The sequence below is a fragment of the Microbispora sp. NPDC046933 genome, from assembly GCF_040644635.1.
GTDB lineage: Bacteria > Actinomycetota > Actinomycetes > Streptosporangiales > Streptosporangiaceae > Microbispora.
On record NZ_JBEYWW010000030.1, the window covers coordinates 19,662 to 77,332 of the forward strand.

Annotated in this window: 46 protein-coding genes and 2 pseudogenes (1 of these 48 only partly in view); 20 read left to right on the top strand and 28 right to left on the bottom strand. The window is 72.2% G+C overall.

Going from position 1 to position 57,671, the window contains the following annotated elements:
- A pseudogene (locus tag ABZ857_RS32490) lies at nt 1-1,358 on the bottom strand (hypothetical protein); the annotation flags it as partial.
- 283 nt (nt 1,359-1,641) lie between these two features.
- Here ABZ857_RS32490 and ABZ857_RS32495 point away from each other — a divergent pair.
- From ABZ857_RS32495 to ABZ857_RS32510, 4 genes are read left to right on the top strand one after another with little or no spacing between them, the layout of a single operon-like run.
- A complete protein-coding gene (locus ABZ857_RS32495) occupies nt 1,642-2,745 on the top strand; it encodes an ATP-binding cassette domain-containing protein (protein ID WP_357050660.1) in 1,104 nt (367 codons plus the stop codon).
- Nucleotides 2,742-3,416 (top strand): ABC transporter permease, encoded by a 675-nt coding sequence (locus tag ABZ857_RS32500; RefSeq protein WP_357050663.1) that lies wholly within the window; start codon nt 2,742-2,744, stop codon nt 3,414-3,416. The genes ABZ857_RS32495 and ABZ857_RS32500 overlap by 4 nt, the downstream gene beginning before the upstream one ends.
- Complete coding sequence (locus ABZ857_RS32505; RefSeq protein ID WP_357050666.1) at nt 3,413-4,075, top strand: ABC transporter permease subunit; 663 nt, start codon at nt 3,413-3,415, stop codon at nt 4,073-4,075. Before ABZ857_RS32500 ends, ABZ857_RS32505 begins: the two co-directional genes overlap by 4 nt.
- A 39-nt stretch (nt 4,076-4,114) precedes the next feature.
- Nucleotides 4,115-5,035: an ABC transporter substrate-binding protein gene (locus ABZ857_RS32510; RefSeq protein ID WP_357050669.1), complete on the top strand. Its 921-nt coding sequence runs from the start codon at nt 4,115-4,117 to the stop codon at nt 5,033-5,035.
- Between the two features lie 41 nt (nt 5,036-5,076).
- Here the strand turns inward: ABZ857_RS32510 and ABZ857_RS32515 are convergent, their stop codons facing one another.
- The 15 genes from ABZ857_RS32515 to ABZ857_RS32585 all read right to left on the bottom strand — a co-directional run bounded on the left by ABZ857_RS32515 (nt 5,077) and on the right by ABZ857_RS32585 (nt 20,829).
- Complete coding sequence (locus tag ABZ857_RS32515; protein ID WP_357050672.1) at nt 5,077-6,210, bottom strand: SGNH/GDSL hydrolase family protein; 1,134 nt, start codon at nt 6,208-6,210, stop codon at nt 5,077-5,079.
- 332 nt (nt 6,211-6,542) lie between these two features.
- Nucleotides 6,543-7,316 carry a Cof-type HAD-IIB family hydrolase gene (locus tag ABZ857_RS32520; protein WP_357050675.1) on the bottom strand — a complete coding sequence of 258 codons (774 nt, stop codon included), beginning with the start codon at nt 7,314-7,316 and terminating at the stop codon, nt 6,543-6,545.
- Nucleotides 7,313-8,152, bottom strand: coding sequence for an inositol monophosphatase family protein (locus tag ABZ857_RS32525; protein ID WP_357050678.1), 840 nt, complete (start codon nt 8,150-8,152; stop codon nt 7,313-7,315). The genes ABZ857_RS32520 and ABZ857_RS32525 overlap by 4 nt, the downstream gene beginning before the upstream one ends.
- The gene (locus ABZ857_RS32530; protein ID WP_357050681.1) at nt 8,143-8,907 is read right to left on the bottom strand and encodes an HAD-IA family hydrolase; all 765 of its coding nucleotides are present in this window, start codon (nt 8,905-8,907) and stop codon (nt 8,143-8,145) included. The genes ABZ857_RS32525 and ABZ857_RS32530 overlap by 10 nt, the downstream gene beginning before the upstream one ends.
- Nucleotides 8,904-10,001: an ABC transporter ATP-binding protein gene (locus ABZ857_RS32535; protein ID WP_357050684.1), complete on the bottom strand. Its 1,098-nt coding sequence runs from the start codon at nt 9,999-10,001 to the stop codon at nt 8,904-8,906. Before ABZ857_RS32535 ends, ABZ857_RS32530 begins: the two co-directional genes overlap by 4 nt.
- Nucleotides 10,002-11,828 (bottom strand): iron ABC transporter permease, encoded by a 1,827-nt coding sequence (locus ABZ857_RS32540; RefSeq protein WP_357050687.1) that lies wholly within the window; start codon nt 11,826-11,828, stop codon nt 10,002-10,004.
- 130 nt (nt 11,829-11,958) lie between these two features.
- Nucleotides 11,959-12,618, bottom strand: coding sequence for a DUF47 family protein (locus ABZ857_RS32545; RefSeq protein WP_357050690.1), 660 nt, complete (start codon nt 12,616-12,618; stop codon nt 11,959-11,961).
- Nucleotides 12,615-13,595, bottom strand: a complete 981-nt coding sequence (locus tag ABZ857_RS32550; protein ID WP_357050693.1) for an inorganic phosphate transporter — start codon at nt 13,593-13,595, stop codon at nt 12,615-12,617. The genes ABZ857_RS32545 and ABZ857_RS32550 overlap by 4 nt, the downstream gene beginning before the upstream one ends.
- Nucleotides 13,595-15,445 carry a 3D-(3,5/4)-trihydroxycyclohexane-1,2-dione acylhydrolase (decyclizing) gene (iolD, locus tag ABZ857_RS32555; protein WP_357050696.1) on the bottom strand — a complete coding sequence of 617 codons (1,851 nt, stop codon included), beginning with the start codon at nt 15,443-15,445 and terminating at the stop codon, nt 13,595-13,597. The genes ABZ857_RS32550 and iolD overlap by 1 nt, the downstream gene beginning before the upstream one ends.
- On the bottom strand, nt 15,442-16,254 hold the full coding sequence (gene iolB, locus ABZ857_RS32560; RefSeq protein ID WP_357050699.1) for a 5-deoxy-glucuronate isomerase: 813 nt from the start codon (nt 16,252-16,254) through the stop codon (nt 15,442-15,444). Before iolB ends, iolD begins: the two co-directional genes overlap by 4 nt.
- Nucleotides 16,251-17,126 (bottom strand): deoxyribose-phosphate aldolase, encoded by an 876-nt coding sequence (locus tag ABZ857_RS32565; RefSeq protein WP_357050867.1) that lies wholly within the window; start codon nt 17,124-17,126, stop codon nt 16,251-16,253. The genes iolB and ABZ857_RS32565 overlap by 4 nt, the downstream gene beginning before the upstream one ends.
- The gene (gene iolC / locus ABZ857_RS32570) at nt 17,119-18,126 is read right to left on the bottom strand and encodes a 5-dehydro-2-deoxygluconokinase (RefSeq protein WP_357050870.1); all 1,008 of its coding nucleotides are present in this window, start codon (nt 18,124-18,126) and stop codon (nt 17,119-17,121) included. Before iolC ends, ABZ857_RS32565 begins: the two co-directional genes overlap by 8 nt.
- A gap of 29 nt (nt 18,127-18,155) precedes the next feature.
- The gene (locus ABZ857_RS32575) at nt 18,156-19,007 is read right to left on the bottom strand and encodes a sugar phosphate isomerase/epimerase (RefSeq protein ID WP_357050702.1); all 852 of its coding nucleotides are present in this window, start codon (nt 19,005-19,007) and stop codon (nt 18,156-18,158) included.
- Complete coding sequence (locus tag ABZ857_RS32580) at nt 19,004-19,975, bottom strand: Gfo/Idh/MocA family oxidoreductase (protein ID WP_357050705.1); 972 nt, start codon at nt 19,973-19,975, stop codon at nt 19,004-19,006. Before ABZ857_RS32580 ends, ABZ857_RS32575 begins: the two co-directional genes overlap by 4 nt.
- Before the next feature lie 110 nt (nt 19,976-20,085).
- The gene (locus tag ABZ857_RS32585) at nt 20,086-20,829 is read right to left on the bottom strand and encodes a GntR family transcriptional regulator (RefSeq protein WP_204047233.1); all 744 of its coding nucleotides are present in this window, start codon (nt 20,827-20,829) and stop codon (nt 20,086-20,088) included.
- Between the two features lie 201 nt (nt 20,830-21,030).
- Between ABZ857_RS32585 and ABZ857_RS32590 the strand changes: the two genes are divergently transcribed.
- Entirely contained in the window at nt 21,031-22,200 is a 1,170-nt protein-coding gene (locus ABZ857_RS32590) for an ABC transporter substrate-binding protein (RefSeq protein ID WP_357050708.1), read from the top strand.
- Between the two features lie 56 nt (nt 22,201-22,256).
- On the opposite strand, the gene ABZ857_RS32595 is transcribed toward ABZ857_RS32590, so the two are convergent.
- On the bottom strand, nt 22,257-23,531 hold the full coding sequence (locus ABZ857_RS32595) for a phytase (RefSeq protein WP_357050711.1): 1,275 nt from the start codon (nt 23,529-23,531) through the stop codon (nt 22,257-22,259).
- Between the two features lie 161 nt (nt 23,532-23,692).
- Here ABZ857_RS32595 and ABZ857_RS32600 point away from each other — a divergent pair, with 161 nt between their 5' ends.
- On the top strand, nt 23,693-24,172 hold the full coding sequence (locus tag ABZ857_RS32600; protein ID WP_357050714.1) for a flavin reductase family protein: 480 nt from the start codon (nt 23,693-23,695) through the stop codon (nt 24,170-24,172).
- On the opposite strand, the gene sppA is transcribed toward ABZ857_RS32600, so the two are convergent.
- Nucleotides 24,173-25,864: a signal peptide peptidase SppA gene (gene sppA / locus ABZ857_RS32605; protein ID WP_357050717.1), complete on the bottom strand. Its 1,692-nt coding sequence runs from the start codon at nt 25,862-25,864 to the stop codon at nt 24,173-24,175.
- 138 nt (nt 25,865-26,002) lie between these two features.
- Nucleotides 26,003-27,649: a glycosyl hydrolase family 18 protein gene (locus tag ABZ857_RS32610; RefSeq protein WP_357050720.1), complete on the bottom strand. Its 1,647-nt coding sequence runs from the start codon at nt 27,647-27,649 to the stop codon at nt 26,003-26,005.
- A gap of 199 nt (nt 27,650-27,848) precedes the next feature.
- Between ABZ857_RS32610 and ABZ857_RS32615 the strand changes: the two genes are divergently transcribed.
- Entirely contained in the window at nt 27,849-28,991 is a 1,143-nt protein-coding gene (locus tag ABZ857_RS32615; RefSeq protein ID WP_357050723.1) for a histidine kinase, read from the top strand.
- Nucleotides 28,988-29,674: a response regulator transcription factor gene (locus ABZ857_RS32620; protein WP_357050726.1), complete on the top strand. Its 687-nt coding sequence runs from the start codon at nt 28,988-28,990 to the stop codon at nt 29,672-29,674. The genes ABZ857_RS32615 and ABZ857_RS32620 overlap by 4 nt, the downstream gene beginning before the upstream one ends.
- Nucleotides 29,675-29,687: 13 nt before the next feature.
- On the opposite strand, the gene ABZ857_RS32625 is transcribed toward ABZ857_RS32620, so the two are convergent.
- Entirely contained in the window at nt 29,688-30,644 is a 957-nt protein-coding gene (locus tag ABZ857_RS32625; RefSeq protein ID WP_357050729.1) for a LysR family transcriptional regulator, read from the bottom strand.
- 134 nt (nt 30,645-30,778) lie between these two features.
- Here ABZ857_RS32625 and ABZ857_RS32630 point away from each other — a divergent pair, with 134 nt between their 5' ends.
- Both ABZ857_RS32630 and ABZ857_RS32635 read left to right on the top strand, forming a co-directional pair.
- Complete coding sequence (locus tag ABZ857_RS32630; protein ID WP_357050732.1) at nt 30,779-32,059, top strand: MFS transporter; 1,281 nt, start codon at nt 30,779-30,781, stop codon at nt 32,057-32,059.
- A 58-nt stretch (nt 32,060-32,117) separates the two neighbouring features.
- Nucleotides 32,118-32,216: pseudogene (locus tag ABZ857_RS32635) on the top strand (isochorismatase family protein); the annotation flags it as partial.
- Between the two features lie 12 nt (nt 32,217-32,228).
- On the opposite strand, the gene ABZ857_RS32640 reads toward ABZ857_RS32635, so the two are convergent.
- Both ABZ857_RS32640 and ABZ857_RS32645 read right to left on the bottom strand, forming a co-directional pair.
- Nucleotides 32,229-33,023, bottom strand: a complete 795-nt coding sequence (locus tag ABZ857_RS32640) for a metalloregulator ArsR/SmtB family transcription factor (protein ID WP_357050735.1) — start codon at nt 33,021-33,023, stop codon at nt 32,229-32,231.
- Between the two features lie 129 nt (nt 33,024-33,152).
- Nucleotides 33,153-33,851 (bottom strand): DUF2306 domain-containing protein, encoded by a 699-nt coding sequence (locus ABZ857_RS32645; protein ID WP_357050738.1) that lies wholly within the window; start codon nt 33,849-33,851, stop codon nt 33,153-33,155.
- Nucleotides 33,852-34,015: 164 nt separating this feature from the next.
- Here ABZ857_RS32645 and ABZ857_RS32650 point away from each other — a divergent pair, with 164 nt between their 5' ends.
- Nucleotides 34,016-34,999 carry an NAD(P)-dependent alcohol dehydrogenase gene (locus ABZ857_RS32650; RefSeq protein WP_357050741.1) on the top strand — a complete coding sequence of 328 codons (984 nt, stop codon included), beginning with the start codon at nt 34,016-34,018 and terminating at the stop codon, nt 34,997-34,999.
- A gap of 170 nt (nt 35,000-35,169) precedes the next feature.
- Here ABZ857_RS32650 and glgB read toward each other — a convergent pair whose 3' ends face one another.
- The 4 genes from glgB to ABZ857_RS32670 are packed head-to-tail and all read right to left on the bottom strand — an operon-like array spanning nt 35,170 to nt 42,626.
- Nucleotides 35,170-37,401, bottom strand: coding sequence for a 1,4-alpha-glucan branching protein GlgB (glgB, locus tag ABZ857_RS32655; protein ID WP_357050744.1), 2,232 nt, complete (start codon nt 37,399-37,401; stop codon nt 35,170-35,172).
- A 47-nt stretch (nt 37,402-37,448) separates the two neighbouring features.
- Entirely contained in the window at nt 37,449-38,798 is a 1,350-nt protein-coding gene (locus ABZ857_RS32660; protein WP_357050747.1) for an aminoglycoside phosphotransferase, read from the bottom strand.
- The gene (treS, locus tag ABZ857_RS32665; RefSeq protein WP_357050750.1) at nt 38,795-40,546 is read right to left on the bottom strand and encodes a maltose alpha-D-glucosyltransferase; all 1,752 of its coding nucleotides are present in this window, start codon (nt 40,544-40,546) and stop codon (nt 38,795-38,797) included. Before treS ends, ABZ857_RS32660 begins: the two co-directional genes overlap by 4 nt.
- A gap of 31 nt (nt 40,547-40,577) precedes the next feature.
- A complete protein-coding gene (locus tag ABZ857_RS32670; RefSeq protein ID WP_357050753.1) occupies nt 40,578-42,626 on the bottom strand; it encodes an alpha-1,4-glucan--maltose-1-phosphate maltosyltransferase in 2,049 nt (682 codons plus the stop codon).
- Nucleotides 42,627-43,006: 380 nt separating this feature from the next.
- Here ABZ857_RS32670 and glgP point away from each other — a divergent pair, with 380 nt between their 5' ends.
- From glgP to ABZ857_RS32685, 3 genes are read left to right on the top strand one after another with little or no spacing between them, the layout of a single operon-like run.
- Nucleotides 43,007-45,604, top strand: a complete 2,598-nt coding sequence (glgP, locus tag ABZ857_RS32675) for an alpha-glucan family phosphorylase (RefSeq protein ID WP_357050755.1) — start codon at nt 43,007-43,009, stop codon at nt 45,602-45,604.
- Between the two features lie 58 nt (nt 45,605-45,662).
- Nucleotides 45,663-46,721 (top strand): glycosyltransferase family 4 protein, encoded by a 1,059-nt coding sequence (locus tag ABZ857_RS32680; RefSeq protein WP_357050758.1) that lies wholly within the window; start codon nt 45,663-45,665, stop codon nt 46,719-46,721.
- Nucleotides 46,722-46,743: 22 nt separating this feature from the next.
- Nucleotides 46,744-47,517 carry an enoyl-CoA hydratase-related protein gene (locus ABZ857_RS32685; RefSeq protein WP_357050761.1) on the top strand — a complete coding sequence of 258 codons (774 nt, stop codon included), beginning with the start codon at nt 46,744-46,746 and terminating at the stop codon, nt 47,515-47,517.
- Between the two features lie 270 nt (nt 47,518-47,787).
- On the opposite strand, the gene ABZ857_RS32690 is transcribed toward ABZ857_RS32685, so the two are convergent.
- Both ABZ857_RS32690 and ABZ857_RS32695 read right to left on the bottom strand, forming a co-directional pair.
- The gene (locus tag ABZ857_RS32690; protein ID WP_357050764.1) at nt 47,788-48,657 is read right to left on the bottom strand and encodes an alpha/beta fold hydrolase; all 870 of its coding nucleotides are present in this window, start codon (nt 48,655-48,657) and stop codon (nt 47,788-47,790) included.
- A gap of 3 nt (nt 48,658-48,660) precedes the next feature.
- Nucleotides 48,661-51,357 (bottom strand): AAA family ATPase, encoded by a 2,697-nt coding sequence (locus ABZ857_RS32695; RefSeq protein ID WP_357050767.1) that lies wholly within the window; start codon nt 51,355-51,357, stop codon nt 48,661-48,663.
- Between the two features lie 137 nt (nt 51,358-51,494).
- Here ABZ857_RS32695 and ABZ857_RS32700 point away from each other — a divergent pair, with 137 nt between their 5' ends.
- From ABZ857_RS32700 to ABZ857_RS32725, 6 genes are all read left to right on the top strand, one after another.
- A complete protein-coding gene (locus tag ABZ857_RS32700; RefSeq protein ID WP_357050770.1) occupies nt 51,495-51,863 on the top strand; it encodes a hypothetical protein in 369 nt (122 codons plus the stop codon).
- 6 nt (nt 51,864-51,869) lie between these two features.
- Entirely contained in the window at nt 51,870-53,096 is a 1,227-nt protein-coding gene (locus tag ABZ857_RS32705; RefSeq protein WP_357050773.1) for a DUF6395 domain-containing protein, read from the top strand.
- Nucleotides 53,081-53,935 (top strand): M55 family metallopeptidase, encoded by an 855-nt coding sequence (locus ABZ857_RS32710; protein WP_357050776.1) that lies wholly within the window; start codon nt 53,081-53,083, stop codon nt 53,933-53,935. The genes ABZ857_RS32705 and ABZ857_RS32710 overlap by 16 nt, the downstream gene beginning before the upstream one ends.
- A 127-nt stretch (nt 53,936-54,062) precedes the next feature.
- Nucleotides 54,063-54,578, top strand: coding sequence for a YbaK/EbsC family protein (locus ABZ857_RS32715; RefSeq protein ID WP_357050779.1), 516 nt, complete (start codon nt 54,063-54,065; stop codon nt 54,576-54,578).
- Between the two features lie 106 nt (nt 54,579-54,684).
- The gene (locus tag ABZ857_RS32720) at nt 54,685-57,057 is read left to right on the top strand and encodes a protein kinase (protein ID WP_357050781.1); all 2,373 of its coding nucleotides are present in this window, start codon (nt 54,685-54,687) and stop codon (nt 57,055-57,057) included.
- A gap of 11 nt (nt 57,058-57,068) precedes the next feature.
- Nucleotides 57,069-57,671, top strand: the 5' end (the start) of a protein-coding gene (locus ABZ857_RS32725) for a serine/threonine-protein kinase (RefSeq protein WP_357050784.1). 1,329 nt of this gene lie beyond the right edge of the window; 603 of the gene's 1,932 nt are visible here — the first part of the coding sequence; its start codon is at nt 57,069-57,071; its stop codon lies off the right edge, out of view.

Below are 57,671 nucleotides of genomic sequence, written 5' to 3' on the forward strand. Positions count from 1 at the left end.
CGTAAGGGATCGAACGGTTCCGGCGGGCGGGGCGTGCTGGGCGTCCGGGAGGCGTCGAACGGTTCAGTGGGGCGGGGTGTGCCGGTGGCGCCGAAGGGATCGAACGGTTCCGGCGGGCGGGGCGTGCTGGGCGTCCGGGAGGCGTCGAACGGTTCAGTGGGGCGGGGTGTGCCGGTGGCGCCGAAGGGGTCGAACGGTTCCGCCGGGCGAGGCGCGATCGAGGTCCCGAAGGCGTCGAACGGGTCCGCGCGATGGGAGGCCTCGGAGGTGCCGAAGGCGTCGAACGGCTCGGGGGCGGTCTCCGCGACGCCCAGAGCAGGCGGCGCGGCAGGCGGTGTGGCAGGCGGTGTGGCAGGCGGTGTGGCGGGTGGCGTGGCAGGCGTGGTCTGCACGGGTTCCTGCACGGACGCCTGCGGCTCCACGGGTGCGGCCAGGGCCGCCGACCGCTCCATTGGTCCCTCCGCCGGCCGCTCCGCCGGTGCGGGCCGCCCGGTGCGCTTCCTGCGCAGACGGCCCTCGCCGAGCGAGTTGAGCAGCGCCCCGCGCAGCCGGGGCATGGGCTCGGTCGTCGCCTCGTGCTTGGCCTTGCGCCGGGAGCCCTGCGGCTGCCCGATGGCGTCGGTCTTGACCACGCACGTGTTGGTGACCTGGTCGGGGTCGCTCAGCGGCAGCGGCCAGGTCGGAGTGGTCGGCCACAGCCTCTTGGTGACCAGCCCGGATGAGTGTTCATGACCCGCGCTCCCCGGCTCCTCGTACGGCAGCGCCGCCAGCACCCGGTCGCGTACGGACGCGGCAGGCCGGCGCCAGGGCAGCCGGGCCAGCACGTCGCCGATGGGGGAGACGCCGATGGCGTCGTAGACCTCCGCGACGGAGGTGGGCACGAACGGCGCCGACCTCGCGGCGGTGACCGCCGTCTCCAGGGTCTGGGCGAAGCGGCGCGTCGCTCCCGCGATCAGCTCCTCGGCGGTGTCGGCCGCCACGTCGAGGACCAGCGACAGCTCGGGCGCCGTGAGGCCGCACACCTCCGACAGCAGCAGGACCTCCCGCTGGTGCGGCCGGATGTCCCGGAACACCCGCTCGATCAGGGCGGTGGCGGGGTCGGCGACGGAGTCGACGGCCGGCAGCGCGTAGCTGACGTCCCGGCGGTAGATCTCCCGGCGCGCCAGCGCGTACAGCGCGGCGCGCGAGGGCGGTTCGGCGGCCGGGGCGGTGGTGAAGACGGCCACCACGGCGTCGGCGGCCGACGCGGTCTCACCGAGCTGGTCGTGGCAGTACGCGAACAACCCCGCGGCGTGACGCTCGTAGAGCTCGGCGATCAGCTCGCTCCTGGAGCGCTGACCGGTGAGCGGTGGAGTCACGACCGGCTCCTCTGAGTTTCGTGGCTGGTCCTGTCGGAGGGACGCGGCGGTGGGACGGGAGAGGCGTGAGAGTAATCATGCCAACTCATCACCGCGCCACGCATCATGAGATGCCCTATTGATAGATATCTAGGCCCGGATATCGGGGGTTCCCACCGTAGGCTGGCCGCCGGGTGTTGTGTCCGGAACGGGTCGCGTTGGATATCCGGGAGGCTCACGGGGAAGAGCGAGGGGGCCTCCCGCTGTTGGCTTGATCGCACACTCTTTCGAAGGGCGAGATGGCGTGATCACGTTCGAAGACGTCACCAAGCGCTACCGGGACGGGACGGTGGCCGTGGACGAGCTCAGCATGGAGGTGCCCACGGGGGCGATCACCGTGTTCGTGGGCCCCTCCGGCTGTGGCAAGACCACGTCGCTGCGGATGATCAATCGCATGATCGACGCCACCTCCGGCCGCATCACCCTGGACGGTCAGGACGTGCGTGAGATCGACCCGCCCACGCTGCGGCGGGGCATCGGGTACGTGATCCAGCAGGCGGGCCTGTTCCCGCACCGCAAGATCGTGGACAACGTGGCGACCGTGCCGTACCTGCTGGGCTGGAGCAAGAAGAAGGCGCGCGCCCGCGCGATGGAGCTGCTGGAGCTGGTCGGGCTCGACCCGGGCCTGGCCCGTCGCTACCCCTTCCAGCTCTCGGGCGGGCAGCAGCAGCGCGTCGGCGTGGCCCGGGCGCTCGCGGCCGACCCTCCGGTGCTGCTCATGGACGAGCCGTTCAGCGCGGTCGACCCGATCGTGCGGGCCAGCCTCCAGGACGAGCTGCTGCGGCTGCAGTCGGAGCTGCGCAAGACGATCGTCTTCGTCACCCACGACATCGACGAGGCGGTCAAGCTCGGCGACACGGTGGCCGTCCTGCGCGTCGGCGGGCGGCTGGCCCAGATGGCCGGCCCGGCCACGCTGCTCACCGAGCCCGCCGACGACTTCGTCCGCGAGTTCCTCGGCCGCGACCGAGGCATCCGGCGGCTGTCGTTCATCTCGGCCAAGGAGGTGCGGCTGAGCCCGGCGCCGCCCGGCCTGGCGGTCGACGAGGACGGCAGGCCCCTCGGCTGGCGCACCGCGGACGGGCTCGCGGCGTACGGCACCTTCAACCCCGAGACCGACTCGCTGCGCGTGGCGCTCGACGCGGCGTTGCTGTCACCCAACGGCACGGCCGTCGCCGTGGACGAGGAGGGCCGCGTGCGCGGCGTGGCCGGCCGGGACGCGATCGACGAACTGCTCGCCGAGTACGCGCCGCCCGCCGCGGGCTCCGCACGGGGCGGCTCGGGCGGCTCGGGCGGCTCGAGCGGCGGCTTCTCCTCCGGCGTCGGCGACTCCGAGGGGGCGCCCGCGTGACCGAGGAGCCTCTGGTCCGCTGGGACTGGATCGCGCGCAACTGGGCCAACGGAGGCCCCACCGCGATCAGCGCCCTGCTGGGGAACCACGTCGTGATGGCCTTCCTGCCCGTGCTGTTCGGGCTGGTCGTGGCCCTGCCACTGGGCCTGGCCTGCGTACGCTGGCGCTGGCTGTACCAGCCGACGGCCGCGCTGATGAACGTCACCTACTCGCTGCCGTCCCTTGTGCTGTTCTCGATCTTCCTGTCGATCACCGGGCTCACCCGGTCGACCGTCGTCATCCCGTTGACGTTCTTCGCGCTCGCGGTCCTGATCCCCGCCGTGGTGGACGGCCTGGCCTCGGTGCCCGATCCCGTACGGCAGTCGGCGGTGGCGATGGGGTTCCGGCCCGCGCGCCGGCTGCTCCGGGTCGAGCTGCCGGTCGCGGCGCCGGTGGTCCTGGCCGGGCTGCGGGTCGCGACCGTTTCCAGCATCAGCCTGGTCAGCGTGGGCGCGCTGATCGGCCAGGGCGGGCTGGGCAACCTGTTCATCGACGGCTGGCAGCGGCAGTTCTACACGCCCATCGTGGTTGGGATCGTGCTCATCGTCCTGCTCGCCGTGCTCGCCGACGGGCTGCTCGTGCTCGCCCAGCGGCTGCTGACCCCCTGGTCCCGGGCGAGGAGGGCGGCGTGAACTGGTTTGCCGACTTCTTCGGCGACGCGGCGCACTGGTCCGGCCCCGACGGCATCCCGGTCCGGCTGGTGGAGCACCTGGAGTTCTCGGCGGCGGCCTTCCTCGTCGCGGCGCTGATCGGCGTGCCGCTCGGCATGCTCATCGGCCACACGGGCCGCGGCGCGCTGCTCGTCGTGGTCGCGGCGAACGCCGCCCGGGCGTTGCCGACGCTCGGCCTGCTCGTGCTCGTGGTGCTGCTGGCGGGCGTGGGGACCGTCCTGCCGGTGCTGATCCCGCTGATCGTGCTGGCGGTCCCGCCCATCCTCGTGAACACCTACGAGGGCGTGCGGGGGGTGGACGCCGACCTGCGCGACGCCGCGTACGGCATGGGCCTGCGCGGGCGTCAGGTGCTGTTCCAGACGCTGACCCCGGTCGCGCTGCCGCTGATCCTGCTGGGCCTGCGCCTCGCCGCCATCCAGGTGGTCTCGACCGCCACCGTCGCGGCGTTCGTCGGGCTGGGCGGGCTGGGCCGGTTCATCATCGACGGCCTGGCGACCAAGACCTATCCGAGCGTCATCGGAGGAGCGGTCCTGATCGCGGCCCTCGCCCTGGCCGTCCAGTTCGCCTTCGTCCTGCTCGACCGGGTGGCCGTCTCACCCGGTGTCCGCCAGGTCCGCTAATCTCGCTATTATCCCCCTAAAATGAAGGGATTTTTTGGTATGAGGCGTATCTTCGGCGTCGCGGCGGTCGCCCTGACCGCGGCGCTCACGTTATCGGCCTGCGGCGGCTCCGACCCGCTCTCCACGACCGCGTCGGCCGCCCCGTCGGCGTCGGGCTCGGGCGGCGCGGCCCCGGCCAAGGTCGTCGTCGGCTCCTTCAACTTCCCCGAGAGCGTCCTGCTCGCCTCGATGTACGCCCAGGCCCTCCAGGCGAAGGGGGTCACGGTCGAGGAGAAGCCCAACATCGGCAGCCGCGAGGTCGTCTACGACCAGATCAAGAGCGGCGGCCTGACCGTGCTGCCCGAGTACGCCGGGTCGCTGCTGGCGTTCGTCGACAAGTCGAGCACGGCCAAGACCAAGGACGAGATCCTCTCGGGCCTGAAGGCCAAGCTGCCCCCGGAGCTGGAGCTCCTGGAGCCGGCGGCGGCCGAGGACAACAACTCCCTCACGGTCACCAAGGCCACGGCCGACAAGTACAAGCTGACGACCATCGAGGACCTGGCCAAGGTGGCGAAGGACTTCGTGGTCGGCGGGCCGCCGGAGTTCAAGCAGCGCCAGGAGGAGAACTTCAAGAACGTCTACGGCCTGGAGTTCAAGCAGTGGAAGCCCACCGGGGACACCACCGCTGACGCGATCAAGAGCGGCACGGTCCAGGTGGGCAACGTGTTCACCACCGACCCCAAGATCGTGCTGAACGACCTCGTGCCGCTGCAGGACAACAAGAACGCCTTCGGCTCGGAGAACGTGACGCCTCTCGTCTACAAGGCCGGGGTGAACGACACCGTGACCTCCACGCTGAACGCGGTCTCCGCCAAGCTGGACACCCAGACGCTGGTCTCCCTGATGAAGCGGATCTCCGTCGACAAGGACGACCCGCCCGTGGTGGCCAAGGACTGGCTCACCCAGAACGGCCTGCTGTGACGTGAGCGGGGGCCCCGAGTTCTCCGGGGCCCCCGCTCCGCTCACCAGTTCAGCGGCAGCGTGGCGATGAAGTCGTCGAGCCGCTGGGAGATGATCCGGTGGTCGTGGGCCGAGGGGTGCCAGTCGCAGCCGCCGTAGTCCAGTTCGGAATTGTCGTAGTACCAGTAGCGGACCCGGTCGTCGCCCCGCTCGTTGCGCTCCTGGACGATCTGCCGCGCCGCGTCGGCGAACGCCGTGGTGTTGTACATGTAGGTGGCGCTGACCACGATGACCGCGCGCTTGCCGTACCGGTCCCGGAGCTTGTCGATGAAGCCGTGATAGGCGGTCTTGTAGGCGGCGACCAGGGTTTCCGGCGTCCACGGCTCGCCCGGGTTGATGGCGGTGGAGAAGTCGTTGAGGCCGAGGCCGATCACGACCAGTTGCGGGTGCCAGGTGCCCGGGTTCTTCCAGACGTCGCCGGGCACGCCGAGCAGGGCCCGGTCGTAGTAGGTGCGGTAGTCGGTGCCCGGCTCGCCGCCGTTGTAGTTGCGCACCATGCCGCGGCCGGAGAAGGCGTTGATCTGGTAGTCGGCGCCGAGGCGGCGCGCGGTGAGGGCGCCGAAACTGAGGTCGGTGTTGGTGTTCCTGTCGATCTGGCCCGGGGCGGGGCAGTCGCGGGTGCCGGACATGTTGCCGTAGCCGGCGGTGAAGGAGTCGCCGATGAACTCGATCTGCCGGTGGCGGTCGGCCGGAGGGGGAAGGACGGCGCCGCCGGGGACGGCGACGAACCCGCCGAACTCACCCGTGGACCACGCGCTCTCGGTGCGCTTGACGAGCCGCACGCTGTGCACGCCGCGGCTCAGGTTCCCGGCCCAGTAGGTGGTGCGGCCGGGGGTCACCAGCGTGGCGACGGTGGCGCCGTCGATCTGGACGTCGTAGTCGTTCACCGCGTCGTCGATCACGATCCCGACGCCGGTGCCGCGGAAACGGCCCTCGAAGTAGACCCCGGGCCAGCTGTAGCGCACAGAGTTCCCCACGACCTCGACCCGGCCGGCGGTGTGCGCCGTGGCCGGCGCGGCCGGCGCGGGCTTGCGTACCGCCGTCGTCTCGGACGAGGTGGTGGCGTGGGCGGCCGCGGGCAGCAGCGCGGCGGTCACCGCCAGCACGGCCTGCGCCGCCTTCAGTGTGTGTCGCACGGTCTCTCCTTCTCCCGCCGATGGCGCCGCGGGCCCCACACCCGGCCGGGCCTCGTGCGGGGGCGCTGAACGTTTCATGGACGCGGGGTGTGGCGACGGGTGCCGAGGGCGGCCGCGGCGCGGCGGCACGACGGGCCGCCGGGCCGCGGATCTTCGGCCGAGGCGCGGATGACGTGGGGGTCAACGCCCACCCTTCGCGTCGGATCGGACGAGGCCGCCGACGAGACCGGAAAGGCTCCCGGGCCGGCGCCGAGTGCAGAGTGATCGCCCTCACCCCGATCGTCAAGACCGCGCCCTGCCGGCCCACCGGCTCGCTGCCCCGTGTGCCTCGCTCAGCTGGAGAGGGCGAGCTCGACGACGTCGGCGACGGCGCCGTCGGCGCAGGCGCCGACCACGACGTCCGCAGCGGCCCGGACGTCCGGGTGGCCGTCGCCGACCGCGACCCCGAGCCCGGCCGTCGCGATCATGTCGATGTCGTTGGGGTTGTCCCCGACCGCGGCGATCTGCTCCAGCGGCACGCCGTGGGACGCCGCCAGAGCGCGGAGCGCGGTGCCCTTGGTCGCGCCCTCGGGCAGCACCTCCAGGTAGGTGGCCTCGGACCGGACCGTCACGGTGCCGGGAATCGCCAGCTCGGGGAGTGGGTCGCCGATCAGCATGCACTTGGTGATCTCACCGGGCGGCAGGTCCGACCAGTCGCCCGGATCCCGCAGGACGATGCCGTCGCGCCGGGCGTAGTCCCGCAGTTCGGGCACGTCGTGCACGGCCAGCGCCTCGCCGCCGCAGAACGCCACCGGATAGACGCCCTCGGGAAGGTCGCCGAACATCGCCAGCAGCGTCCGCCACGCGCCCGGCGGCAGGTGACGGGAGCGCAGCACCGCTCCCGTGCCGAGGTCCACCGTACGGGCGCCGTTGTAGAGGATCGCCGCCCCGTCGAGCCCGAGCTCCTCGTAGAACGGGCGGGCCGACAGCTCCATCCGCCCGGTCGCGATGACGACCTCCCCGCCCGCGGCACGGAAGCGGCGCAGCGCGTCCCTGCTGGCGGGCACCATGGCGAGGTCGCGCCCCACGAGCGTGCCGTCCAGGTCGGTCACGATCCAGCGGATCACGAGGCGCCCCGCCCCGAGGCCGCCCCGGCCGCGACCGCCGCCGAGATGTCCGGGAAGACCTCGGCCATCACCGACCCGGCGAGGTCGAACCCGCCGACGCAGGCGACGTAGCCTCCGGGGGTGAAGACGCTGCCGGACAGCGGGACGAACACCCCGCCCGCCTGCTCGACCAGGAGCGACCCGGCCGCGATGTCCCAGGCGTTGACGTTCGTGCCGTGCGCGACGTCGGACCAGCCCGCGGCGACGTGCGCGAGCTTCAGCGCCGCGCTCCCCGGCCGGCGGGTGGTGGCGAAGGCGTGCTGCATCCGGGCGAACCGGTGCAGCGCGTCGTCGCCTTCGGCCGTGAGGTCGCGGGGGGTGGGGTAGCTCGACAGCAGCACCGCCTCCCGGTCGGTGCGTGCGCCCGAGCTGCGCAGCGGCGCGCCGTTGCAGAAGGCCCCGCCGAGCGAGGCGGTGAACTCGTCGTCGCGCACAGGGTCGTAGACGACGCCCGCCACCACCTCGTCGTCCACGGCCGCCGCGATCGAGGTGCAGAAGAACGGCAGCCCGGCCGCGAAGTTCGCGGTGCCGTCGATGGGGTCGACGTACCAGCGGATCTCGCCCTCGCCGCGTACGCCGCCCTCCTCGCCGACCACGACGCTGCCGGGGCACAGGCGGTCGATGACCTCCCGGATGCGCGCCTCGGCGGCCTTGTCGTGCTCGGTCACCGGGTCGTGGAAGTCGCGCTTGGTGGTGATCTCGGGTTTGGAGCGGAAGGCGTGACGGAGCAGGTCGCCGACCGATCGGGCCGCCCTGACCGCGATGGCGGCCAGCTCACGTGAGGTGTTCAGGTCCATGTGTCCTCCAGAAGGGTCAGCAGGCCGCGCGGGTCCTCCACGGTCGCCTGGGGGCTCTGGCGCACCCGGTAGGGGATCTTGTCGGTGCTGCCGGAGACCATCAGGACGGTCGCCCCGACTCCGGCGCGGGCGCCGCACACCACGTCACGGTCGTAGTTGTCGCCGACGTACCAGACCTGGGCGGGGTCGGCGCCGAGGGCCCGGCAGGCGATCCAGATCATCTCGGGGTTGGGCTTGCGCACGCCGACCTCGTCGCTGTAGACCTGCACGGCCACCTGGCGGTCGAGCCCGGCCGTCGTCATGAAGTCGCGGTGGACGGCGCCGCACAGCGCGTTGCTGACGACCGCGGGAGTGACGCCGTTGGCCCAGCAGGCCTCCAGCAGCTCCTCCATCCCCGGCCGGAGCTTGCGCCCGCTGCGCAGCTCGCCCATCCGCCGGCAGAGCGGGGTCGCCTCGGCGGTCACCAGGGCGCGGGCCTGCTCGGGCCAGTCGCCCCCGACGTAGTCGGCCCAGAACTCCCGGTGCGTCATCTCCTCCGGTGCGAAGCGGCGGGAGGTCGAGTCCTTCCAGTACTTGTCGGCGCGCGCGCCCGCCCGGATGTCGGCCTCGACCTCCTCCGCGGTGAGGCCGTCGAATCCCGCCCGGCGCAGGAGTCCGTGCACCTCGGCGGCGAGCTCGGCCGCCCAGGACGGGCGGCGGGTGGTCTCCACGATCACGCCGCCGAAGTCCAGCAGCAACGCCACGGGCCTGATCACGCCACCGCCCCCATTCCGTCCCAGGCGGCCAGCCGCGCGCCGTCCGCGCCGAACAGGTGCATCCGCTCGGTCCAGCAGGTCACCACGTCGCCGGGGGCCGCCTCGACCGGGGTGTAGGACACCGCGTACAGCTCGGTGTCGAGCACGCGCAGCCGTACGGTCCAGGAGGATCCGGCGGGCAGCACGGCCTCGACGACGGCCTCCTCGCACCAGGTGGCGCCGGGCGGCGGTCCGAGGCGCAGCGCCTCGGGCCGGATGCCGACGGCCGCCGGCGAGCACTCCCTCACCCGGGACTCGGCGAAGCGCAGCAGCGACCCGGCCAGGCCGGAGGGGGACGGCCCGACGTCGACGATCGCCATCGGCGGGCTGCCGACGAACTCGGCGACGAAGCGGTTGGCGGGCCGGTCGTACATGTCCATCGGCGCGGCCACCTGCTGCAGCTCGCCCTCGTTCATCACCGCGACGTCGGTGGCCATGGTGAGGGCCTCCAGCTGGTCGTGGGTGACGAAGACGATCGTCGCGCCCGACTCCTCGTGGATGCGCTTGAGCTCGGCGCGCATCTCCAGGCGCAGCCGGGCGTCGAGGTTCGACAGCGGCTCGTCGAGCAGCAGCACGGAGGGATTGACGGCGAGCATGCGGGCGAGCGCGACGCGCTGCTGCTGCCCGCCGGACAGCTGGGAGGGGTAGCGGTCCATGGCGGCGTCGACGTGCACCATCTTCAGCGCGGCCTCGGCCCTGGCCCTGCGGTCGGGGGCCGGCACCTTGCGCATGCGCAGGCCGAACTCCACGTTGTCGCGCACGGACAGGTGGGGCCACAGCGCGTAGTTCTGGAAGACCAGGCCCATGCCGCGCTTCTCCGGCGGGACGTACAGGCCGCGCTCGACGGAGTCGAGCACCCGGTCGCCGACCGCGATGGTGCCGGCCGTGGGCTGCTCCAGCCCGGCGATCATGCGCAGGGTCGTGGTCTTGCCGCAGCCGGAGGGCCCGAGCAGGCACATGAACGCCCCGTCGGGGACGGTGAGGTCGAGGTTCTTCACGGCGTGCTCACCGCCGCCGTAGCTCTTGGCGACTCCGGTCAACGTGATGGCTGGCATCTATCCTCCTAGCCCGGACGCCAGGCTGCTCTTGGTCAGCCGCTGGGTCAGGTACGTCATGGTGAAGGAGACCAACGCGATGACGAGGACGACCGCGTTGGCGAGCTGGGTGTATCCGTAGTCCACGAGGCCGATCGACAGCGTCGTGAGCAGTTCCGTGCCGGTCGTGGTCAGCATGACCACGATGCTGAGCTCCTTGAGCCCGGAGATGAACGGCAGCACGATCCCGGTGACGAGCGCGCCCTTCTGGATCGGGAAGATGATCCGCCGCATCCGCTGGAACCAGGGGGCGCCGGCGATCTGCGCCGCCTCCTCCGGCTCGCGGCCGAGCTGGGTCATCGCCGCGATGCCCGAGCGCGAGCTGTACGGCAGGTGGGTCACCGCCATCACCAGGATCAGCAGGAACGTCGTGCCGTACAGCGCGGGGATCGGGCCGCGGGCCACGGCGAACAGCGACAGCGACGCGGCGGCGAACGCGATGCCGGGGACGAGGTAGGGCAGGAAGGAGACCTGGCGGAGGAAGAAGGCGACGCGCGGGGCCGTCCCGCGCACCACGACGTATCCCACCAGCAGCCCGGCGACCGCGCAGATCACCGAGGCCAGGCCGACGATGCGCAGGGAGTTCCACGCCGCCGCCCACAGCTCGGAGCCGCGGAAGACGCCGTGCGGGAACCCGACCGCCCCGGGCAGCCGCTCGGCGAACCAGTAGTCGAGGGTGAAGGTCGACAGGTCCAGCGGCGTACGGGTGACCGTGGACAGCAGCAGGGTGAACACCGGGACCAGCACGCTCACCCCGAAGACCACCAGGCCGAGCGCGAACGCCGGCCAGCGCAGGCGGCGCAGGTCGCTCAGCCGGTCCATGCCGCCCTTGCCGCCGACGGTGACGAACCGGCGGTGCTCGCGGGTCATCCGGGTGTCGGCGAGCACGATCAGCACCCCGACGATCACGATGACCGTGGCGAGCACCGAGGCCACGCCCGTGCTGCGGTCGCGGATCGACTGGAACAGCCCCGTCGACAGCACCCGGAAGTCGGCGGGCAGCCCCAGCACGTACGGCGTGCCGAACGTGCCGAGCACCCGGCCGACCACCAGCAGCACGGCCGACGACAGCGCGGGGAGCATCAGCGGGATCACGATGCGGCGCACGACCGTGCGCTGCGGCGCGCCGAGGATGCGCGCCGAGTCCACGAGCTGCGCGTCGATGCGCCGCAGCGCGTTCCCGACCAGGAGCAGCACGAACGGGTAGTAGTGCAGCCCGAGGGTGACGATGATCGGCAGCGCGCCGTACGCCAGCCAGTCGGGCGTGCGCACGCCCTGCGCCTGGAGGAACCCGACCTGACCGCCGGCGCGCTCGTTCTTGAACAGCGTGAGCCACGCCAGGGAGAAGGTCCACGACGGGAGCATGTACGGGATCACCAGCGCGCCCGCCAGCCACTTGCGCCCCGGCACGTTGGTGCGGGTCACCAGCCACGCCATGCCGCCGCCGAGGGCCAGGGCGAACAGCACCGTGCCCAGCGCGACCACCAGCGTGTTGAGCAGCGGCTGCCAGAACAGCAGCCCGCTGATCTGGGAGCGGAAGACCCGCCAGAGGTAGTAGCCGGTCCACTCGCCGACGGCCTGCCCGGCGTGCACGTCGTCGCCGTACTGCAGGCGGAAGGCGTCGGACAGCACGGCGACCAGCGGCGCCACGACGAGGTAGCCGAGCAGGACGACGAGGATCAGCCCGAGCGCGGCGGTCGGGTCGTGGCGCAGGACGCGCAGCCGATACAGCAGCCTGCGCGACGTGGGTGGTCGGGGCGGCGTCTCCGCCTTGGTCACAACAGCCATGGGGGGTACTTCCTTCGAGGTCGGGGACCGCCGGGGTGCGGGGCCCCGCTTTCTGCGTTGCCGTTCGGAAGGGGCGGGGGTCGGGCCGCCGGGTTTCCGGGCGCGGAGCCGGGGCCGGGGGCGTGGGGGCTCAGTGGCTGCGTTTGAGCATGGCGTCGGCGAGCGCGTCGGCGGCCTCGCCGAGCCGCCGGCCCACCGCGTCGAGGCGGGCCAGCAGCTCGCGCTCGCGCAGCGTCTCCATCCGCAGCGGGCCGCTGAACAGCTCGGCGAGCCGGGCCTGGCACAGCTGCCGCAGGCGGTTGCAGCACTTGCGGGTGGCGAGGACGGCGACGGTCACCGAGCCGGGGTCGTCGAGCATCTTCAGCACGGCGCCGTCCAGCTCGGTCAGGCCGTCGATGACCGCCTGCAGCGGCTCGACCGCGAAGCCGAGGTCCTCCGGCCCGAACAGGTCGGTCTCGCGTACGTAGTCGCGCAGGTGGTCGAGGACGTCGTCGATGGACCGGGAGAGCCGGAACAGGTCCTCCCTGTCGATGGGGGTGGCGAGCACCCGGCGCAGGGTCTCCACGAGCTCGGCCCGCGCCGCGTCCCCCTCGTGCTCCACCTCGGCCATCCGGGCCCGCGCGGCCGGCCGGTCCATCGCGCCGGTGGCGGTGGCGCGGGCGAGCTCCGCTCCGTCCCGCGCGACCGCGATCTGCCCGCGGACCAGGCCGACCACCCGCCGTGCCGACCGCCCCCGCAGGTCGTCCCAGGCCCGCGCGAACCGGCGGGCGCGCCCGCGCGCCCCGGTCACAGCAGCCTGAGGGCCAGCCCCGCGAGGCAGCCCAGCGCCAGCGACGACGGCAGCGTGACCAGCCACGCCGTTCCCATGTTCACCACTGCCTGCCATCGCACCCTCCGTGCTCCTTCGCTCGCCGCCACGCCGACCACGCCGGCCGTGATGGACTGGGTCATGCTCACCGGGCTGCCGAGAGCCGAACTGCCGAGCACGGCGCCGGTGGCCGCCGTCTCCGCCGAGACGACGTGCAGCGGCCGGGTGATGACCAGGCCGCGGCCGAGCCGGGCGCCGACCCGGGGGAGACCCGCCAGCGCCCCGGCGAGGAAGAGCGCCGCGAGGACGGCCATCCACACCGGCGGGACGTCGACCGGGCCCACCCCGCCGAGCCCTCCCCGGCCCACGCCGATCGCCACGCTCGCGACCGCGATCATCTTCTGGCCGTCGTTCAGCGCGTACGCCAGGCACTGGGCCGCGTACGCCAGCAGGTGGGCGGCGCCCACGAGCCGGGGCATCCGCTGGTAGGACGGCACCCGGCGGGACGCCGTCCCGAGCAGGTAGCCGAGGGCCAGCCCGGCCAGGGGCGCCCCGGCCCCGACCGCGAGGACGGTGGCCACCCCCCGCCACGACACGGGCAGCCCCGCGCCGAGCCCGGCGCCGGTGATGCCGCCGATCACGGCGAGCGTGAGGCTCGTGGGCAGGCCGCGGCCGGTCAGGATCGCGACCACGGCCACGGCGACCACCACTCCGGTGAGGAAGGCCGCCGCCCCCTGCCCGGTGTCCAGCCCCGCCAGCCGTTCGGTGAACGTCCGCGCGACCGAGACGCCCAGCACGTACGGCCCGGCGAACAGGGTCCCGGTGAGCAGGGCGGCGGCCGTCCAGCCCGGTGAGCGGGGGAAACGCAGCCCGAGCCCGATCAGGGTCGCCCCGTCGTTGGCCCCGCTGATCACCGTGAAGAGCACCGCCGCCGCGGCGAACGCGAGCGTCCACCCCATCAGAGGTAGGGCCGCTGGTCACGCTTGGCCTCGTCGTAGTGCTCCCGCGCGGCGCGCGCCTCGGCGAGCCCGGACACCTCGGCCACCGGCACGTCCCACCACGCCTCGGCGCCCGGCGCGGGACCGGGGACCGTCTCGACGTAGACCACGGTCGTGCGGGGAGACGCGACGGCCTTGGCGAGCGCGGCCCGCAGGGTCTGCGGATCGGCCGCCGTCAGCACGTCGGCGCCGAGGCTGGCCGCGTTGGCGGCCAGGTCCACCGGCAGCCGCTCCCCGTCGAGCCGCCCGTCCGGGCCGCGTGTGCGGTAGGCGGTGCCGAGCCGGAGCGCGCCGACCGACTCGCTCAGCGCGCCGATCGAGGCGAAGCCCTGGTTGTCCACCAGCACGATGACGAGCTTGACGCCCTCCTGCACGGCGGTGGCGATCTCCTGGGCCATCATCAGGTAGGACCCGTCGCCGACGAGCACGAACACCTCGCGCTCCGGGGCGGCGAGCTTCACCCCCAGGCCCCCGGCGATCTCGTAGCCCATGCAGGAGTAGCCGTACTCGACGTGGTACTGCCCGGGGTCGGAGGCGCGCCAGAGCCGGTGCAGGTCGCCCGGCATCGACCCGGCCGCGTTGACCACCACCCCGCCCGCCGCGACCTCGTTGAGGACACCGAGCACGACCGGCTGGGTCAGCTCGGTCCCGCCGTAGAACCGGTCGGTCTCGGCCTGCCACGCGGCGGCCAGCTCGGCCGCCCGGCTCGTCCAGCCGGGGTCGGCCCGCCAGTCCACGTCGTCGAGTGCCTTCAGCGCCTCGCGGGCGTCGGCGACGAGCGTCTCGGCCGCGTGCTTGGCCGCGTCGAACGCCGTCACGTTGACGTTGAGGAACCTGGCCTGCCGGAACAGCGTCCGCGAGGCGGTGGTGAAGTCGCTGTAGCGGGTGCCGATCCCGATGACCAGGTCGGCCTCGCGGGCCAGGGTGTCGGCGGCGCGGGTCCCGGTGTGCCCGATCGCGCCCACCGCGCACGGATGGTCGTACGGCACCGCGCCCTTGCCGGCCTGGGTCTCGGCCACCGGCACGCCGTGGCGTTCCGCGAAGCGGGCCAGCTCGGCGCAGGCGCCGCTGTACTTGACCCCGCCCCCGGCGACGATCAGTGGGCGGCGCGAGCCGCGCAGCAGCTCGGCGGCCCTGGCCAGGGCGGCGGGCTCGGGGACCGGCCGGGCCACGTGCCAGACCCTGCGGGCGAACAGCTCGTCGGGCCAGTCGTACGCCTCGGCCTGCACGTCCTGCGGCAGCGCCAGCGTCACCGCGCCGGTCTCGGCGGGGTCGGTGAGCACCCGCATGGCCCCCAGCAGCGCCGCCGGGAGCTGCTCGGGCCGGTTGACCCGGTCCCAGAAGCGGCTGACCGGCCTGAGGCAGTCGTTGACGCTGACGTCGTACGACCGGGGGTCCTCCAGTTCCTGCAGCACCGGCGAGGCGACCCGGGTGGCGAACAGGTCGCCGGGCAGCAGCAGCACCGGCAGCCGGTTGATCGTGGCCAGCGCGGCCCCGGTGACCATGTTGGTCGCGCCCGGCCCGATGGAGCTGGTGCAGGCGAGCGTGGACAGCCGGTCGGACTGCCGGGCGTAGCCGACGGCGGTGTGCACCATCGCCTGCTCGTTGCGGGCCAGGTAGTAGGGCAGCGGGTCGTGGGTGCCCGCGCCCTGCTCGGCCAGGGCCTGGCCGATGCCCGCGACGTTGCCGTGCCCGAAGATGCCTGCGCACCCGGCGATGAGCCGGTGCTCCACGCCGTCGCGCTCGGTCCACTGCTGCGCGAGGAACCGCACCAGCGCCTGCGCCACCGTGAGCCTCGTCGTCGTGCTCATGACACACCTCCGAGCCGGGGATCGACGGGCTGATCGGCCCACGAGTCGCGGATCCACGCGTGCCTCGGATCGTCGGAGAAGGCCATGGACCGCTTGTCCGCCGGGCCGGCCAGGACGTTCAGGTAGTAGAGGTCGTAGCCGGGCGCGGCCATCGACGGGCCGTGGTAGCCGTTGGGGACGAGCACGACGTCGCCCGCCGACACCTCGGCCAGCGTCTCGTGGGTGCCGTACACCCGCTGGTAGCCGGGGCCGCCCTCGAAGTAGTAGATCTCCTCGAGCACCGCCTCGTGCTCGGACGGAGTGTCGTGCTTGTGGGGGGGATAGGACGACCAGTTGCCGCCCGGCGTGATCACCTCGACCGCCACCAGCTTGTCGCAGTCGAACGCCTCGGGGGAGCAGAAGTTGTTGACCTGCCGGGTCGCCTGCCCCGCGCCCCTGATCTCCACGGGCACGGCGTCGGCCGGGCCGTACCTGATGGGGAAGCGGCGGGTGGCCCGGGCGGCCGGGAGCGCGATCCTGCCCCTGCCGGTGATCGTGATCCGGGCGTCGATCGGCAGGTACGCGAAGTCGGTCGGCCCGGAGAACACCGAGGGACGGCCGGTCAGCGACAGCCGCAGGCCGTCGGCGACGACGTCGCACGAGCCCGCCAGCGGCAGGACGAGCATCTCCTCCTCGCCGGTGGACAGCTCCACCGGCCGGTCCGCCAGGTCGACGACCCGCAGCCCGGCGTACGTCCAGCCCGCGGCCTCGGGGGTGATCTCGACGTCCCAGGGGCCGGAGGCGGCCGTGCCGTGGGGAATGTGGGTCATGTGGTCTCCAGCAGGGTGACCGCGGCGTCCACGGCCGCCGCGACGTCGTCGTCCGGTGGGTAGAGCAGCGCCCGCCCCGCGACCAGGCCGCGCACACCCGGCAGGCGCAGGGCCTTGCTCCAGGAGTCCCATATCTCGTCGGAACCGGGCTCGCCGCCGAGCAGCAGGACGGGCAGCGTCGTGGCCTCCAGGACGCGTTCCATGTCCTCGGTCACCGGGAGCTTGAGCCAGGTGTGGGCGGAGGTCGCCCCCAGTCCCTGGCCGACGCTGATGGCGCGGATCATCGCCTCGGGCGACAGGTCGTGCCGCACCACGCCCCCGACGCGATGGGACCAGAACGGCTCGATCATCGCCATCAGGCCGTGCCGCGCGAGCTGGGTGACGGCCTGCCCGCAGCTCGCCAGCGTGGCGACGGTCGCGTGGTCCTCCAGCCCGATCCGGCACAGCATCTTGCCGCCGTCGAAGCCCATCGCCGCGAGCGAGTCGGCGTCGTAGGCGGTGAAGCGGTCGTCGAACTCGAACGCCGCGCCCTGGACGCCGCCCCGGTTCATCGAGCCGATCACGATCTTGTCGTCGAGGGCGCCGAGCAGCAGCAGGTCCTCCACGATGTCGGGAGTGGCGAGCAGCCCGTCGACGCCTGGCCGGGCCAGGGCGGTCGTCAGCCGGTCGAGCAGGCTGATGCGGCTCTCCATCGCCATCGGGCGTCCGGCCACGCCGAGCGCGCCCCGGGCCGGATGGTCGGCCGCGATGATCAGCAGTCGGCCGCGCCCGCTCAGCAGCGGACGGCGCCTGCGGACCGCGGCCGCCTGGGCCACCCGCTCCGGGTGCCAGGCCCGGTCGTCCAGCAGGCGGCGGTAGTCCTCCTCACGCATGCCCGGCGTCCCCCCTTCCTGCTTGTCCATGAGGGGCGTCCCCCTGGATGACGTTCCCCGGGTCCGGGGGCAACCCCCGTGCGGAACCCCGTGTCACGACGGTCTCGATCTCGTCGAGGGTCGGCATCGCCGGAGCGCAGGCCAGCCGGCCGGCGACGATCGCGCCCGCGGCGTTGGCGAACCGCAGCGTCCGCTCCAGCGGCCAGCCCGCGAGCAGCGCGTGGCACAGCGCTCCGCCGAAGGCGTCCCCGGCGCCCAGCCCGTTGACGACCTCGACGTCGACGGGCGGCACCTCCACCGCCTCGCCGGCCGTCATGCCCAGCACCCCGGCCGATCCCCGCTTGACGATCGCGAGTTCGACCCCGGCGTCGAGCAGGGCCCGGCCGGCCTCCCAGGGGTCGCGCAGGCCGGTGGCCACCTCGGCCTCGTCGAGGTTGCCGACCGCGACCGTCACGTGTTCGAGCGCCTCGCGCACGTGCCGGCGGGCCGTACGCGGGTCGGGCCAGAACATCGGCCGGTAGTCGAGGTCGAGCACGGTGTGCGGGGCGCGTCCCCGCGCCTTCAGCGCCGTCAGGTGCGCGCCGCGTGACGGCTCGTCCGACAGGCCGGTCACGGTCGTCCACAGCAGCGCCGCGCCGGTGACGGCGGCCAGGTCGAGCTCGGCGGGGAGGATCTCCAGGTCGGGCGCCTTGGGCCAGCGGTAGAAGAACAGCGGGAAGTCCTCGGGCGGCCGGATCTCGCAGAACGTCACCGGGGTCGGCAGGCCGGGCACCGCGGTGACGTAGCGGTCGTCCACGCCGTACTCGCGCAGCGCGTCGTGCACGAACCGCCCGAACGGGTCCGCGCCGGTCCGGGTGATCACGGCGGTGCGGCGGCCCAGACGGGCGGCGGCCACGGCCACGTTGGTCGGGCTGCCGCCCAGGTATTTGCCGAAGGCCGTCACCTGCCGCAGGGAGACCCCGACCTCCAGCGGGTAGAGGTCCACCCCGACCCGTCCCATGGTCAGCACCTGCGGCGGCGCGTCGCCGGTCACGTGTCCTCCGCGGTGGCCATGCCCGTGAGGTATGCCAGGCTCGCGCGCACGTCCTCCACCGGATCGGCGTCGGCCGACGTGAGGATCACGTCCTGCTCCATGACATACCAGCCGGTGTACCCCGCGGCCGTCAGGCCGGAGACGATGCCCGCCACGTCCACGTCGCCGCGGCCGAGCGGACGGTACATCCCGGCCCGCACCGCGTCGGTGTAGGTGAGCTCGCCCGCCCTGACCCGCCCGGCGAGGCCCGCGTCGACGTCCTTGAGATGCGCGTGGGCGATCCGCTCGGGGGCCTTCCTGACGACGTCGAGCGGGTCGGCGCCGCCGGCCAGCAGGTGCCCGGTGTCCAGGCAGAGGGAGACGGCGGCGCCCTCCAGGACCCGCTCCACCTCCTCGCCGGTCTCGACCACCGTGCCCACGTGCGGGTGCAGGGTGACCAGGTGGGAGATCTCCCGGTCGATCCGGTCCAGGTTGGACAGGAGCGTCCGCCAGCCCTCGTCGTCCAGGGCGGGACGTCCGTCGTAGCCGTCCACCCCGGTCGCGGCGGCCAGCACGACCACCGCGTCCGCCTCGAAGGCGGCCACCGTGTCCCGCAGGGCGGGCAGCGGGTCGTGCGCCGGGTCGTGCAGGACGACCGGGACGAAGCCGCCGATCGCGCGCAGGCCGTAGCCGTCGAGCAGGGCGGCGCGGCGGTCCGGCTCCGGCGGCAGGAACCCGTCCGGGCCCAGCTCGGTGGCGGTCAGCCCGAGCGCGGCCATCTCGGCCAGCACGCGCTCCGGGGCGAGCTGGTGGCCCCAGCCGGGCACCTCGCAGACCCCCCAGGAGATGGGGGCGGCGGCGATCCTCACTTGGTCACCTCCACCACGCGGACGGGACGGTCGGTCCGGCGGGACAGGTCCGCCGCCTCGGCCACGTACAGCGCGGCCAGGGCGTCGCGGACCGTGCAAGGGCTCTCCCGCTCGCCCCGCGCCGCCTCCAGGAAGGCGGTCATCTCCGCGACGTACGCCTCCTCGAACCTGGCCTGGAAGTCCGGCCAGGGGTCGCCGTCCGGCGCGAAGCCCTCGGCCGAGCGCAGCGGGGTGCGCCCGCCGAGCCCCGCCGCCCAGGCGCCGCGGGTGCCGGCCAGCTCCATCCGCACGTCGTAGCCCGCGCCGTTGTAGCGCGAGCCCTGCAGGGTGGCCAGCGTGCCGTCGTCCATCGTCAGGATCGCGGCGCTGGTGTCCACATCGCCCGCCTCGGCGAAGTACTGCTCGCCGCGGTTGGCGCCGGTCGCGTAGACCGTGTCCACCTCGCGCCCGGTGACCCAGCGCAGGATGTCGAAGTCGTGGATGTGGCAGTCGCGGAAGATGCCGCCGGACAACGGGATGTAGCCGGCGGGCGGAGGCGCGGGATCGGCGGTCATCAGGTGGACGCGGTGCAGCACACCCAGGTCGCCGGAGCGCAGCGCGTCGCGGGCGGCCAGGTAGCCCGCGTCGAAGCGGCGCTGGAAGCCGATGTGCACGACGGCGCCGGTGCGCTCGACGGTCTCGGCGACCCGCAGCGTCTCCTCCACCGTGGGCGCCGCCGGCTTCTCGCAGAACGCCGGGACGCCCAGCTCGCAGGCGCGTTCGAGCGCCTCCGCGTGGGTGGACGTCGGAGTCGCGATCACCACCGCGTCCGCGTCGAAAGGGTCGCCGACCGTCGCGGAGAAGCGTGCCGCCACCTCCTCCGCCCGGCTGCGGTCCACGTCGGAGACCACCAGTTCGTCCGCGAGACCGGCAAGGGTGGCGGCATGGAAGACGCCTATGCGGCCAAGGCCCAGCAAACCCACACGCATGTGTCAGCTCCTCGTCCAGGGGCCTCCAGTTCTAGATGAGCGGAAGGTAAAAGGTCAAGAGTTTGTCCTGACATTCGGATGAACTATCATCCCGATGAGAAAAGCGTGACTCAGCGCTCGACGAGGGTGACCTCGAGGGAATAGTGCGAGGCCCGGTACACGTGCGAGCCGTGCTCGACCGCCCGGCCCTGGTCGTCGTAGGTCGTGCGGACCATCGTGAGCAACGGGCAGCCGCGCCGCTCCTCCAGCAACCGGGCCTCCGCCGGGGTGGCGGCGCGGGCGCCGATGCGCTGGTGCGCCACCCGCATCCGGATGCCGGTCTGGCGGAGCATCTCGTAGAGCCCGCGCTCCATCAGCGACTCGGCCGTCAGCGGGGCCAGCCCGACCGGCAGCCAGTTGTGCAGCAGGGCGAGCGGCTCTCCCATGGCGTACCTGATCCGCTCCAGCCGCAGCACCTCCGTGCCCGGTTCGACGCCGAGGGCCGCGGCGACCTCCTCCTCGACCGGTACGGTGTCCAGGGACAGCACCCGGGTCTCCGGCTCCTGCCCGGCCCTGCGGAGGTCGTCGTACAGGCTGGTGAGCTCGACCGCGCGCTTCACCTGGCCGTGCACGACCTGGGTGCCGACGCCGCGCTTGCGGACGACCAGGCCCTTGTCCACGAGGAACTGGATCGCCTGGCGGATGGTGGGGCGGGAGAGGCCGAGTTGCTCGGCGAGCTGGATCTCGTTGTCCAGCCGGGAGCCGGGGGGCAGCTTCCCGGCCTGGATGGCCTCCGTGATCCGCTCGGCCACCTGGAAGTAGAGGGGCACGGGGCTCGACCGGTCGAGGTCGATGTCCAATCTGGTGACTGTCACGACTCGACGGTAGCTGACATCAGAATGTCTTGACCAATGCCTCCACGTCCCGATGAACGGAAGATGTCCAGATCGCAACAGAGGTCATTATGTCTTGACAAACTGTTCACGTGACGTTCATCGTGGAGCACACCGCGGCGCCGGATCGGGGCTCTGGGCGGCGCCCGACGACCCCCGAGAGGCAAGAGGAGTGACGCCACCTTGAGGCGTACCCGGAAGATCGTTCCCCTGGCACTGCTCGCGCTCGCCGTCGCCGCCTGCGCACCCTCCACCGGCCCGGACGTGCCGTCCTCGGCGACGAGCGCCGAGCCGCTGCCCGGCCCCTCGATCGACGCGTCCCTCGACCTGGACGCGCTGGTCGCCGCCGCGAAGAAGGAGGGCGGCCTGCTCGTCTACGACTCCAGCGGCGACATCGAAGAGGTGGCCAAGGCCTTCACCGCCAAGTACGGCATCCCCATGGAGGGGGTGAAGTCCGACACCCCGCAGACCGCCGAGAAGATGACCAGGGAGCACGCGGCCGGCAACGTCACCATCGACGCGGCCATGTACGAGGACGGCGGGGTGCTGGTCGGCCAGCTCATCCCGCAGGGCGTCGCCCAGACGTGGGTGCCCGCCGACCTGAAGGACCAGATCCCGGCCGAGAACCAGAACCCGCTGCTCGCGCTGTCGAAGGCCACGGTCTTCGCGTACAACACCAAGCTCTCGCCCGGCGGATGCCCGGTGAAGAACGTGTGGGACCTGACCGAGCCGGAGTGGGCGGGCAAGCTCGTCATGCAGGACCCGCTCGGCAAGCCGACCGTGCTGTCGTTCTTCACCCAGCTCGACGCGCACGGCAACCAGGCGCTGGAGCAGGCCTACCAGGCCAAGTACGGCAAGCCGCTGAAGACGGAGGAGAAGAGCGCGGCCTACGAGTGGGTCAAGCGGATCTCGGCCAACAAGCCCGTGCTGACCGGCTCCGACGAGGACATCTCGGCCGCGGTGGGCGCGCCGAACGCGACCGACAAGAAGATCGGCTTCATGTCGATCTCGAAGTTCCGCAACAACGAGGACAAGGGATACGCCCAGGCGACCTGTGAGGGGATGACGCCGTTCGCCGGCTTCAGCTACCCCAAGTACGTCGCGATCGCCGCCAAGAGCAAGCACCCCAACGCGGCCAAGCTGTACGTCCACTTCATCATGACCGAGGAGGGCGTGAAGCACGAGATCGGCGAGGGCGGCGTGTCCGGCAACGGCACGGTGAAGCCGCTGGTCACCCCGCCCGGCCTGAGCGACTGGAAGGGGCAGCTCTTCCACACCGACCCGGCCGGGCTGCTCGGCGACCTGCGCAACCGGCAGACGGTCTCGGACTTCTGGCGGGTCAACCACGGCTGAGTCCCCGGCCGGAAAGGCCCCCGGCGTGACGCCGGGGGCCTTCTGGTTCCTCAGCGTCAGTCGCGCGGGTCCCAGCCGTCGGTGTCCACGTCGAGGTCGAGCTTGTCCGCGATGTCGTCCCACTTCGTGAACTTGAAGTTCGTGATCTCCCGGTCGGGCTCGGCGGGGGTGTTCTCCCCGTCGTGCGCGACGAACAGGCCCTCGTCGAAGTCGCCGAGCGGGACGTTCAGCACGGTCGAGCCGTCGCTGTGCTCGACGCCGTCGCGGCCGTTCTTCTCGCCCACCCGGAACTGGCCCAGGTAGGAGTTGGACCCCTCCCTGCGGTAGACGGCGAAGGTGCTGTCGCCCTGGCTGGAGGCCAGCAGGTAGCCCTTGCCGTCCTCGCGGTAGTAGATCGTCAGGCCCTCGGCGTCCGCCGCCAGATGCTTGCCGCCGTAGCCGGGGTCCGCGCCGGGCGTGCACTCGTCGGTCGCGGCGTCGTACGTGCCGGGCACGCCGAACTCCTTGGTCTTGTCCACCAGCACCGGCGTGCCGGTGAGGTCGGCCCGCATCCGCCAGATGCCGACGTCCTCCTGGGCGGCGTAGAGCACGTCCTTCTCCTGGTCCACGACCATGCCCTCGACCTGCGGCTGCACCCCGGGCTCGTCGCACGGGGTCCAGGTCTGGCCGTTGGGCAGGGCGAACGACGCGGGCAGGTCGAGCGTCCTGACCAGCTGGTAGCCGACCTTCCCGCCCGGCTTGGGCAGCAGCTTCACCAGCCCGACCGAGGTCCGGTGCCGCCGGCTGACCAGCGCGTACGTCCCGGTGGAGTCCGTCCAGGTGGCCAGGCCGTACGCCGTCTCCTTGTCGTTGACCTGCTCCTGCGTGGAGTTGAAGACGAACGGCGCGGCCGGGTCGGTCACGTCGGTGAGCCGGCCCTGGGAGATGGCGTAGATCCTGAGCTGGTCGCGGCCCCGGTCGGAGACCACCGCGAGGTCCCTGCCGCCGAAACCGTAGGCGACGTCGACGTTGTTGAACCTGCCGACCTCGTCGTCGGGGCCCGGCGCCGCGGGCGCGGGCAGGTGCTGGACCTGCCGTCCGTCGAGGTCGTAGACGAAGAGCCCGGCCTCCTTGGCGGTGCCGATCACCACGCTGTCGTCCGAGTCGTGGGGGTCCACCCAGATGGCGGGGTCGTCGCCGTTGGCGTTGCCGCCGGCCTCGTCGTCGTACAGGGCGGGGGTCTCCACCTGCGGGTACACGGTGGCGACGCCGCTGCTCGACGCGGGGACCGCCGCCCCGCCTATCAGGGAGATCGTCAGGGTGGCAAGGAACAGCCCGGACAGGGGACGCATCGCGCCTCCTCGGTTGGGGGATGATGTCGCCTCGACCGTAATGACCAATTAACACCAATGCAATAGGTCATCCTTATGTCATGACATATTCACCAAAACTTCGGTTGCGCGTCCTGGCGCCCGGTGGCACAGTCGCACACCGGAACGGAAGGAGCCCCGACGTGGGACTGTTCACCGAGGCCATGGGACAGGTGGCCGCGGGCGTGGCGGTGGTGACGGTCAGGGACGACCGCGACGACCTGGGCACGACGGTCGCGACGCTCATGTCGGTGTCGCTCGACCCGCCGCTCGTGCTGATCAGCCTCGACTCGGCCGGATACCTCGCCGAGGTGCTGCTGCGCAGGGACCGCTGGGCCGCGAGCGTCCTGGCCGACGGCCAGCAGACGGTCGCCTCCCGCTTCGCCACGGCCGGACGGCCGGGCGCCCGGCTCCTGCTGGCCGGGGTCGCCCACCATCGCGGCGCGCACAGCGACGCGCTGGTCGTGGAACGGGGCGTGGCGGCGATCGAGGCCGAGACGGCGCAGGTCGTCCCGGCCGGCGATCACACCCTGTTCGTCGGGGAGGTCCTCGGCGTCGACTACGTCGACGCCTCGAAGGCCCCGCTCGTACGGCTGCGCGGCCGATACCGTCCGGTGCTCTGACTACCGGATCGTCCACCAGCCCGGCAGCACCAGCGGGCCGTACGCCGGGAGGCCGAGCTGCCCGGCCATCCGCGCCAGCGGCCCCCACGCCTCCAGGCGCACCCGGGCGAGCGCGGCCGACTTGTCCTCGCTGGACTCCGGCGGGCGCAGCCGCTCCAGCGGGTGCATGCGGGGATAGGTCCGTACGGGGGCGTCGTCGGCCAGCCCGGCCCGGCGGCGGGCCAGGGCGAGGGCGTCCTCCAGGCCGCCGAGCTCGTCGACGAGACCGGCCGCCCTGGCGTCGGCGCCGGTCCACACGCGGCCCCTGGCCAGCTCGTGCGCCCGCTCCTTGGTCAGGTCGCGGCCCTGCGCCACCTTCCCCACGAAGTCGTCGTAGATGCGGTCGAGCCAGGCGTTCACCCGCTCCCACTGGGCGTCGGAGAACGCGGTGGACGGCGAGAACATCCCGGCGTTGGCGCCCTCGGCGACCGACTCGGTCACCACGCCGAGCTTGCCGAGCAGCTCGCCGACGACGGGCTTGCCGCCGAACACGCCGATCGAGCCGGTCAGCGTGCCCGGCTGGGCCACGATCACGTCGGCGGCCATCGACACGAAGTAGCCGCCGGAGGCCGCCAGGTCGCCCATCGACACGATGACCGGCTTGCCCGCCCGGCGCGCCAGCACGACCTCCCGCCAGATGGCGTCGGAGGCAACGTACGACCCGCCCGGGCTGTCCACGCGGAACACGATCGCCTTGACCTTCTCGTCCCGGCGGGCCGAGCGCAGGGCGGCGCAGATGGTGTCGGAGCCCATGGCGCCCCCGCCGCCCAGCGGGGAACGGCCGCTGCGCCCGAGGCGGATCATGCCGTTGCCGTGGACCAGGGCGACCGTGTCGGCTCCGGGGTGGGGAAGCCTGCCGGACAGCGCGCTCTTGGCGTACCGCGACACGTAGAGCAGGTGGGCGCCGTCCTCGACGGTCTCCGCGTAGACCTCGTCGCGATACTTCAGCCCGTCCACGAGCCCGGCCTCGACGGCCTCGGCCCCGATGAACGGGCCCTGGTCGATCAGCTCGCGCACCCGCTTCGGGTCGAGGCCGCGCGCCTCGGCGATGCCGGCGACGACCTGCTCGGTGACCGACTCGGCGATGCGCCCGGCCGACTCGCGGTGGGCGTCTGTCATGTGGTTCTGGGTGAACGTGTTGGCCGCGGTCTTGTACTCGTGCCGCTGGCCGAGCTGGTATTCCACGCCGGCCTTGGCGAGCGCGTCGCGCAGGAACCGCTGCTCCAGCGCCACCCCGGTCAGGCCCACGTCGCCGGAGGGCTGGAGGTAGACCCGCTCGAAGGCGCTGGCCAGGTAGTAGGGGACGGTGCCCGCGCCGAACTCGCCGAACGTCTCGGCGAACGCGACGGTCCGCTTGCCCGCGGCGCGCAGCTTCACCACCGCCGTGCGCAGCTCCTGCACCATGCCGAGACCGAGAGGGTTACCGCCGATCTTGACGATCAGCCCGGTGACGCGGGGGTCCTTGCGGGCGCGGCGCAGGCCCGACAGCACGTCGGTGAGGCGCGTCTTGCGCATGGACAGCAGGGCGGTGACAGGGTCGGCGGGCGGTCCTTCCGACAGCCCCTCGGTCAGGTCCAGTTCCAGCACGAGCGGCGCGGTACGGCGCTGCCGCAGCTTGCCGACCGTCTCTACGATCGTCCTCGTCGCGTCCATAAATGCCACCATAAGCGACGGTTTCGCCAGGATGGCCGGATGATCAGGGCCCCCGCGCGAGACGCGCGGGGGCCCACATCGGTGCGAAGCGGCTACTTCAGGCCGTTGGACGGTGTCACTTGAGTCCGTTGGACGGTGTCACTTGAGTCCGTTGGACATCGCGTAGATCAGCTCACCGTTGGCGGTGTCGCCGCTGAACTCCCAGAAGAAGGCCCCGCCGAGACCCTGGTTCTTGGCGTAGGTCATCTTGCCGCCGATCGTGGCGGGGGTGTCGTAGCTCCACCAGTTCGAGCCGCACTTGGCGTAGGCGGTGCCGGCGACCGTGCCGGTGGCCGGGCAGCTGGTCTTGAGGACCTTGTAGTCCTCGATGCCCGCCTCGTACGTGCCGGGCGCGGCGCCGGTGGCGGTGCCGCCGGGGGCGTCCTGGGTGACGCCGGTCCAGCCGCGGCCGTAGAAGCCGATGCCGAGCAGGATCTTGTTCGACGGCACGCCCAGGCTCTTCAGCTTCTGCACCGCGTTGTCGGTGTAGAAGCCCGCCACCGGGATGCCGGAGTAGGACGTGAGCGGCGAGTGCGGAGCCGTCGGGCCCTTGGCGTCCCAGGCGCCGAAGAAGTCGTAGGTCATGACGTTGTACCAGTCGACGTACTGCGCCGCGCCGCCGTAGTCGGCGAGGTCCATCTTGCCGCCGGAGTTGCCGTCGGCGGTGATCGCCGCGGTGATCAGGTAGTCCTTGCCGAACTTGGCGCGCAGCGCGGCCATCAGGTTCTTGAACGCCGCCGGGCCGCTGCTGTCACAGCTGAGACCGCAGGCGTTCGGGTACTCCCAGTCGATGTCGATGCCGTCGAACACGTCCGCCCAGCGCGGGTCCTCGACGAGGTTGTAGCAGGAGTTCGCGAACGCGGTGGGGTTGGCCGCCGCCTGCCCGAAGCCGCCCGACCAGGTCCAGCCGCCGAAGGAGTAGAGGATCTTGATGTTCGGGTACATCGCCTTGAGCTTGCGCAGCTGGTTGAACGCGCCGCGCAGCGCGTTGGGGTTGTCCCAGGTGTCCGCCTTGCCGTCCACGCTGTTGGCCGTCGTGTAGGCCATGTCGTAGTCGGCATAGGAGTCGCCGATCGCGCACTGGCCGTTGGTCACGTTGCCGAAGGCGTAGTTGATGTGGGTGAGCTTGGCGGCCGAGCCGCTGCTCACGATGTTCTTCACGAAGTACTGCCGGCCGTAGACGCCCCAGTCGGTGAAGTAGCCCATCACCTTCTTCCCGCCGGGCGGCGGGGGCGAGCTCGGGCTCGCCGAGGGCGACGGCGACGCGGAGGGAGACGTGGACGGCGAGGCCGAGGGCGAGGCGGACGGGCTGGGGCTCGGGCTCTTGCTCGGGCTGGCCGAGGGGGAGGCGGTCGGCCCGCCGGTGCAGGGCGCGCCGTTCAGGGTGCAGTTCAGCGGGGTCGAGCCGCCGGGCGCGCCGACGAAGCCGAAGCTCGCCGAGGCGCCCGCCGCGAGGCCGCCGCTCCAGGAGGGGTTCTTGAACGTGTAGTGGTTGCCGCTCTTGGTCATGGTGGCGTCCCAGGCCGAGCTGATCGTCGCGCCCGAGGGCATGTCGATCTCGACGGTCCAGCTCGGCAGGGCGTCCGACCCGGCCTTCACGGTGTACTTGCCCTGGAAGCCGGAGCCCCAGTCGGAGTCGACGGCGTACGTGGCGGTGGCGGGGGTGGCGGCGGTGGCGGTCCCGAGCGCGAGCGGCGCGAGTAACGCGGCGCCCGCGATCACGGACCCTAGGAGGATCTTTCGCAACGGAGCTCCTGCTCTTGGGGGGTAAAGGACAGGAAAGTTTCCTATTAGTTAGGAGAGTAAGCACAGACAGCGAAGGGGTCAACGCCCTCCTGGCCCTCTAAGCGTTGTTTAAGCCTGCGCTAAGGTCACCGACCCGGCGACAGGAGAGTCTCCACCCCGGGGCGGGCGCGGCCGGCGCCGGCTCTCGTACGATGAGTCGGTGCACGGCTTCCTCCGCTCCGTGTGGCATGAGCCCCGTCCCCCCGATCCACCCGTACGCGTGTGGCGGGACTGGGCGCTCGTCGGGGTGCTCGTGCCGCTCGCGGTGCTCGAAGGGGCGCTGCGGCCGGACCTGCCGTGGCGGCTCTTCTCCGTGGCCGTCACCGTCGGGCTGGTGCCCACCCTGCTGTGGCGGCGGACCCGGCCCCTCGCGATGCTCGCGATCTGCTTCATCACCACGAGCCTGATCCCGATCCTCGTGGGCGGCGCGACGCTCGACATGTACACGCTGGTGTCCATGCTGATCCTGCCGTACGCGGTGTTCCGGTGGGGGTCGGGCCGTGAGATCGTGACCGGCCTGGGAGTCATGCTCGTCGCCGCCGGTCTCTCCGTGCTCGTCAAACATGCCGCTGTCGCCGACGTGGTCGGGCCGTTCGCCGTCATGCTCGCCACCACCAGCCTGGGCGCGGTGTTCCGCTACCGGGCCGGGGCGAGGATGCGCGAGCTGGACCAGGTCAAGCTGCTGATGCGCGAGCAGCTCGCCCGCGACCTGCACGACACGGTCGCGCATCACGTCTCCGCGATGGCCATCCGCGCGCAGGCCGGGCTCGCCACGGCGGCGGCGCGGCCGGACGCCGCGGCCGAGGCTCTCCGCGTGATCGAGGCCGAGGCGGCACGGGCCCTCGACGAGATGCGCGCCATCGTCCGCGTCCTGCGCCGGGACCGGCCGGCGGAGCTGACCCCCGGCCGGCGCATCACCGATCTCGAACGGCTCGCGAGCCGGGGCGGCTCCCACCACCCGGCGGTCGAGGTGGAGATATCGGGAGACCTGGACGGCCTGTCGCCGTCGGTCGAGTCCGCGGTCTACCGCATCGCCCAGGAGGCGGTGACCAACGCCGTACGGCACGCGCGTCGCGCCACCCGGGTCGAGGTGCGCGTCGCCGCCGACGAGACGGCGGTGCGCCTGTGCGTGCGCGACGACGGCGACGGGGGCTCCACGCGCCCGGCCGCGTCGCCGGGATACGGGATCATCGGCATGAGCGAGCGCGCGAATCTTCTCGGCGGCACGTGCGTGGCCGGCCCGGACCGTGATCGGGGGTGGACGGTGACCGCGGTGCTTCCCCGGGCCGGGATCGCGACATGAGCGAGCGGAGCGAGCGAGTCGGTGGGCACGGCGTCCGGGTGCTGATCGCCGACGACCAGGAGATCGTCCGCACCGGGCTGTCGATGATCCTCGACGCCCAGCCGGACATCGAGGTCGTCGGCACGGCCGCCGACGGGCGGCGGGCCGTCGAGCTCGCCCGGCGCCTGCGCCCCGACGTGTGCCTGTTCGACATCCGCATGCCCGGGACCGACGGCATCGAGGCGACCCGGTCCCTCGCCGGACCGGACGTCGCCGACCCCCTCGCCGTCGTCGTGATCACCACGTTCGACCTCGACGAGTACGTCTACGCCGCGCTGAGAGCGGGCGCCCGGGGTTTCCTGTTGAAGAACGCCGGCGCCGACATGCTCGCGCAGGCCGTGCACGCCGCCGCGGGCGGCGACGCGCTCATCGCCCCGAGCGTCACCGCGCGGCTGCTCGGCGCCTTCGCCCGCACCGGTCCCGCCCCCTCACCCGCGCAGCCCATCGAGGCGCTCACCTACCGGGAGGAGCAGATCCTCGCCGCCGTGGCGCGCGGCCGGACCAACGGCGAGATCTCCGCCGAGCTGCACATCTCGCTCAGCACGGTCAAGACCCACGTCGCCAGCCTGATGGCCAAGCTCGGCGCCCGCAACCGGGTGGAGATCGCCATCTGGGCCTACGAGACCGGCCGCGTCAGGAGCTGACCGGGGTCCCGGCTCAGGCGCGAGGCGGCGGCGTTCGGCGCGAGATCGCCCAGTCCGGCGCCCAGGTCCCGGCGGCGTCGTGGCCGGCCGCCGTGGCGGCGAGGTGGGCGCGGAGGGTGGCCAGCGCGGGGTGGGGGTTGTCGCGGTGCCACAGAAGCGAGTGCGGGTAGACGGGCATGGGGTCGGTCACCGGGATGCGGCGCAGGCCATGGCCCGCGGGCCAGACGACGCGGGTCTGCCCGCCCATGAAGGTGGCCAGGGCCGGGGTGTCGGCGATGGTGTCGAGGAGCGCGTCGGAGCCGAAGTTGGGGCCGGTCGCCTCGATGGTGAGGCCGAACTCGGCGACGAGGTCGTCGTAGTAGGCGGCCCACTCGGTGCCGGGGACGAGGCCGGGCATCCAGATCCGGTGCCCGGCGAGCTGGGCGACGGTCACCGACCGGGCGCCGGCCAGCGCGTGGGCGGGGCCGGTGAGGAGCTGGAGCGGTTCGTCGAGCACCCGTACGGACTCGATGTCGTCGGGAAGGGGCCGGCCGGGCATGGCGACGGCGCGGAAGGACGCGTCGATCGCGCCGGACCGGACGGCGGCGACGGCCCTCTCGATGTCGAACAGCATCACCACGTCGAGGTCGATGTCGGGGTGCGCGCGGTGGAAGCTGCGCATCAGGCCCGAGGCCGCGCCGCGTGAGTTGAGCACGTCGACGCGCAGCGGACGGCGGCCGGCGCGCACTGAGGCGACGGCCCGGTCGGCGGCGCGCAGCAGCTCCCGGGCGTGGGGCAGGAACGCCTGCCCGTCGATGGTGAGCTCGGCGCCGCGCGGCGTGCGGGTGAACAGCCGCACGCCGAGGTCGCGCTCCAGCGCGGCGATGCGCTTGGAGACGGCCTGCTGGGTGACCGCCAGCTCGGCGGCGGCCTCCTGGAACCGCCCCGCGTCGGCGGCGGCGACGAAGGTCCGGACGGTGTCGAGGTCCATGCGGACACCCTAGGGACACAACCGTTGGTTGTGGCCGGGCGGCCCTGCGGTTGTTTGATCTGGGGGCATGGTGCTCGCTTTGATGCTTCCGATCGCGAATAGGTTGTGCGAGCGAGTGACGAGGGGCGTCGGGCATGAGGAACGGGCACCGGCTGGGGCGGCGGTTCGGGTGGCTCTGGGCAGCGTACGGGACCAGCGCGCTCGGCACGTGGCTCGCCTTCGGCGCGTTCCCGCTGATCGCGGTGCAGGTGCTGCACGCCGGGCCGGTGGAGGTCGCGGCGTTGTCCTCCGTGGGGGCGGCGGTGGGCGCGGCCGTGGCGGTGCCGCTGGGCCCGTGGGTGGAGTTCCGCCGCAAGCGGCCGGTGCTGATCGGGATGGACCTGGTGCGGTTCGCGGCGCTGCTGACGATCCCCGCCGCGTTCGCGCTCGGCGTGCTCTCCTTCGTCCAGCTCCTGCTGGTCTCGGTGGTCGTCGCGGCGGCCGACATCACCTTCCGTGCCGCCTCCGGCGCGTACCTGAAGACGCTGGTGCCGGCCGAGGACCTGCTCGTCGCCAACGCCCGATTCGAGTCGACGTCCTGGACGACCACGATCATCGGACCGCCGCTCGGCGGTGCCGCGATCGGGTTCCTCGGTCCGGTGGCGACGGTGGTGGCCGACGCGGTCAGCTACCTGCTCTCGGCCCTGGGCATCCGCGCGACAGGCGGTCAGGAGCCGCGGCCCGAGCGCCGGGAGACCGCGCGCATACGCGCCCGGGACCTGCTCGACGGCTGGCGGTACATCCTCGCCGACGCGACGCTGCGCCCCCTGTTCTTCAACACCGCCGTGTTCAACGGCCTGGTGATGGCCGCGGACGCGCTGCTGGCCGTCCTGATGCTCGGCCGGCTCGGGTTCGAGCCGTGGCAGTACGGCCTCGCCTTCGCCGCCCCCTCGATCGGCGGGCTGCTGGGTTCGCGGCTGGCCCGGCCACTCGTCACCCGGTTCGGGCAGCACCGGGTCCTGGTCGTCTCCGGGGCGCTGCGCGCGCTCTGGCTCGTCGGCCTGGCCTTCGTGGGGCCGGGCGCCGGAGGGCTGCTGCTGGTGATGGGTGTCGAACTCGGGCTCATCTTCTGCTGCGGGGTCTTCAATCCCGTCTGCGCCACCTACCGCCTCGAGCGCACCGCGACCGATCGGGTCGCCCGCACGCTGTCCGCCTGGTCGGTGACGACCAAGGCCTCGACCGCGCTCCTGACGGCCGTCTGGGGCGTGCTGGGCGGCCTGCTCGGCCCGCGTACGGCCATCGGCCTGGCCGGTGTGCTCCTGCTGGCGACCCCGCTGCTGCTCCCCCGACGCGCCGCGACGCCGCTCGGCGAGCCCCTCGCTGAGCCGCTCGCCGAGCCCCTCGCCGAGACGGAGCCCGCACCGAGCGGTGCCTGACGGGCCGCCACGGCTGTCACCGTGACTTCATCACCCGACGCGCGCGCACGACGCCGCCATCGCCGGCGTCACCACCAGCGGCGTCGTACTGTCCACCGTCACTGACGCCGCCGACCGCGACTACCGGCTCTACGTCCTGTCCGACGGCGTCACCGATGCGGACCCGCACTCACGCATCGTCGGGCAGCGGTTCGCCGGTCTCCAGCAGCGACTTCAGGCTCGCCACCACGTTCGGCCAGCCGTGGCTGACCATCTCGGCCAGGCCCGATCCGGGCTCGAAGCCGTCGTGCACGACGGTGAGCTTCACGACCTGCGCGGCGGCCTCCTCAATCGTGAAGGTGACCTTCGAGCGGGCCTCCCCGGACAGCCGGGCGAGCAGCTCCTCGTCCCAGCCGAAGCGCTTGGCGAGCTCCGGGGTGATGGCGTGCCAGGTGTAGGAGAGCCGGCTGTAGGGTTCGGCCTCCAGCACGACCTGCTCGGGGTCGCTGATCAGCACGCCATGGTTGTCCCAGGTCATCGGCGAGCCGGCGGACCAGTCCGTGGTGAACTCCGTGGCCCAGTAGCGGCGGGTGAAGGCGGGCTCGGTCAGCGCCTGCCAGAGCTTCTGCGGGGTGGTGCGGATGTAGGTGGTGTAGACGAAGGTCGGCGCGTCCATCGGGGTCTCCTCCAGGGCGAGTTTCAGGTCCGCCAGGGCTTGGACCCTGGCCCGGTCGTAGCGGCTGATCCACCGGTGGGCGATCTCTTGCACGGGCGCGGCGTTGAGGTAGTGCAGCTTCTCCCGGCCCCGCCGCACGGTGGCGACGAGCCCGGCCTCCTCCAGCACAGCGAGGTGCTTGCTGACGGACTGCCTGGCCATGTCGAGTCCGGCGCACAGCTCGCGCAGCGTCTGCCCGTTGCGGGCGTTCAGCGAGTCGAGCAGCGCGCGCCGGCTCGGATCGGCCAGCGCCTTGAACACCTCGTCCATGCCCGCCCTCGTACCCGGGTTGCCACCTGTCGATATGCAGCCTTACGGCTGCCTTTAAGTTAGGCAGCCGGATGGCTGCCTGTCAAGACGCGCATCAGGTCGAGCTTCGCAACACTCGGTTGAAGTCGCCTACTTCGCCCTTCGGGACAGAGCGGGGAGTCGGGGCCCCTTGCGGACGGCCCACTCCGCGACGACGAGGTTGATCACCCATCCGGCGCCCATCAGCAGCGCCCGGGGGAGCGGGCCGGGCTCGCCGGCCAGCGCCATCCAGGGACCGACGGTCAGCAGCTGGGTGCCCGCACCCATGCCGATCGCGTAGCCCCGTGTCATCCAGGCGCGGTGACGGGCCACGTCCCGCCGCCGGATCGCCGCGAAGCCGAGGACGAGCGACACGATCATGAGAGTGCCGAACACCAGCCGCAGGCCCACGAGGAGGGCGCTGTCGTTGGGCAGGTGGGGATAGAACAGCGTCATCCACAGACCCGTGAACGCGCTGACGAGCCCGGACGGAACCACGAGCCGCCCGGCGGCGCGGTGCCACGCGGGCCTGCGGCGGCGTAATCCGTGGGCGAACTGGAGGGCCCCCAGGACGCTGAAGAGCGTGACGGAGACGATGTGCGCGACGACGGGCGCGGGCGTCGCGAAATACCGGACGCTGTCCTGCGTGATCGGCCCGCCGCCGGCCAGCTGCCCCAGCCGGGTGGACCCGGCGATCACCGGGACGGCGCTGAGCGCGATCAGCGCGGCGGGCACGGCCCACCCCGCCCTGCGGTTCCTGCCGGATGAGTTGCTCCGCGCGAGTGTGGGCCGTTCCATCGATTCGGTCATGCGCCGATCGTGGTCCGCGAGGGGGCGGCGGTTCATCGGCGGAACGGCCGGATCCGCCCCGCTCGATCGGCTGCCGATCGGGCGTACTTTCGGCCGATACGCCCCGCATGCGGCGCTTCTTACGCTGGCTCTCCCCACCGCCGAGGTGACGAGGAGAAAATGCGATGAAGGCGTTCGTCCTACGCTCGTACGGTCCGCCCGACGTCCTGGAGCTCACCGACGTCGACACGCCCGTGCCCGGCCCCGGCGAGGTGCTGGTCCGGGTCCGCGCCACCTCCGTCCAGCCGTACGACTGGCACCACATGAGAGGCGAGCCCTACGTCGCGCGTCTGATGGGCGGCACGCTCGGCCCGCGCGGGCCGCGAGTCGGCATCCTGGGCGCCGACGTGGCGGGGCAGGTCGAGGCGGTCGGCGCCGGCGTCACCGGGTTCCGCCCGGGCGACGAGGTGTTCGCGCTGCTCACGCAGGGCGGCTTCGCCGAGTACGTGTGCGTACGGGAGAGCGCACTGGCCAGGAAGCCGGAGAACCTGTCGTTCGAGCAGGCGGCCGCGGTGCCGATGGCGGCCGTCACCGCACTGATCGCGCTCGACCAGGGACGGGTCCAGGCGGGGCACAGGGTTCTCGTGAACGGGGCCTCGGGCGGCGTGGGGACCTTCGCCGTGCAACTCGCCAAGGCGTTCGGCGCCGAGGTCACCGGCGTGTGCAGCGGCCGGAACGCGGACCTGGTGCGGTCGATCGGCGCGGACGAGGTCGTCGACTACACGAAGGAGGACTTCACGCGGCACGGGCGGCGCCACGACCTGCTGCTCGACATCGCGGGCACCCGCGCGCCGCGGTCCTGCGCGCGGGTGCTGAAGCCCCGGGGGACGCACCTCGTCGTCGGCGGGCCGGCCGGACGATGGCTGCAGCCCGTCGGCCACATCATCGCGACGCTCGCGGTGTCGCCGTTCGTGTCCCAGCGCGTGGTCGTGACCCGGGTGTCCTACGGCGAGAAGGTCCGGGGCGACCTGATGCGGCTGACCGACCTCATCGAGGACGGCAAGGTCACCCCGGTGATCGACCGCGCCTACCCGTTCGACGAGATCCCGGCGGCCATCGGGTACGTGGAACGGGGGCACGCCCGCGGAAAGGTCGTCGTCACGGTCTGACCGGCCTCTCCGGGGCCTGCTTCGGCCGCCACGCGCAGCCGGTCGGCCACGTCGGGCAGGACCGGGATCGGCTCGGGCGGGTCAAGCACCCGGAACGAGAATCCCGTGGCCGCGACGTGCAGGGCCGGCCCTGTCCCGGTGTCCGCGGCGCCGACCCCGGTCGGCGGGGCTCAGGACTCGGCGACCAGGCCCTCGGGTTCGGCCTCCGCCTCGTCGGCGGCCGTCTCGGCGCGCTCCTCCATCTCCGGGCTCACGGCCGTCGGGCTCTCCACCGGCCGCAGCCACACGACGCCGAGCGGCGGCACGCGCAGCCGGGCCGAGCAGGGCAGCCCGTGCCGCGGCACCTCGACCGAGTCGACCGCGCCCATGTTGCCGACGCCGCTCCCGGCGTACTCGTACGCGTCGGTGTTGAGGATCTCCTCCCACCGGCCGGGGGTGGGCAGGCCGAGGTGGTAGTCCTCGTGCGGGGCGCCGGAGAAGTTGGCGACGCAGGCCAGCACCGAGCCGTCCGCGCCGTACCGCAGGAACGACAGCACGTTGCCCGAGGCGTCGTCCGCGTCGATCCAGCGGAAGCCCTCGTGGGTGTTGTCGCGCGAGTACAGCGCGGGCGACTCGCGGTAGACGCGGTTGAGGTCCTTCACCAGACGCCGTACGCCCTGGTGGAAGTCGAAGTCCAGCACCCACCAGTCGAGGCCGTTCGCCTCCGACCACTCGGCCCCCTGGCCGAACTCGCCGCCCATGAACAGCAGCTGCTTGCCCGGATGGGCCCACATGAAGCCGTACAGCGCGCGCAGGTTGGCGAAGCGCTGCCACTCGTCGCCCGGCATCTTGCCCAGCAGCGACCCCTTGAGGTGGACGACCTCGTCGTGCGACAGCGGCAGCACGAAGTTCTCCGAGAAGGCGTACATCAGGGAGAACGTCATCTGGTGGTGGTGATACTGCCGGTAGATCGGCTCGCGGGACATGTAGCTGAGCGAGTCGTGCATCCAGCCCATGTTCCACTTGAAGCCGAAGCCGAGCCCGCCGAGGTGGACGGGCCGCGACACGCCGGGCCAGGCGGTCGACTCCTCCGCGATCGTCATGATTCCCGGCTCCTCGCGGTAGACGACGGAGTTCATCTCCTTGAGGAACTCGATCGCGTCGAGGTTCTCCCTGCCGCCGTACACGTTGGGCGTCCACTCGCCCTCGCGCCGGGAGTAGTCGAGGTAGAGCATCGAGGCGACGGCGTCCACCCGCAGGCCGTCGACGTGGAACTCCTTGAGCCAGTAGAGCGCGTTGGCCACCAGGAAGTTGCGCACCTCGTTGCGGCCGAAGTCGAAGACGTACGTGCCCCAGTCGGGGTGGGTGCCGCGGGCGGGGTCGGCGTGCTCGTAGAGCGGCGTGCCGTCGAAGCGGGCCAGCGCCCACTCGTCCATGGGGAAGTGCGCGGGCACCCAGTCCACGATCACGCCGATGCCGGCCCGGTGCAGCTCGTCGACGAGGTGGCGGAAGTCGTCGGGGGAGCCGAACCGCGAGGTCGGGGCGTAGTAGGAGGTCACCTGGTAGCCCCACGAGCCGCCGAACGGATGCTCGGCGACCGGCAGGAACTCCACGTGCGTGAACCCCATGTCCTTGACGTACCCGACCAGCTCGCGGGCGAGGTCGCGGTAGGACAGGCCGGGCCGCCACGAGCCCAGGTGCACCTCGTAGGTGCTCATCGGCTCGGCGAGGGCGTCGCGCGACGGCCGGGCGGCCATCCATTCCTCGTCGCGCCACTCGTACGCCGACCTCTCGACGATGCTGGCGGTCGCCGGGGGGATCTCGGTGCGGCGGGCCATAGGGTCGGCCTTCTCCCGCCAGATCCCGTCGAGGCCGAGGATCTGGAACTTGTACCTCGTGCCCTCGCCGATCTCCGGGAGGAACAGCTCCCACACCCCGGACCGGCCGAGCGAGCGCATGGGGTGGGCGGCCCCGTTCCAGTGGTTGAAGTCGCCGATCACCCGCACGCCCTGCGCGTTCGGCGCCCACACCGAGAAGGCCGTCCCGTCCACGTCCTCGTGGCGGATCACTCGCGCCCCGAGCACCTCCCACAGCCGCTCGTGCCGGCCCTCACCGATCAGGTGCAGGTCCAGCTCGCCCAGCGTGGGCCAGTGCCGGTACGGGTCGTCCGTCTCGTACGGCGGGGCGTCGGGATAGGTGATGCGCAGGCGGTAGTCGGGGATCTTGTCGACGCCGTGCAGCGTCACCTCGAACACCCCGAACGCGACATGACCCATCTCGTGCGCCGACCCGTCGGCCAGCACCTCGACCTTCTCCGCGAAGGGACGCAGGGCCCTGATCGTGACGCCGTCGGGCCCGGGATGGGCTCCCAATATGGAGTGGGGGTCGTGGTGCGCGCCCCCCGCCAGCCGGTCCAAGTCCATGTCGCCCAACCTGCCCTAGATATACCCCTCCGAACACCCTGATCTTGTCAGCGGAACGCCGCGAGCGGGATGGGCAGCCACGAGGGGCGGTTGCGCGCCTCGTAGACGACCTCGTACACCGCCTTGCTCAGCTCCAGGGCGCGCAGCAGCACCGCGTCGTCGCCGCGGATGCGCCCGCCGCCCTCCGAGTAGCCGGCCAGGAACGCGGCGCGGTTGCGCTCCGACCACTCCCTGGCCCGGCTCTCCAGCCCCTCGGCGTTCGGATGCCCGGCCAGCAGGTGCCGTGCGGCGTAGTCGAACGAGCGCAGCATGCCCGCCACGTCACGCAGCGGCGAGTCGAGCGCCCGCCGCTCGGCCAGCGGCTGGCCCGGCTCGCCCTCGAAGTCGAGCACCACCCAGTCGGTCATGGTGCGCATGACCTGGCCGAGGTGGTAGTCGCCGTGCACCCGCTGCACCGGGATCTCGTGGCCGAGGTCGGACAGCCGGTCGAACGCGTCGGCGGCCACATCGGCGCGCTCGCCGAGGCGCGGCACCTCGGCGACCGCCTTGTCCAGCCGGCGGCGGAACCGCTCGGTCATCCGCTTGATCTCCGGCGGCTCGATCGTCCCCGTGGGGAAGGCCTCGGCGAGTTCGCGGTGCACCTGCGCGGTGGCCAGCCCGAGCCGCCGCGCCTCGGCGGCGAAGTCGCCTCCGGCATCCTCCGCCGGCATGCCCTCGAGGCACGCGTAGAGGTCGCGCACGCTGGTCAGCGCCATCGACCAGCCCTCGTTGGCGTTCTGCAGGTACTCCTGCATGATCGCCAGGGTGGTCGGCTCGCCCTGGAGCTCGGTCTCGATCCAGCCGTACGGCTTGGCCACGTGGGCCGAGCCCGCGTCGGCGAGCGCCGTGATGATCTCCAGCTCGGGGTTGACCCCCGGGTTGAGCTGGCGGAACAGCTTGAATATGTACTTGTCGCCGTACACCAGCGAGGTGTTCGACTGCTCCGCGGTCAGCACCAGGCTGCGTTGCGAGGTGTCGATCTCCGCCCCGTGCGCGGGGTGGAAGCCGAGGCCGTCGAACCGGCGGTCCCCGGCCATCCCCTCCAGCAGGTGCCCCGTCAGGGCGGAGTCGTGCAGCGCGTCGTAGACGTTCACCTCGCGGCCGTCGCGGCGGCACGTGCCGATCAGCACGTGCCCGAGCCGGTCGGGCAGGTGCTCGCGCAGCCCGACCGGGATCTGGTAGCGCGTGCGGCGCTCCCCCTGCCGCACGCACACGATGAGGTGGAGCAGCGCCGGGTCGCCGGCGGCGATCTCGATCTCGGAGTCGATGGACAGGTCGTCGATGGCGCGCCCCTTGCCGGCGAACCACCGTTGTCCGGTGATCCAGCCGGCCAGGAGTCCCTGAAGTGAAGTCGTCACTCCTCCTTCGTGCCGGCCGTCCTGTGCGTGACGGGCAGTGTGAACCAATAGAACCCATGCCCAGGGAGCGTCAAAAGATACGGAAGCTCGCCGATCGGGGGGAAAGGAACTCCGCCCATGCACTCGACCGGCGTGGATCCCTCGAACCTGCGCAGGTCCAGCTCGACCGGCTGGGGGAAGCGTGACAGGTTGTTGACGCACAGGACCCGGTCGTCGCCCAGCTCCCGGACGAACGCGAGCACGCTCGGGTTGGACGAGTTCAGCTCGGTGAACTCGCCGAGGCCGAACACCGGGTGACGCTTGCGGATCTCGATCATGCGCTTGGTGAAGTGGAGCAGCGAGCTGGCGCTCTTCTGCTGCGCCTCGACGTTGATCGCCTGGTACCCGTAGATCGGGTCCATGATCACCGGCAGGTAGAGCCGGCCGGGGTCGCAGCTCGAGAAGCCCGCGTTGCGGTCGGGCGTCCACTGCATCGGCGTGCGGACGCCGTCCCGGTCGCCGAGCCAGATGTTGTCGCCCATGCCGATCTCGTCGCCGTAGTACATGACCGGCGAGCCGGGCAGGCTGAGCAGCAGCGCGGTGAACAGCTCGATCTGGTTGCGGTCGTTGTCCAGCAGCGTCGCCAGCCGGCGGCGGATGCCGACGTTGGCCCGCATGCGGGGGTCCTTGGCGTACTCGGAGTACATGTAGTCGCGCTCTTCGTCGGTGACCATCTCGAGCGTGAGCTCGTCGTGGTTGCGCAGGAAGATGCCCCACTGGCAGTTCTCGGGGATCTTCGGCGTCTGGGCCAGGATCTCCGAGATCGGGTAGCGCGACTCCCGCCGCACCGCCATGAAGATGCGCGGCATCAGTGGGAAATGGAAGGCCATGTGGCATTCGTCGCCGCCGGTGACCGGGTCGCCGAAGTACTCCACCACGTCGGCCGGCCACTGGTTGGCCTCGGCCAGCAGCACCCGGTCGGGATAGAGGCGGTCCACCTCGGCCCGCACCCGCTTCAGGTACGCGTGGGTCGCCGGCAGGTTCTCGCAGTTGGTGTCCTCCTGCTCGAACAGGTACGGGATCGCGTCGAGCCGGAAGCCGTCGATGCCGAGGTCGAGCCAGAAGCGGATGACCTCCAGCATCGCGTCCTGCACCGCCGGGTTCTCGAAGTTGAGGTCCGGCTGGTGGTGGAAGAACCGGTGCCAGTAGTACTGCCCGCGGACCGGGTCGTAGGTCCAGTTGGACGCCTCGGTGTCGATGAAGATGATCCGGGCGTCCTTGTACCTCTCGTCCGTGTCGCTCCAGACGTAGAAGTCGCCGTACGGCCCCTCGGGGTCGTTGCGGGACGCCTGGAACCACGGGTGCTGGTCGCTGGTGTGGTTCATGACCAGGTCGGCGATGACTCGGATGCCCCGCTTGTGCGCCTCGTCGACCAGCCTGATGAAGTCCCCCAGATCACCGAAGTCCGGAAGGATCTTCATGTAGTCCGAGATGTCGTACCCGCCGTCCTTGAGGGGGGACTCGTACAGCGGGAGCAGCCAGAGGCAGTCGATGCCGAGCCACTGGAGATAGTCCAGCTTGTCGATGAGGCCGCGGATGTCGCCGGTGCCGTCGCCGTTCGAGTCGGCGAAGCCCCGGATCAGCACCTCGTAGAAGACAGCCCGCTTGTACCAGTACTTGTCCCGTGGTTCCTCCTCGGTGAAGGTGTTCGGGACGGGCGTGGTGTGGCTGGGCTGTGTGTGACTGGGCTGAGGTGTCGTCGAGCTCACCTTTTGACTCCCCGGATGTGCCGAGCTGCGCTCACGGGCGGTGCGCTGACCCGTGGCGGAGCGTGAGAATGTGTGCGGGATGGACGTGCGGGTCGAGGCGCACGTAGTTCGCCTGCCCCCAGCGGTACGACTCGCCCGACAGTTGGTCGTCCACGACGAACTCGGCATGCCAGTCGAGACCGAGGGCGGGCATGTCGAGCCGGACCGTCGCCTCGTGTGTGTTGTGTGGATCCAGATTGACGACGGCCAGCACGACATCGCCTAGTCCGTGCCGTCGTGAGGCCGTGTCGTAGGCGCCGGGCAGCCGCTTGGAGAAGCAGATCACGTCCGGCTGGTCGACGTTGTGAAACCGTAGGTTACGCAATTCCTGGAGCGCCGGGTGTGCTCTTCTCAACAAATTGAGCTGGGTAATGAGCGGGGCAAGGCTGCGGCCCTCACGCTCCGCCTCCGCCCAGTCACGCGGCCTGTACTGGTACTTCTCGCTGTCGAGGTACTCCTCGCTGCCCGGACGAACCGGGATGTTCTCGGCCAGCTCGTACCCCGAGTAGACCCCCCAGGTGGGCGCCGTCAGCGCCGCCAGGACCGCCCGGATCTTGAACGCCGGCACGCCTCCGTGCTGGAGGAACTCGTGCAGGATGTCGGGCGTGTTGACGAACAGGTTCGGCCGCAGGAAGTGCGAGGTCTCGTGGGACAGCTCCCGCAGGTACTCCTCCACCTCCGGCTTGGAGTTGCGCCAGGTGAAGTAGGTGTACGACTGGTGGAACCCGATCTTGGCGAGGGTCTGCAGCATGGCCGGGCGGGTGAACGCCTCGGCGAGGAACAGCACGTCGGGGTCGGTCGTGTTGATGTCGGACAGCAGCCGCTCCCAGAACCGGACCGGCTTGGTGTGCGGGTTGTCCACCCGGAAGATCCGCACCCCGTGGTCCATCCAGTGGCGGACCACCCGCTTGATCTCCGCGTAGATCCCCTCGGGGTCCTTGTCGAAGTTCAGGGGGTAGATGTCCTGGTATTTCTTCGGCGGGTTCTCGGCGTACGCGATCGAGCCGTCGGCCCGGATGTTGAACCACTCCGGGTGCTCCTTTACCCAGGGGTGGTCGGGAGAGCACTGGAGCGCGAGGTCGAGGGCGATCTCCATGCCCAGCTCGCGTGCCTTGGCGACGAACTCGTCGAAGTCCTCGATCGTGCCCAGATCGGGATGGATCGCGTCGTGCCCGCCCTCCTGTGAGCCGATGGCCCAGGGCGACCCGGGGTCGTACTGGTCGGGGGTGAGGGTGTTGTTGCGGCCCTTGCGGAACTGCGTCCCGATCGGGTGGATCGGCGGCAGGTAGACCACGTCGAAGCCCATCTGGGCGATCGCCGGGAGCCGCTTGGCCGCCGTCCTGAACGTCCCGGACTTGGGCGCGACGCCCTCCTGCCCCACCACGGCCCCCTCGGAGCGGGGGAAGAACTCGTACCACGAGCCGAAGAGCGCACGCCGCCGGTCCACCCGTACGCGGTTGCGGCCCGACCGGGTGAGCAGGTCGCGCAGCGGGTGCGCGGCGATCAGCGCGGCCGTCTCGGGCATCTGGGTCACCGCGAAGCGTGCCCTGGGGTCCACCGCCTCGTCCCGCAGGCGGGCCGCGAGGGCCAGCAGCGCGGCCCGGTGCCCGCAGGTGCCGCCCGCCTCCGCCGCCGCGCAGTCCGCCGCCCGCACGCCCTTGGCCGCCCGCTCGAACAGCCGGGCGCCCTCCTCGCACATGAGGTCGGCGTCCAGGTTGCGGGGGATCTTGATGCCCGCGTCGTGCATCCACGTGGCGATCGGATCGCTCCAGGCCTCCACCCGGAACTGCCACAGGCCCTCGCTGGGCAGGGTCACCTCCACGCTCCACCGGTCGGTGCCGGGCGCGGCCTCGCGCATGGGCAGCATCCGGCCGGGCGTGCCGCTCGGGTCGATCAGCACCACCCCGGCGGCGACCGCGTCGTGTCCCTCGCGGAACACCGTCGCGCTGATCTCGAAGGTCTCTCCCGCGGCGGCCTTGGCGGGCCACTGGCCGCAGTCGACGACGGGCTGGATGTCCTGGATGGGAATGCGTCCGATCATCGTCACTTCGTACTCGGGGGCGGCACACCGGGTGCCACCGGGGCTTGCGGGGCAGGAACAGCTTGTGGTCGGGCGGGCAGCACCAGAGACAGGATCCGCTGGCCGCGGTCCCTTCCTCGTTCATACAGGGGTTGCCCTAATAGTCCACTCTTACCCCTGCCGAACGAAAGACCGCCCGCCGTGTTTGGGACGGCGTCCCCGGGAGATCGATCATTGCGTGCCGGCCACCGCTGTCCGGCGTGGACATCACCAGGTCAAGGGTACTTTGGTGAGGTTTGAACCGGTTTGATGGTGGTGAGAGCGTTCGAGAACTGGCATCGCAGTACGACAAGTTTGATTCGGTCGCGCGTCGTGGCGCTGAGTAACTAGGGTCTGGCCCCGTGAGAGCTATCCGCAGGTTCACTGTCCGAACCGTTCTTCCCTCACAGCTCGCACCTCTGGGCGAGTTGGTCCAAAACCTCCGGTGGTCGTGGCACCCCGAGACCATGGACCTGTTCGCCGAGGTGGATCCCGAGGTCTGGGAGCGTGTCGAGCACGACCCCGTCGCGCTGCTCGGCGCGGTCGAGGCCGACAGGCTGCGCGAGCTCGCCCAGGACCGGCGCTTCCTGCGCCGCCTGGCCGACGCCGCCGACGACCTGCGGGAGTACATGACCGCCCCCCGCTGGTACCAGTCGCTCGAGGACGCGCCGAAGGCGATCGGCTACTTCTCGCCGGAGTACGGCATCGCCGCCGCCCTGCCGCAGTACTCCGGCGGCCTCGGCATCCTCGCCGGCGACCACCTGAAGGCCGCCAGCGACCTCGGCGTGCCGATCCTCGGCGTCGGTCTCCTCTACCGGCACGGCTACTTCACCCAGTCGCTGTCCGCCGAGGGCTGGCAGCTCGAGCACTACCCCTCCCTCGACCCGGGCGGCCTGCCGCTCACCCTGCTCAAGGAGGAGGACGGCGCGCCGGCCCGCATCAAGATCGGCCTCCCCGGCGGGAGCGTCCTGCACGCCCAGATCTGGGTGGCCCAGGTCGGCCGGGTGCCCCTGCTCCTGCTCGACTCCGACGTCGCCGAGAACGACGCGGTCGCCAGGGACGTGACCGACCGCCTGTACGGCGGGGGCGGCGACCACCGCCTGATGCAGGAACTGCTGCTCGGCGTCGGCGGCGTGCGGGCCATCCGGGCCTACTGCCGGATCACCGGCCACCCCGAGCCCGAGGTGTTCCACACCAACGAGGGCCACGCCGGTTTCCTCGGCCTGGAGCGCATCCGTGAGCTCACCGAGGCCCGCCTGTCGTTCGAGGAGGCCCTGGAGGCCGTACGCGCCGGGACCGTGTTCACCACGCACACGCCGGTCCCCGCGGGCATCGACCGGTTCCCCGCCGAGATGATCGCCCGGCAGTTCGGCGGGTCCAACGCCTGGCCGACGGTGTCGGTGGACCGCATCCTGCAGCTCGGCGCCGAGCCCGAGGGCCCCGACTCCGACCCGTCGGTCTTCAACATGGCCGTCATGGGCATGCGGCTGGCCCAGCGGGTCAACGGCGTGTCCGAGCTGCACGGCCACGTGAGCCGGGAGATGTTCCAGGGCCTGTGGCCGGGCTTCGACGTGGACGAGGTGCCGATCGGCTCGATCACCAACGGCGTCCACGCCCCGACCTGGGTCGGCCGGGAGATGATGGAGCTCGCCGGCAAGGAGCTGCCGTCGCTGATCGACAAGGCGCAGGGCTGGGAGGGCGTGCACAAGCTCTCCGACGCCGACATCTGGGGCATCCGCGCGACGCTGCGTGCCCGCCTGGTCGAGGAGGCGCGCCGGCGGCTGCGCAGGTCGTGGCGGCAGCGCGGCGCCAGCGAGGCCGAGCTGGGCTGGGTGGACGAGGCGCTCGACCCGGACGTGCTGACGATCGGCTTCGCCCGGCGGGTGCCCTCCTACAAGCGTCTGACCCTCATGCTCAGCCAGCCCGACCGGCTCCGCAGGCTGCTGCTCGACCCGGACAAGCCGGTGCAGATCGTCATCGCCGGGAAGGCGCACCCGGCCGACGAGGGCGGCAAGAAGCTCATCCAGCAGATCGTCCGCTTCGCCGACCAGGCGGACGTGCGGCACCGCATCGTCTTCCTGCCCGACTACGACATGGCGCTCGGGCAGCTCATGGTCACGGGGTCCGACGTGTGGATGAACAACCCGCTGCGCCCGCTGGAGGCGTGCGGCACGTCCGGCATGAAGGCGGCGCTCAACGGCGGCCTCAACCTGTCCATCCGCGACGGATGGTGGGACGAGTGGTACGACGGCAACAACGGCTGGGCGATCCCCAGCGCCGACGGCGTGGACGACCCCGAGCGCCGCGACGAGCTGGAGGCCACGGCGCTGTACGACCTCATCGAGCGGGAGGTCGCCGACCGCTTCTACGACCGGGCCCCCGACGGCCTGCCGCGGCGCTGGCTGGAGATGGTCAAGCACACGCTGAGCTCGCTCGGGCCGAAGGTGCTCGCCGGGCGCATGCTGCGCGACTACGTCACCGACCTGTACACCCCGGCGGCGGCCTCCGCCCGCACGCTCGCGGCCGACGGCTACGGCAACGCCCGGCTGTTCGCGGCCTGGAAGCTGCGCGTGGCCAAGGCGTGGCCGGGCGTGCGGGTCGAGCACGTCGAGGCGACCGGCCTGGGGGACACCCCCGAGCTGGGGGCCCGGCTGGAGCTGCGGGCCACGATCGCCCTCGGCGAGCTGTCGCCCGAGGACGTCCAGGTGCAGGCCGCCTACGGCCGGGTGGGCGCGCACGACGAGCTGCTCGCACCCGGCTACGTCACGCTGAAGGTCGACTCGGTGGGCGACGACGGCAGGGCGCACTACACCGGCGTCGTGCCGCTGGACCGCACCGGCGCGTTCGGCTACAGCGTGCGCGTGGTGCCGTTCCACCCGCTGATGGCGTCTGTGGCCGAGCTCGGCCTCATCACCGTCCCGGAGGAGCCGGTCGGCATGACCAACGGCACCCTGCGCTGACACCCCCGGTCACCCCTCTCGCCCGTTCCGCCGCAGGTGAGAGGGGTAGACCAGCACCATGGCACGGGCCCTGCGCATCGGGATGGTCGCGCCGCCGTGGTACGACGTCCCGCCCCGGACGTACGGCGGCATCGAGGCGGTGACCGCCGCCCTGGTCCGCGGCCTGCGGGCGCGCGGGCACCGGGTCACCGTCATCGGGGCCGGCCGCGGCGTGGATCTGCGGACCTACGACGAGCCGCCGTCGGCACGGATCGGCGAGTCGTTCCCCGAGGTGGTGCACGCGGCCGAGGCGGCCCGCCTCCTGCGGGGCCTGGACGTGGACGTCGTCCACGACCACTCGCTGGCCGGGCCGCTGACCGCCGCGGGGCGGCTCGTGCCGACGGTCGTCACCTGCCACAACGACGTGACCGGAGAGCTCGGGAGCTACTACAGGAGCCTCGGCGCGGACGTGTCCCTGGTGGCCATCTCCTCGGCCCAGCGCGCGCACGCGCCCGACCTGAACTGGGTGGGGCGGGTGCACAACGCCGTGGACGTCGCGGCGTGGCCGTTCCGGGAGCGCAAGGACGACTGGGTGCTGTGGCTGGGACGGCTCAGCCCGGACAAGGGCGCGCACCTCGCGATCGAGGCGGCGCGGGCGGCGGGGCGGCGCATCCTGCTGGTCGGCAGGCAGGCCGAGCGGGCGGAGCAGGCGTACTTCCGCGAGCGGGTGGAGCCGCTGCTCGGGCCCGACGTCGAATACCTGGGGGAGGCGGACGGCCCGCTCAAGAACGACCTGTTCTCCCGGGCACGGTGCCTGGTGCTCCCGCTGCTGTGGGAGGAGCCCTTCGGCATGGTCATGATCGAGGCGATGGCCTGCGGCACGCCGGTGGTGGCGCTGCGGCGGGGCGCGGTGCCCGAGGTCGTGGCCGACGGGGTGACCGGTTACGTCCGCGACACGCCCGGCGAGCTTCCCGCCGCGATCGAGGCGGTCTCCACGCTGGACCCGCACGAGGTGCGCGACCACGTGGTCCGGCGCTTCGACGTGCCCGTGATGGTCGAGGGATACGAGCGGGTCTACCGCGAGGTGACGGCCGCGGCGCCGGCCGCTCACCGGCGGCCCCTCCCGCTCGGGCGCTGATCTTCCCTCTATCGTGGGGGCCATGGGTGAATTCGTCAGGGTGGAGATCTCCGAGCACATCGCCACGATCCGGCTCGACCGGCCGAAGATGAACGCGCTGAACCGGCAGGTCCAGGAGGAGATCGCGGAGGCCGCGCGGCTCGTGGACGCCGATCCGAACACGCACGCGGTCATCGTCTACGGCGGCGAACGCGTCTTCGCGGCCGGCGCCGACATCAAGGAGATGGCGGTCATGTCCTACGCCGACATGGCCGTGCACTCGCGCGCCCTGCAGGACTGCTTCACCGCCGTCGCGCGGATCGGCAAGCCGGTGATCGCGGCGATCACCGGGTACGCCCTGGGCGGCGGCTGCGAGCTCGCGCTGTGCGCCGACCTCCGGGTGGCCGGAGAGAGCGCGAAGCTCGGCCAGCCGGAGATCACCCTCGGGATCATCCCCGGCGCGGGCGGGACCCAGCGCCTGCCCCGGCTCGTCGGGCCCGCCCGGGCCAAGGACCTGATCTTCACCGGGCGGCACGTGGACGCCGCCGAGGCGCTGGCCATCGGCCTGGTCGACCGGGTGGTGCCCGACGGCGAGGTCTACACGGCGGCGCTCGAACTCGCCGCGACCTTCGCCGAGGGGCCGGTCGCCGCGGTCCGGGCGGCCAAGCTCGCGATCGACCACGGCCTCGAGACCGACCTCGACACCGGCCTGGAGATCGAGCGGCTCCAGTTCTCGGGCCTTTTCGCCACCCAGGACGCCCGGGAGGGCATGACGGCCTTCGCCGAGAAGCGCCGCCCCAAATTCACCGGCCAGTGACATCGCCGCGCCCTCTGTGTTGATTTGCCGCGCCTGCGGCGCGGCGGCTCGGGGCGCCTACAGTCCGCGTCTTCCCTCGGTGCGTGCTCGCTCGTTCCTCGCTGCGCGCGCTCCTCAGTCCAGACACGGCCGCGCCCCTCTGTGTTGATTTGCCGCGCCTTCGGCGCGGCGGCTCGGGGCGCCCACAGTCCGCGTCTTCCCTCGGTGCGTGCTCGCTCGTTCCTCGCTCCGCGCGCTCCTCAGTCCAGACACGGCCGCGCCCCTCGCGGGTCAGGCTGTGTGGGCGAGGATGGCGTCGGCCAGTTCCGCGTGCACCTCGGGCGGCAAGGTGTGGCCCATGCCCTTGACCGTCATCAGCCGGGCGCCGGGGATCGACTCGGCGATGAGGGCGCCGTGGCCCGGCTTGGCGGGTTCGTGCGTGCCCTCGACGACCAGGGTGGGCGCCTTGACACGGTGCAGGACGCCCACCGGCTCGAAGTCCGGCTTCGCCGCCGCCGCCAGTCGGTGGTTGGCCGCCGCGTCGAGGTCCCGCGCCCGGTCGTACAGGCGTTCCTGCAGCCTGCGTGATGCGTCCTCGTCGAACGGCAGCCCGGTGCCGTGCAGCACGCGGTCCTCCGCGATCATGCGCTCGATCCGCTCACGCCGGTCGCGCGGCGGCGGCGCGGCGATCAGCTCGCGGTAGAACGCGACGAACTCCGGCGTGGGCTCCGGCAGGCTGCCCTCGGGCTGCGGCTCGCCCATCAGCGCACGCATGAGCACCGCGCCCTCACCGCCGCCGAGTGGCGAGGAGGCGATGACGGTGAGCGTCCGCACGCGCTCCGGCCGCTCCACCGCGATCAGCTGCCCGAGCAGCCCGCCCGCCGAATGGCCCACCAGATGGGCGCTGTCCAGCCCGTGCGCGTCCATCACCCGCAGCACGTCGTCCTTGATGTCGTCCCATGTGTACGGGTCCTTCGAGAAGTCGGCGACGTCGGACATCCCGGTGTCGCGGTGGTCGTAGCGGATCACGCGCCGGCCGCCGGCGGCGAGCCGGCCCACGAACTCGTCAGGCCACAGGATCCCCTGCGACATCGACCCCATCACCAGCACGATCGGCGCGTCGGCCGCGGCCCCGAACTCTTCACTCCAGATGTTTTGCATGGGCTAGAGCATTCCGTCCGCGGCCGCCGGTGCCTTCAGTAGAACTACTAGCCGCGCCAGTTCCGTACGCGAGGTGATGCCGAGCTTCGGATAGATCTTGTACAGGTGGTATTCGACCGTGCGCGGGCTGAGGAACAGCCGGGCGGCGATCTCCTTGCTGGTCGCGCCGCCCGCCACCAGTGTGGCGATGCGCAGCTCCTGCGGGGTGAGCGTGTCCAGCGCCGTCCCGCGCACGTCCGGTATCGCTGCGGGAACCGCGACCGCCTCCTTCACCGGGACGCTCTCGCCCGCCGCGCGCAGCTCGCCGTGCGCGCGCCGCGCCCACGGCGCGGCTCCCGCGCGCTGGAACGTCTCGAACGCCGCGCGCAGGTGCGCCCTGGCCTCACCCGGCCGGTGCGTACGGCGCAGCCGCTCGCCCAGCAGCAGCCCCGTCCTGGCCGCCTCGAACGGGTTGGCGTGCAGTCGTGACGCCTCCAGGAGCACCTCGACCGCCTGGTCGTCCGGCAGGACCAGGCCGCGGCACCGGGCGAGCAGAGCCAGGGACTCGGCCGTCCCCGCGTGGGCCGACCAGCGCTCGTACGCCTCCAGCGCCCTGCGGGCGGCGTCCGCGTCGCCGGCGCCCACGGCGGCCTCGATCCGGTCAGGCGTGGCCCGCCAGACCACCGTCGGATGCCCGGCGCCCGGCCCCGCCGAGACGATCGCAAGGAACCGGTCGTGCGCCGCGGCGAACCGGCCCAGGCACAGGTCGAGCATGGCCAGGGCGTACGCCGCGACCCCGGCGCGCAGGCCCACCCGGTGCGGGACGGCGATGGCCAGCGCCTCCCTGGCGTACCGGGCGCAGGGCTCCTCCTCGCCGCGCAGCGCCGCCACGGCCGCGAGGTTGGCCAGATGCGCGGCCACGGTGTTGGCGTATCCGGCCTCGCGAGCCAGCTCCAGCCCCTCCTCGGAGACGGCCCGGCTCTCCGCGAGGCGCCCGGCCAGCCGCTCCGCGGTGGCGACGAACTCCAGCACCACGGGCAGCTGGCCCGTCATCCCGGAGACCCTGGCCACCCGCCCGGCCCGCTCGGCCAGCTCGGCGGACAGGTCCACCTCGCCCAGTTGACTGGCCGCCGCCGCCGCCCACAGGAACTCGGCCGCCTCACGCAGCTCGCCCGTACGGCCGAGGGCCCGCCTGAGCAGGTCGTGCCCGGTGCCGTCGGCGAGCGTCGCGCCGATGCCGGCGACCACGTCGCGCAGGAACCCCTCGGGGAAGGCGGCCGCCCGCCGCCCGATCTCGATGACGGCCTCCGTGTCGCCGACGTACGACGCGGCCTCCGAGGCGTCGGCCAGCATGTCCAGGGTGTCGCCCGACGCGAGGATCCGTACGGCCTCGGCGGCGTCGCCCGAGTTCAGCTCGAACCGCCCGCGTAGCTGCGCGATCTCCATGGTCAGCGCGGCGTCCGCCCCCGCGAACTCGCGTGCCTCGGCCAGCAGGGACTCCGCCTGGCCGGGACGCCCTCCGAGCCAGGCGGCCACGGCGGCGTCCTTGAGCCGCCGGGCGCGCACGAGCGGTTCGGGGGTGAGTTCGGCGGCCCTGGTCAGGGCGGTGGCGGCGGCGCCGTACCCGCCCCGGTCCCGGTCCCGTTCCGCGGCCCGCGCGAGCGCGGCGGCGACCGATTCGTCCTGGCCGAGCGCGGCCCCGGCCAGGTGCCAGGCCCGCCGGTCCCCGTCGGACAGCTCGGCCAGCACCGCGTGCGCCTCACGGCGTTCAGCGGGGGAGCCCGTCTCGTACACGGCGGACCGGATCAGCGGATGGCGGAACCGCACGCGGGTCCCGGACACGCCCGCGAGCCCGGCGGACTCGAGCTCGGGCAGCGCCGCTTCACCCGCGCCCAGCCGGTCGGCGGCCCGCAGCACCAGGTCGAGATCGCTCTCGACCGCCGCCAGCAGGGCCGTCAGCCGCGCCCCTTCGGACAGCGCGGCCACCCGGTCGCCGAAGAGGCGGCTCCCGCCGGGCAGGGGGTCGGGCAGCGGTTCCCGGCCGGCCCGCTGGGCGGGGGTGAGCAGCCGGGCCGTCTCGCGCAGCGCCAGCGGATTGCCCCCGGTCAGTGTCACGAGGTCCCGCCTGACCGGCGTCGTGAGCGTGAAGCCGGCGTCGAGCAGCTCGGTGGCGGCCGGTTCGGCCAGCCCGGCGATCTCCAGCGAGGGCAGGCCCTTCACCGGCACGTCGCCCCGTACGGCCAGTGGCATCGCGATCGGCTCCGTGCCGAGCCGCCTGGCGGCGAACAGCAGGGCGTCGGCCGACGGCCGGTCCACCCACTGGAAGTCGTCGACCACGCAGATCAGCCCGTCCGGCGCGGCGGCCTCGGCCAGCAGCGACAGCACCCCGGCCGCCAGCAGGAACCGATCGCCCGAACCGCCGGGGGCCAGCCCGAGCGCGCCGCGCACGGCCTCGGCCTGCGGTTCCGGCAGCGCGTCGAGCAGCCCGGTCACCGGCAGCAGCAACTGGTGCAGGGCGGCGAACGCCAGATCGGCCTCCGCCTCGACCCCGGTGGTCCGCAGCACTCGCATGGGGCCGCCCCGGGAGGCCGCCTGGTCGAGCAGCGCCGTCTTGCCGGCACCGGCCTCGCCGCGCAGCACCAGCGCGCCCCCGGAGCCTTTCCTGGCCCGATCGATCAGGTCGTCGATCGCGGCCGTTTCCACCGATCTGCCGTAAAGCACAACCGCAGACTGTATTGCGTGGCGAGGTGGCGTCCGACGCCCCTGTCCACGAGATGGCCGTCGTTTCCCAGCCACCTTTGAGCAACTCTGCACTTTGCGTCAAGAATCGATCAAAAATGCCGCTATCGTGGCGGCTCATGATGCGGTTGCGAGTGCTGGGCCTGTCACGGCTGCGCCGGGCGCTGCTGTCCCGGCTCGACTCTCGGTACGTCACCAAGCCCGACCACCGGCGGGACCTCAAGGACGCCCTGTGGGAGGTCCAGATGCTCCGCCGGGAGATCGTGGCGTTGCGTGACGAGGTCGACCGGCTGCGGAGGGCCGCCGCGACGCCCGCGAAGCCGGCCGCGGCGCCGAAGGCGACCGCCGATCCCAAGGCGGCCGAGGCGCACCGGCTGGCGACCGAGACCGCCGAGGCGGTGGACACGCTGCTGCAGAACGAGATGCGCATCTGGCAGGCGATCGACGACCTGTCGGCGCGGGTGGGCGCTCCCGGACGGGCGAGGTAGCCGGTCGTGCGGGTGCGGTGGACGCGTGACGCCGGCGTCTGGCGGCTGGTCTTCCTGCTCGACGCCGAGGACGAGACCACGGGGTTCTGCACCGACGGTCACCCGATCGAACTGCGGACCAACTCCTGTCACGTGCGGACCGGGGCCGCCGGCGCGTCCCCGCATCCCGATTTGCTCGCGGTCGCCGCCTGGACCGTCGTCGCGCCGTGGACCAGGGGACGGGTGACGTTCGACCGGCCGATCTCCGCCGGGCTCGCCGAGGCGCTGCGTACGGGGTGGGGGGTGGACGCCGGGCCGGTCGGGGCGGATCCGCGGACCGGCGCCAGGCTGGCGATCTCCTACAGCGGGGGCGCGGACTCGATGGCGGTGGCCACGATGTTCCCCGACGCGCCGTTCGTGCATTTCCAGCGGGTGAGCCATCCCCGGGTGCCCAACAGGTGGACGCACTACCGCTCCGAGGTGCTGGCCCGGCTCGTCCAGAAGACCGGGCGGGAGGTCCACGTCGTCCGGTCGGACCTGGAGTTCGTGCTGAGCCGGCCCCGGCCCGGGTTCCCCGAACATCACGCGGTGGCGGCGGGCGCGCTCCTGCTCGCCGACGACCTCGACCTCGGCGGTGTCGCCTTCGGGCACGAACTGGGGTCGCGCTGGCTGGGCGGGGAGCGCTACACCCACCGCTACAGTCCGGACAACCCCATGTGGGCGGCCGACGGCCCGTGGGGCCGCCTGTTCGCGGCGGCCGGAGTCGCGATGGTCCTGCCGGTCGGCGGTCTGAGCGAGCCCGTGACCATGCGGATGGCCATGGAGTCCGACCTCGCGCATCTGGTCCGCTGGTGCCTGCGCGGGGACATGGACGGCCCCTGCACCAGGTGTGCGAAGTGCCTGCGCAAGGAGCTGATCCTGGCGGCCGTGGAGCGACGGCCGCTCGACACTCCGATCACGGCCTCGATGCCCGCCGCGCGCAAGTGGCAGGAGCCGCCTCCGTACGGTGGCCAGGAGACCATCGAGTACGGGTGCGCGCACGTCCCGGGCATCGAGAACACCCCCTTCGCGAAGGCGGCGGAGTACCTCGGGGCGACGGCCGAGTCCGTACGGTGGCTGGAGCACTGCTATCAGCCCGCGCTCGGCGAGATCCCCGAGCCCTGGCGCGCCCGCGTCGAGGCGTACGTCGGTGAGAACATCGGGCTGATGACGGAGGACGAGGCGCGCCGGGTGGAGACGTGGGGGGCACGATGAAGATCTACCTGTCGGTGGACATGGAGGGGGTCACCGGGCTGACCGATCCCGAGGAGATGCACCTCGGGGGCCGGGGGTACGAGCGCGGCTGCGAGCTGATGACCGGGGACGCCAACGCGGTGATCCAGGGCGCCTTCGACGCGGGCGCCGCGTCCGTGCTGGTGAACGACGCCCACGGGTCCACCAAGAACCTCAGGATCGACCTGCTGGACGAGCGGGCCACGCTGGTCAGGGGCCCGGGCAAGCCGCACCGCATGGGGCAGGGCCTCACGGCGGACATGGCCGCCGCCTGTTTCGCCGGCTACCACGCCCGGGCGGGCGTGCCGCACGGGGTGCTCAACCACACGTGGATGGGCAAGGAGATCCAGAACGTCTACCTGAACGGCGAGATCTGCGGCGAGACCCGGCTCGTGGCGGGCTTCGCGGGCTCGCTGGGCGTGCCGGTCGCGCTCGTCACCGGCGACGAGGCGGTGTGCGAGGAGGCCAGGGAACTGCTCGGCGAGGTCGAGACGGTCGCCGTGAAGAAGGGCATCGACAAGTTCTCCGCCGAGCTGCTGCCCCCGGCCGTCGCGTGGCGGCGGGTCCGCGAGGGCGCGGCCCGTGCGCTCGGCAGGCTGCCCGATTTCCGGCCCTACGTGGTCGAGCCGCCGTACACCCTCGGTGTGGAGTGGAACTCCACTGCGATCGCCGCGGCCTGCGCGATCGTGCCCGGCGTGCGGCTCGCCGGTCCCCGGCACACCGAGTTCACCACGGACGACTACCACGAGATCATGGCGTTGTTCGGGATCTTCTCCATGATCGGCGGCCAGGTGGCCTGCGGCAGCGGCCGGTACGGCTGACGCCCGGCCTCTCCCGATCACGGCCGGCTTAGGTTTCCCCCCCTGCGATGACCGACGCGAGGCGGAGGTGGAGCCGGCCCGTAAGGTGGTCACCCGACCGCACGAGTGCGCCGTCAAGGAGGGCTGAATGCCGCTCGAATGGGTTCCCGTGGCCGACCGGCCGGATCTGCTCGCCGATCCCGTGGCGAAGGCCGTGGCCTCTCTCGACGTCGGGGTGGAGGTCGCCGAGATCGATCCCGAGCTCTCCGACACCGCCGCGTTCTGCGAGCGGTACGGCGTGGCGATGGAGGACTCGGCCAACTGCGTCATCGTCGCGGGCAAGCGTGGCGGGGAGACGCGGTACGCCGCCGTCATGGTGCTCGCCACCGGGCGGGCCGACATCAACGGGATCGTGCGCCGCCATCTGGACGTGCGGAAGGTGTCCTTCGCCCCGCAGGCGGAGGCCGTCGAACTGACCGGAATGGAGTACGGCGGGATCACCCCGATCGGGCTGCCCGAGGGCTGGCCGGTGCTCGTTGACGAAAACGTGACCCGGCGGCCGTTCGTGGTGATCGGCAGCGGCGTCCGCCGTTCCAAGCTGGCGCTTTCCGGCGCGGCACTGGTCGCGGCGACCCGGGGGGAGGTCCTCCCGCTCACCGTTTGACCACCTGCCGGGAAACCGTTCGCGTCTTTTCTCCGTTGTGCTGAGCGGAGATGTGGCGCGATGGTTCACTCATGGGCGTTCTTTTAGTCGGTATGGTGCTTAGGCAATGAATCAGGACGACCGACTGGGCCCGTACCGGCTGCTGAGGCGGCTCGGTGAGGGCGGCATGGGCGTGGTTCATCTCGCCCTCGACCCACAGGGCAGGCAGGTGGCCGTCAAGGTCCTGCGCTCGGAGGTGGCGGGCGACGACGTCGCGCGCAGGCGTCTGTCGCGCGAGGTCGAGACCATGCGGCGGGTGCGCGGGCCGAACATCGCGGAGGTCGTCGACGCCGACGTCACCGGCCGCAGGCCGTACATCGTCACTCGCTACGTGCCGGGACGGCCGCTCGACGAGATCGTCAAGAACGACGGCCCGCTGTCCTTCGACGCCCTGCTCAAGGTCGCCGTCGGGGTGGCCGAGGCCCTCGCCGCCGTGCACGCCGCCGGAGTGATCCACCGTGACCTGAAACCGGGCAACGTGCTGATGCTGGACGGGCGGCCGGTGCTGATCGACTTCGGCATCGCCCAGGCGGTCGACGCCACCCGGCTCACCCAGACCGGCATGTTCATCGGCACGCCCGGCTACCTCGCCCCGGAGATCATCGAGGGCCACGAGGCCGGGCCGCAGGTGGACGTGCACGCCTGGGCCGGCACCGTGCTGTACGCCGCCACAGGCCAGCCGCCGTTCGGCAAGGGCACGCTGGAGATGATCTTCTTCAACATCACCTCCGGCCGGGCCAACGTCGAGGCCGCCCCCGCGCCGATCCAGCCGATGCTGCGCGCCGCGTTCAACCGCGACCCGGCCAGGCGGCCGACCGCGGCCGAGCTCGTACGGCAGCTCGCGCGGCTCATGCCCCAGTCTCCCGGCGGCAGGCCGCGCGTGCCCGACGAGATCACGACGGTGCCCAACGTCGACGACACCGGCGGTCAGCAGGTGCCCGACTTCGGGCGGCCGGGCGGACCGCCCACCGGCGGCTCTCCGGTGACCGGGCAGCCTGTAACGGGCTCACCTGCCATGGGCGGCCGGGTCACGGGCCCGGCGCCCACCGGGTCGCCGATGCCGCCGATCACCCCGCCGGTCGCGCCGGTGGCGACGCCGCCGGTCGCGCCGTCCCATCAGGGCGGCCGTGCCGAGGAGTTCGTCTCACTGCTGCGCGAGACGCCCGCGACGGGCCAGGGCGGCGACCCCTTCCCGACCGTGCGGGTGACCGGAGAGGACCTGCGCCGGGCGGGCCTCGGGTCTGCCGCCCCGCCGAACAACTCGCCGAACAACTCGCCGAACAACCCGCCGAACAACCCGCCGAACGGCCCGGGGGAAAGCCCGGCGGAGGGCGACATCCCCACTCGGATGCCTCCGCCCCGCACCTCGCCGACCGGCCCGTCCGGTCTGTCCGGCCCGTCCCGTCCGTCCGCGTTCCCGGGCTCTCCCACGTCCGGTGCTGCTCCCGTGTCCGGCTCGGCTCCCATGCCGGGCCCGGTTCCCACGGCCGGTGGGCCGTCCGTGCCGCCGCGTGCACAGCCGGACGAGTGGCCCACGCCGATGCTGCGCCCGGAGGGCGACATCCCCACCCGGCGGGTGACCTCCGAGGAGGTGCGCCAGGCCGTCACCGGCGAATCCATGGGACCGCGCGCGGCCTCCCCCCGGCCCGGGTCCCATGATCAGGGGGGCGTGGCGGCGCGCGACCGCGCGCTCTTCGGGGACGCGCCCGAGATCTACGAGCGGACTCCGCACATCCACCAGCCGAACCCCGCGCCGTTCATGCCCACGGTGCGGGTGCCGCCGCCGACCGTGCCGCCCATGCCGTTCCCGCCCGGAGGGCTGCTGCAGCGATCCAAGGCGTACGGCGTGGCGAGCGCGCTGCTGCTCGTCGTGATGACGTCGCTCGCGGTCGTGGCGCCGCTGCTGGTGTGCCTGGTGGCCGTGCCGGTCGCGGTGCTGCTGCGGGCCGCCGACCTGGCCCAGCCGCACCTCATCTCCCGCCGTCCCGCCGGCGCCGCGGCGGCCGACGTGCTGCGCGTGCTGAGCCGTCCGGCGGAGCTCGTCAAGTCGATCGGCGTCACGATCGCGCTCGTGCCGTACGCGCTGATCCTGGGACTGCCGGTGACGCTGCTGCTCACCGTCCTCCTGGGCGGCACGCCCGCGCTCCGGCTCGCCGCGCTGAGCTGGGGGGTCGCGACGGCGTTGTGGACGATCTGCGCGGGACCCGGGGTGGTGGGCCCGGGCAGGCAGATGCGGCGGACGCTGGCCTCACTGGTTCCCGGCGAGGGAGCGGCGAAGGGGCTCGCCTGGGGGGTGGGCGCCCTCGCGGTGCTGACGGCGGCGGTCGCGCTCTCCAGCCTCCTGGGTAAACAGACAGCAGGGCACTTCTGGGGCCCAATCGACGTTATGTCAGTACTGGATCGGCTGAAAGACCTGCGTAACCAGGCGGGGAACGGGTGACGGGGGACGACATGTCGACTACTGAGGCTCCGGAGAGGATCGGGCCCTACCGGCTGCTTCGGCAGCTCGGCGAGGGCGGCATGGGGGTGGTCCATCTCGGCCTGGACGCGGAGGGGCGCGAGGTCGCGGTCAAGGTCCTGCACCCGCACGTCGCCACCGATCTCAAGGCGCGCGACCGGCTCACCCGCGAGGTCGAGACCATGCGGCGGGTGCGCAGCAAGCGCGTCGCCGAGGTCCTCGACGCCGACCTGACCGGCGCCGCGCCCTACATCGTGACGCGGTACGCCCCCGGGCGGACCTTAGAGCAGACGGTGCTGGAGGACGGGCCGCTCAGCGACGACGGCGTGATCCGGCTCGCGGTGGGCCTGTGCGAGGCCCTGGTCGCCATCCACGCGGCCGACGTCATCCACCGCGACCTCAAACCGGCCAACGTGATGCTCGTGGACGGCGAGCCGCTCGTGATCGACTTCGGCATCGCCCACCTGGTCAACGCCACCCGGCTGACCCAGACGGGGATGTTCGTCGGCACCCCCGGCTACCTCGCCCCGGAGATCATCCGGGACACCGAGATCACCCAGGCCGCCGACGTGCACGCGCTGGCGGCCACGGTCTTC

What these genes read in the sequence shown, in the direction of transcription:
- ABZ857_RS32580 (WP_357050705.1), bottom strand. Translation starts at nt 19,975, where the DNA reads ATGCGTGTGGGTTTGCTGGGCCTTGGCCGCATAGGCGTCTTCCATGCC.
- ABZ857_RS32540 (WP_357050687.1), bottom strand. Translation starts at nt 11,828, where the DNA reads ATGGCTGTTGTGACCAAGGCGGAGACGCCGCCCCGACCACCCACGTCG.
- ABZ857_RS32620 (WP_357050726.1), top strand. Translation starts at nt 28,988, where the DNA reads ATGAGCGAGCGGAGCGAGCGAGTCGGTGGGCACGGCGTCCGGGTGCTG.
- ABZ857_RS32685 (WP_357050761.1), top strand. Translation starts at nt 46,744, where the DNA reads ATGGGTGAATTCGTCAGGGTGGAGATCTCCGAGCACATCGCCACGATC.
- ABZ857_RS32565 (WP_357050867.1), bottom strand. Translation starts at nt 17,126, where the DNA reads ATGCGTGAGGAGGACTACCGCCGCCTGCTGGACGACCGGGCCTGGCAC.
- ABZ857_RS32650 (WP_357050741.1), top strand. Translation starts at nt 34,016, where the DNA reads ATGAAGGCGTTCGTCCTACGCTCGTACGGTCCGCCCGACGTCCTGGAG.
- iolD (WP_357050696.1), bottom strand. Translation starts at nt 15,445, where the DNA reads ATGAGCACGACGACGAGGCTCACGGTGGCGCAGGCGCTGGTGCGGTTC.
- ABZ857_RS32510 (WP_357050669.1), top strand. Translation starts at nt 4,115, where the DNA reads ATGAGGCGTATCTTCGGCGTCGCGGCGGTCGCCCTGACCGCGGCGCTC.
- ABZ857_RS32535 (WP_357050684.1), bottom strand. Translation starts at nt 10,001, where the DNA reads ATGCCAGCCATCACGTTGACCGGAGTCGCCAAGAGCTACGGCGGCGGT.
- ABZ857_RS32640 (WP_357050735.1), bottom strand. Translation starts at nt 33,023, where the DNA reads ATGGACGAGGTGTTCAAGGCGCTGGCCGATCCGAGCCGGCGCGCGCTG.
- iolB (WP_357050699.1), bottom strand. Translation starts at nt 16,254, where the DNA reads ATGACCCACATTCCCCACGGCACGGCCGCCTCCGGCCCCTGGGACGTC.
- ABZ857_RS32715 (WP_357050779.1), top strand. Translation starts at nt 54,063, where the DNA reads ATGCCGCTCGAATGGGTTCCCGTGGCCGACCGGCCGGATCTGCTCGCC.
- ABZ857_RS32720 (WP_357050781.1), top strand. Translation starts at nt 54,685, where the DNA reads ATGAATCAGGACGACCGACTGGGCCCGTACCGGCTGCTGAGGCGGCTC.
- glgB (WP_357050744.1), bottom strand. Translation starts at nt 37,401, where the DNA reads ATGGACTTGGACCGGCTGGCGGGGGGCGCGCACCACGACCCCCACTCC.
- ABZ857_RS32645 (WP_357050738.1), bottom strand. Translation starts at nt 33,851, where the DNA reads ATGACCGAATCGATGGAACGGCCCACACTCGCGCGGAGCAACTCATCC.
- ABZ857_RS32550 (WP_357050693.1), bottom strand. Translation starts at nt 13,595, where the DNA reads ATGGGGTGGACGCTCGCGTTCGCCGCGGCGGCGGTGCTCTTCACGGTG.
- ABZ857_RS32625 (WP_357050729.1), bottom strand. Translation starts at nt 30,644, where the DNA reads ATGGACCTCGACACCGTCCGGACCTTCGTCGCCGCCGCCGACGCGGGG.
- ABZ857_RS32525 (WP_357050678.1), bottom strand. Translation starts at nt 8,152, where the DNA reads ATGGACCTGAACACCTCACGTGAGCTGGCCGCCATCGCGGTCAGGGCG.
- ABZ857_RS32700 (WP_357050770.1), top strand. Translation starts at nt 51,495, where the DNA reads ATGATGCGGTTGCGAGTGCTGGGCCTGTCACGGCTGCGCCGGGCGCTG.
- ABZ857_RS32630 (WP_357050732.1), top strand. Translation starts at nt 30,779, where the DNA reads ATGAGGAACGGGCACCGGCTGGGGCGGCGGTTCGGGTGGCTCTGGGCA.
- ABZ857_RS32670 (WP_357050753.1), bottom strand. Translation starts at nt 42,626, where the DNA reads ATGATCGGACGCATTCCCATCCAGGACATCCAGCCCGTCGTCGACTGC.
- sppA (WP_357050717.1), bottom strand. Translation starts at nt 25,864, where the DNA reads ATGGACGCGACGAGGACGATCGTAGAGACGGTCGGCAAGCTGCGGCAG.
- ABZ857_RS32690 (WP_357050764.1), bottom strand. Translation starts at nt 48,657, where the DNA reads ATGCAAAACATCTGGAGTGAAGAGTTCGGGGCCGCGGCCGACGCGCCG.
- iolC (WP_357050870.1), bottom strand. Translation starts at nt 18,126, where the DNA reads ATGGGACGGGTCGGGGTGGACCTCTACCCGCTGGAGGTCGGGGTCTCC.
- ABZ857_RS32595 (WP_357050711.1), bottom strand. Translation starts at nt 23,531, where the DNA reads ATGCGTCCCCTGTCCGGGCTGTTCCTTGCCACCCTGACGATCTCCCTG.
- ABZ857_RS32680 (WP_357050758.1), top strand. Translation starts at nt 45,663, where the DNA reads ATGGCACGGGCCCTGCGCATCGGGATGGTCGCGCCGCCGTGGTACGAC.